65 protein-coding genes and 3 tRNA genes (1 of these 68 only partly in view) are annotated in these 55,931 nt (G+C 43.1%); 4 read left to right on the top strand and 64 right to left on the bottom strand.

Features of this window, described 5'->3' with window-relative positions:
* The 14 genes from KO473_RS20960 to KO473_RS20895 all read right to left on the bottom strand — a co-directional run.
* A protein-coding gene (locus KO473_RS20960) for an MBOAT family protein (RefSeq protein WP_005822100.1) crosses the window boundary here: on the bottom strand, nucleotides 1–1,322 show its 5' portion. It extends 166 nt beyond the left edge of the window; only the first 1,322 of its 1,488 coding nucleotides appear in the window; the start codon lies at nucleotides 1,320–1,322; its stop codon lies off the left edge, out of view.
* A complete protein-coding gene (locus KO473_RS20955) occupies nucleotides 1,309–2,205 on the bottom strand; it encodes an SGNH/GDSL hydrolase family protein (RefSeq protein WP_181996021.1) in 897 nt (298 codons plus the stop codon). The genes KO473_RS20960 and KO473_RS20955 overlap by 14 nt, the downstream gene beginning before the upstream one ends.
* Nucleotides 2,192–3,565 (bottom strand): SGNH/GDSL hydrolase family protein, encoded by a 1,374-nt coding sequence (locus KO473_RS20950; protein WP_032531560.1) that lies wholly within the window; start codon nucleotides 3,563–3,565, stop codon nucleotides 2,192–2,194. Before KO473_RS20950 ends, KO473_RS20955 begins: the two co-directional genes overlap by 14 nt.
* Nucleotides 3,566–3,677: 112 nt before the next feature.
* A complete protein-coding gene (locus KO473_RS20945; RefSeq protein WP_005782259.1) occupies nucleotides 3,678–3,971 on the bottom strand; it encodes a PG0541 family transporter-associated protein in 294 nt (97 codons plus the stop codon).
* Nucleotides 3,972–3,989: 18 nt separating this feature from the next.
* On the bottom strand, nucleotides 3,990–7,148 hold the full coding sequence (locus tag KO473_RS20940; RefSeq protein ID WP_005782257.1) for an efflux RND transporter permease subunit: 3,159 nt from the start codon (nucleotides 7,146–7,148) through the stop codon (nucleotides 3,990–3,992).
* A gap of 97 nt (nucleotides 7,149–7,245) precedes the next feature.
* Nucleotides 7,246–8,262, bottom strand: a complete 1,017-nt coding sequence (locus KO473_RS20935; RefSeq protein ID WP_005811320.1) for an efflux RND transporter periplasmic adaptor subunit — start codon at nucleotides 8,260–8,262, stop codon at nucleotides 7,246–7,248.
* Between the two features lie 28 nt (nucleotides 8,263–8,290).
* On the bottom strand, nucleotides 8,291–9,643 hold the full coding sequence (locus tag KO473_RS20930) for a TolC family protein (RefSeq protein ID WP_032531561.1): 1,353 nt from the start codon (nucleotides 9,641–9,643) through the stop codon (nucleotides 8,291–8,293).
* Nucleotides 9,644–9,692: 49 nt separating this feature from the next.
* Nucleotides 9,693–10,337 (bottom strand): TetR/AcrR family transcriptional regulator, encoded by a 645-nt coding sequence (locus KO473_RS20925; protein ID WP_005782249.1) that lies wholly within the window; start codon nucleotides 10,335–10,337, stop codon nucleotides 9,693–9,695.
* A 392-nt stretch (nucleotides 10,338–10,729) separates the two neighbouring features.
* Complete coding sequence (gene hutH, locus KO473_RS20920; protein ID WP_122130209.1) at nucleotides 10,730–12,226, bottom strand: histidine ammonia-lyase; 1,497 nt, start codon at nucleotides 12,224–12,226, stop codon at nucleotides 10,730–10,732.
* On the bottom strand, nucleotides 12,223–12,852 hold the full coding sequence (locus tag KO473_RS20915) for a cyclodeaminase/cyclohydrolase family protein (RefSeq protein WP_005782244.1): 630 nt from the start codon (nucleotides 12,850–12,852) through the stop codon (nucleotides 12,223–12,225). Before KO473_RS20915 ends, hutH begins: the two co-directional genes overlap by 4 nt.
* 29 nt (nucleotides 12,853–12,881) lie before the next feature.
* Nucleotides 12,882–14,135 (bottom strand): imidazolonepropionase, encoded by a 1,254-nt coding sequence (gene hutI, locus KO473_RS20910; RefSeq protein ID WP_005822111.1) that lies wholly within the window; start codon nucleotides 14,133–14,135, stop codon nucleotides 12,882–12,884.
* Between the two features lie 6 nt (nucleotides 14,136–14,141).
* Nucleotides 14,142–15,044: a glutamate formimidoyltransferase gene (gene ftcD, locus KO473_RS20905; RefSeq protein WP_005782240.1), complete on the bottom strand. Its 903-nt coding sequence runs from the start codon at nucleotides 15,042–15,044 to the stop codon at nucleotides 14,142–14,144.
* A gap of 125 nt (nucleotides 15,045–15,169) precedes the next feature.
* Nucleotides 15,170–17,152, bottom strand: a complete 1,983-nt coding sequence (locus tag KO473_RS20900; protein ID WP_005822113.1) for a urocanate hydratase — start codon at nucleotides 17,150–17,152, stop codon at nucleotides 15,170–15,172.
* A 148-nt stretch (nucleotides 17,153–17,300) separates the two neighbouring features.
* Nucleotides 17,301–17,933, bottom strand: a complete 633-nt coding sequence (locus KO473_RS20895; RefSeq protein WP_005782237.1) for a DUF6563 family protein — start codon at nucleotides 17,931–17,933, stop codon at nucleotides 17,301–17,303.
* Nucleotides 17,934–18,159: 226 nt separating this feature from the next.
* Between KO473_RS20895 and KO473_RS20890 the strand changes: the two genes are divergently transcribed.
* Together KO473_RS20890 and KO473_RS20885 are read left to right on the top strand one after the other, a co-directional pair.
* Nucleotides 18,160–18,324 carry a hypothetical protein gene (locus KO473_RS20890; protein ID WP_157173565.1) on the top strand — a complete coding sequence of 55 codons (165 nt, stop codon included), beginning with the start codon at nucleotides 18,160–18,162 and terminating at the stop codon, nucleotides 18,322–18,324.
* Between the two features lie 168 nt (nucleotides 18,325–18,492).
* Nucleotides 18,493–20,307, top strand: coding sequence for a MutS family DNA mismatch repair protein (locus KO473_RS20885; RefSeq protein WP_122130210.1), 1,815 nt, complete (start codon nucleotides 18,493–18,495; stop codon nucleotides 20,305–20,307).
* A 33-nt stretch (nucleotides 20,308–20,340) separates the two neighbouring features.
* On the opposite strand, the gene KO473_RS20880 is transcribed toward KO473_RS20885, so the two are convergent.
* From KO473_RS20880 to KO473_RS20695, 38 genes are all read right to left on the bottom strand, one after another.
* The gene (locus KO473_RS20880) at nucleotides 20,341–20,880 is read right to left on the bottom strand and encodes a hypothetical protein (RefSeq protein ID WP_005782234.1); all 540 of its coding nucleotides are present in this window, start codon (nucleotides 20,878–20,880) and stop codon (nucleotides 20,341–20,343) included.
* Nucleotides 20,881–20,986: 106 nt separating this feature from the next.
* Nucleotides 20,987–21,394 (bottom strand): hypothetical protein, encoded by a 408-nt coding sequence (locus KO473_RS20875; protein ID WP_032537598.1) that lies wholly within the window; start codon nucleotides 21,392–21,394, stop codon nucleotides 20,987–20,989.
* Nucleotides 21,395–21,530: 136 nt separating this feature from the next.
* Complete coding sequence (gene rplQ, locus KO473_RS20870; RefSeq protein ID WP_005822120.1) at nucleotides 21,531–22,016, bottom strand: 50S ribosomal protein L17; 486 nt, start codon at nucleotides 22,014–22,016, stop codon at nucleotides 21,531–21,533.
* 3 nt (nucleotides 22,017–22,019) lie between these two features.
* On the bottom strand, nucleotides 22,020–23,012 hold the full coding sequence (locus KO473_RS20865; RefSeq protein WP_005782229.1) for a DNA-directed RNA polymerase subunit alpha: 993 nt from the start codon (nucleotides 23,010–23,012) through the stop codon (nucleotides 22,020–22,022).
* An 11-nt stretch (nucleotides 23,013–23,023) separates the two neighbouring features.
* On the bottom strand, nucleotides 23,024–23,629 hold the full coding sequence (gene rpsD / locus KO473_RS20860) for a 30S ribosomal protein S4 (protein ID WP_005782227.1): 606 nt from the start codon (nucleotides 23,627–23,629) through the stop codon (nucleotides 23,024–23,026).
* Between the two features lie 119 nt (nucleotides 23,630–23,748).
* The gene (gene rpsK / locus KO473_RS20855) at nucleotides 23,749–24,138 is read right to left on the bottom strand and encodes a 30S ribosomal protein S11 (RefSeq protein ID WP_004296327.1); all 390 of its coding nucleotides are present in this window, start codon (nucleotides 24,136–24,138) and stop codon (nucleotides 23,749–23,751) included.
* An 11-nt stretch (nucleotides 24,139–24,149) separates the two neighbouring features.
* A complete protein-coding gene (gene rpsM / locus KO473_RS20850) occupies nucleotides 24,150–24,530 on the bottom strand; it encodes a 30S ribosomal protein S13 (RefSeq protein ID WP_002558050.1) in 381 nt (126 codons plus the stop codon).
* Nucleotides 24,531–24,563: 33 nt separating this feature from the next.
* Nucleotides 24,564–24,680, bottom strand: coding sequence for a type B 50S ribosomal protein L36 (gene ykgO / locus KO473_RS20845; protein ID WP_002558051.1), 117 nt, complete (start codon nucleotides 24,678–24,680; stop codon nucleotides 24,564–24,566).
* A gap of 8 nt (nucleotides 24,681–24,688) precedes the next feature.
* Complete coding sequence (gene infA / locus KO473_RS20840) at nucleotides 24,689–24,907, bottom strand: translation initiation factor IF-1 (RefSeq protein WP_002558052.1); 219 nt, start codon at nucleotides 24,905–24,907, stop codon at nucleotides 24,689–24,691.
* Between the two features lie 3 nt (nucleotides 24,908–24,910).
* Nucleotides 24,911–25,708, bottom strand: coding sequence for a type I methionyl aminopeptidase (gene map / locus KO473_RS20835; RefSeq protein ID WP_005782225.1), 798 nt, complete (start codon nucleotides 25,706–25,708; stop codon nucleotides 24,911–24,913).
* Nucleotides 25,709–25,722: 14 nt separating this feature from the next.
* The gene (gene secY / locus KO473_RS20830; RefSeq protein ID WP_005782223.1) at nucleotides 25,723–27,069 is read right to left on the bottom strand and encodes a preprotein translocase subunit SecY; all 1,347 of its coding nucleotides are present in this window, start codon (nucleotides 27,067–27,069) and stop codon (nucleotides 25,723–25,725) included.
* A 4-nt stretch (nucleotides 27,070–27,073) separates the two neighbouring features.
* A complete protein-coding gene (gene rplO / locus KO473_RS20825) occupies nucleotides 27,074–27,520 on the bottom strand; it encodes a 50S ribosomal protein L15 (protein WP_005822125.1) in 447 nt (148 codons plus the stop codon).
* Nucleotides 27,521–27,550: 30 nt separating this feature from the next.
* Entirely contained in the window at nucleotides 27,551–27,727 is a 177-nt protein-coding gene (gene rpmD, locus KO473_RS20820; RefSeq protein ID WP_004296332.1) for a 50S ribosomal protein L30, read from the bottom strand.
* 10 nt (nucleotides 27,728–27,737) lie between these two features.
* Complete coding sequence (gene rpsE / locus KO473_RS20815; RefSeq protein ID WP_005791564.1) at nucleotides 27,738–28,256, bottom strand: 30S ribosomal protein S5; 519 nt, start codon at nucleotides 28,254–28,256, stop codon at nucleotides 27,738–27,740.
* 5 nt (nucleotides 28,257–28,261) lie between these two features.
* Nucleotides 28,262–28,606: a 50S ribosomal protein L18 gene (gene rplR, locus KO473_RS20810; protein ID WP_005782216.1), complete on the bottom strand. Its 345-nt coding sequence runs from the start codon at nucleotides 28,604–28,606 to the stop codon at nucleotides 28,262–28,264.
* A 21-nt stretch (nucleotides 28,607–28,627) separates the two neighbouring features.
* Entirely contained in the window at nucleotides 28,628–29,197 is a 570-nt protein-coding gene (gene rplF, locus KO473_RS20805) for a 50S ribosomal protein L6 (RefSeq protein WP_005822127.1), read from the bottom strand.
* Between the two features lie 15 nt (nucleotides 29,198–29,212).
* On the bottom strand, nucleotides 29,213–29,608 hold the full coding sequence (rpsH, locus tag KO473_RS20800) for a 30S ribosomal protein S8 (RefSeq protein ID WP_005782213.1): 396 nt from the start codon (nucleotides 29,606–29,608) through the stop codon (nucleotides 29,213–29,215).
* 54 nt (nucleotides 29,609–29,662) lie between these two features.
* Nucleotides 29,663–29,962 (bottom strand): 30S ribosomal protein S14, encoded by a 300-nt coding sequence (rpsN, locus tag KO473_RS20795; protein ID WP_005782211.1) that lies wholly within the window; start codon nucleotides 29,960–29,962, stop codon nucleotides 29,663–29,665.
* Nucleotides 29,963–29,968: 6 nt separating this feature from the next.
* Nucleotides 29,969–30,526: a 50S ribosomal protein L5 gene (rplE, locus tag KO473_RS20790; protein ID WP_005822130.1), complete on the bottom strand. Its 558-nt coding sequence runs from the start codon at nucleotides 30,524–30,526 to the stop codon at nucleotides 29,969–29,971.
* Nucleotides 30,526–30,846, bottom strand: a complete 321-nt coding sequence (rplX, locus tag KO473_RS20785; RefSeq protein ID WP_005791554.1) for a 50S ribosomal protein L24 — start codon at nucleotides 30,844–30,846, stop codon at nucleotides 30,526–30,528. Before rplX ends, rplE begins: the two co-directional genes overlap by 1 nt.
* A gap of 20 nt (nucleotides 30,847–30,866) precedes the next feature.
* Nucleotides 30,867–31,232: a 50S ribosomal protein L14 gene (rplN, locus tag KO473_RS20780; protein WP_004296340.1), complete on the bottom strand. Its 366-nt coding sequence runs from the start codon at nucleotides 31,230–31,232 to the stop codon at nucleotides 30,867–30,869.
* 2 nt (nucleotides 31,233–31,234) lie between these two features.
* Nucleotides 31,235–31,504, bottom strand: coding sequence for a 30S ribosomal protein S17 (gene rpsQ, locus KO473_RS20775; protein ID WP_005782206.1), 270 nt, complete (start codon nucleotides 31,502–31,504; stop codon nucleotides 31,235–31,237).
* Nucleotides 31,501–31,698 (bottom strand): 50S ribosomal protein L29, encoded by a 198-nt coding sequence (rpmC, locus tag KO473_RS20770; RefSeq protein ID WP_005782204.1) that lies wholly within the window; start codon nucleotides 31,696–31,698, stop codon nucleotides 31,501–31,503. Before rpmC ends, rpsQ begins: the two co-directional genes overlap by 4 nt.
* Before the next feature lie 5 nt (nucleotides 31,699–31,703).
* Entirely contained in the window at nucleotides 31,704–32,138 is a 435-nt protein-coding gene (rplP, locus tag KO473_RS20765) for a 50S ribosomal protein L16 (RefSeq protein ID WP_005791549.1), read from the bottom strand.
* Nucleotides 32,139–32,161: 23 nt separating this feature from the next.
* A complete protein-coding gene (gene rpsC, locus KO473_RS20760) occupies nucleotides 32,162–32,896 on the bottom strand; it encodes a 30S ribosomal protein S3 (protein WP_005822134.1) in 735 nt (244 codons plus the stop codon).
* A gap of 5 nt (nucleotides 32,897–32,901) precedes the next feature.
* Nucleotides 32,902–33,312: a 50S ribosomal protein L22 gene (rplV, locus tag KO473_RS20755; RefSeq protein WP_004291236.1), complete on the bottom strand. Its 411-nt coding sequence runs from the start codon at nucleotides 33,310–33,312 to the stop codon at nucleotides 32,902–32,904.
* 35 nt (nucleotides 33,313–33,347) lie between these two features.
* A complete protein-coding gene (rpsS, locus tag KO473_RS20750; protein WP_005782197.1) occupies nucleotides 33,348–33,617 on the bottom strand; it encodes a 30S ribosomal protein S19 in 270 nt (89 codons plus the stop codon).
* A gap of 20 nt (nucleotides 33,618–33,637) precedes the next feature.
* Entirely contained in the window at nucleotides 33,638–34,462 is an 825-nt protein-coding gene (gene rplB, locus KO473_RS20745) for a 50S ribosomal protein L2 (RefSeq protein ID WP_005782195.1), read from the bottom strand.
* Nucleotides 34,463–34,467: 5 nt separating this feature from the next.
* Nucleotides 34,468–34,758 carry a 50S ribosomal protein L23 gene (rplW, locus tag KO473_RS20740; RefSeq protein ID WP_005782193.1) on the bottom strand — a complete coding sequence of 97 codons (291 nt, stop codon included), beginning with the start codon at nucleotides 34,756–34,758 and terminating at the stop codon, nucleotides 34,468–34,470.
* A gap of 16 nt (nucleotides 34,759–34,774) precedes the next feature.
* Complete coding sequence (gene rplD, locus KO473_RS20735; RefSeq protein WP_005782191.1) at nucleotides 34,775–35,401, bottom strand: 50S ribosomal protein L4; 627 nt, start codon at nucleotides 35,399–35,401, stop codon at nucleotides 34,775–34,777.
* Entirely contained in the window at nucleotides 35,401–36,018 is a 618-nt protein-coding gene (rplC, locus tag KO473_RS20730) for a 50S ribosomal protein L3 (protein WP_005782189.1), read from the bottom strand. Before rplC ends, rplD begins: the two co-directional genes overlap by 1 nt.
* A gap of 18 nt (nucleotides 36,019–36,036) precedes the next feature.
* Nucleotides 36,037–36,342, bottom strand: a complete 306-nt coding sequence (rpsJ, locus tag KO473_RS20725) for a 30S ribosomal protein S10 (RefSeq protein ID WP_005782187.1) — start codon at nucleotides 36,340–36,342, stop codon at nucleotides 36,037–36,039.
* An 80-nt stretch (nucleotides 36,343–36,422) separates the two neighbouring features.
* Nucleotides 36,423–38,540, bottom strand: coding sequence for an elongation factor G (gene fusA / locus KO473_RS20720; protein WP_005822139.1), 2,118 nt, complete (start codon nucleotides 38,538–38,540; stop codon nucleotides 36,423–36,425).
* A gap of 53 nt (nucleotides 38,541–38,593) precedes the next feature.
* Nucleotides 38,594–39,070 carry a 30S ribosomal protein S7 gene (gene rpsG, locus KO473_RS20715; RefSeq protein ID WP_005791536.1) on the bottom strand — a complete coding sequence of 159 codons (477 nt, stop codon included), beginning with the start codon at nucleotides 39,068–39,070 and terminating at the stop codon, nucleotides 38,594–38,596.
* 159 nt (nucleotides 39,071–39,229) lie between these two features.
* Nucleotides 39,230–39,631, bottom strand: a complete 402-nt coding sequence (gene rpsL, locus KO473_RS20710; protein ID WP_005675419.1) for a 30S ribosomal protein S12 — start codon at nucleotides 39,629–39,631, stop codon at nucleotides 39,230–39,232.
* A 250-nt stretch (nucleotides 39,632–39,881) separates the two neighbouring features.
* Complete coding sequence (locus KO473_RS20705) at nucleotides 39,882–40,187, bottom strand: DUF3467 domain-containing protein (RefSeq protein ID WP_005811382.1); 306 nt, start codon at nucleotides 40,185–40,187, stop codon at nucleotides 39,882–39,884.
* Nucleotides 40,188–40,525: 338 nt separating this feature from the next.
* Complete coding sequence (locus KO473_RS20700; RefSeq protein ID WP_005782178.1) at nucleotides 40,526–40,786, bottom strand: YtxH domain-containing protein; 261 nt, start codon at nucleotides 40,784–40,786, stop codon at nucleotides 40,526–40,528.
* A 62-nt stretch (nucleotides 40,787–40,848) separates the two neighbouring features.
* Nucleotides 40,849–41,094 (bottom strand): GlsB/YeaQ/YmgE family stress response membrane protein, encoded by a 246-nt coding sequence (locus KO473_RS20695; RefSeq protein ID WP_005791529.1) that lies wholly within the window; start codon nucleotides 41,092–41,094, stop codon nucleotides 40,849–40,851.
* A 191-nt stretch (nucleotides 41,095–41,285) separates the two neighbouring features.
* On the opposite strand from KO473_RS20695, the gene KO473_RS20690 reads away from it, so the two are divergent.
* Nucleotides 41,286–41,849, top strand: a complete 564-nt coding sequence (locus KO473_RS20690) for a Crp/Fnr family transcriptional regulator (protein ID WP_032537599.1) — start codon at nucleotides 41,286–41,288, stop codon at nucleotides 41,847–41,849.
* Nucleotides 41,850–41,925: 76 nt separating this feature from the next.
* Nucleotides 41,926–43,062, top strand: a complete 1,137-nt coding sequence (locus KO473_RS20685; RefSeq protein WP_005782172.1) for an acyltransferase — start codon at nucleotides 41,926–41,928, stop codon at nucleotides 43,060–43,062.
* A 69-nt stretch (nucleotides 43,063–43,131) separates the two neighbouring features.
* On the opposite strand, the gene rpoC is transcribed toward KO473_RS20685, so the two are convergent.
* The 12 genes from rpoC to KO473_RS20625 all read right to left on the bottom strand — a co-directional run bounded on the left by rpoC (nucleotide 43,132) and on the right by KO473_RS20625 (nucleotide 55,930).
* A complete protein-coding gene (gene rpoC / locus KO473_RS20680) occupies nucleotides 43,132–47,415 on the bottom strand; it encodes a DNA-directed RNA polymerase subunit beta' (RefSeq protein ID WP_005811389.1) in 4,284 nt (1,427 codons plus the stop codon).
* Nucleotides 47,416–47,561: 146 nt separating this feature from the next.
* Nucleotides 47,562–51,374 carry a DNA-directed RNA polymerase subunit beta gene (gene rpoB, locus KO473_RS20675; protein WP_005822142.1) on the bottom strand — a complete coding sequence of 1,271 codons (3,813 nt, stop codon included), beginning with the start codon at nucleotides 51,372–51,374 and terminating at the stop codon, nucleotides 47,562–47,564.
* 104 nt (nucleotides 51,375–51,478) lie between these two features.
* On the bottom strand, nucleotides 51,479–51,853 hold the full coding sequence (gene rplL / locus KO473_RS20670) for a 50S ribosomal protein L7/L12 (RefSeq protein WP_005782165.1): 375 nt from the start codon (nucleotides 51,851–51,853) through the stop codon (nucleotides 51,479–51,481).
* A 48-nt stretch (nucleotides 51,854–51,901) separates the two neighbouring features.
* Nucleotides 51,902–52,414: a 50S ribosomal protein L10 gene (gene rplJ / locus KO473_RS20665; RefSeq protein WP_005782163.1), complete on the bottom strand. Its 513-nt coding sequence runs from the start codon at nucleotides 52,412–52,414 to the stop codon at nucleotides 51,902–51,904.
* A gap of 15 nt (nucleotides 52,415–52,429) precedes the next feature.
* Nucleotides 52,430–53,128: a 50S ribosomal protein L1 gene (gene rplA, locus KO473_RS20660; RefSeq protein WP_005782161.1), complete on the bottom strand. Its 699-nt coding sequence runs from the start codon at nucleotides 53,126–53,128 to the stop codon at nucleotides 52,430–52,432.
* A gap of 15 nt (nucleotides 53,129–53,143) precedes the next feature.
* Nucleotides 53,144–53,587: a 50S ribosomal protein L11 gene (gene rplK, locus KO473_RS20655; RefSeq protein WP_004291286.1), complete on the bottom strand. Its 444-nt coding sequence runs from the start codon at nucleotides 53,585–53,587 to the stop codon at nucleotides 53,144–53,146.
* Nucleotides 53,588–53,647: 60 nt separating this feature from the next.
* Entirely contained in the window at nucleotides 53,648–54,190 is a 543-nt protein-coding gene (gene nusG / locus KO473_RS20650) for a transcription termination/antitermination protein NusG (RefSeq protein ID WP_005782159.1), read from the bottom strand.
* A gap of 17 nt (nucleotides 54,191–54,207) precedes the next feature.
* Nucleotides 54,208–54,399 (bottom strand): preprotein translocase subunit SecE, encoded by a 192-nt coding sequence (gene secE / locus KO473_RS20645; protein WP_005782157.1) that lies wholly within the window; start codon nucleotides 54,397–54,399, stop codon nucleotides 54,208–54,210.
* Nucleotides 54,400–54,413: 14 nt separating this feature from the next.
* Nucleotides 54,414–54,486: transfer RNA gene (locus KO473_RS20640), tRNA-Trp, on the bottom strand.
* A 53-nt stretch (nucleotides 54,487–54,539) separates the two neighbouring features.
* Entirely contained in the window at nucleotides 54,540–55,724 is a 1,185-nt protein-coding gene (gene tuf, locus KO473_RS20635) for an elongation factor Tu (protein ID WP_005782155.1), read from the bottom strand.
* 50 nt (nucleotides 55,725–55,774) lie between these two features.
* Nucleotides 55,775–55,846: transfer RNA gene (locus KO473_RS20630), tRNA-Thr, on the bottom strand.
* Between the two features lie 11 nt (nucleotides 55,847–55,857).
* Nucleotides 55,858–55,930 (bottom strand) — tRNA-Gly (locus KO473_RS20625).
* Nucleotide 55,931: the final 1 nt, after the last annotated feature.

The following is a 55,931-nucleotide window of genomic DNA, read 5'->3' as shown; positions in this document are numbered from 1 at the left end:
ACTACCATCAGTGCAAATACCCGCCAATATCCCTCAATCAGTTGCGGAAAAAGCTGGGGACGAAAAGCCGTAAAAATCTGGTTCAACATATCCATTGAATTATGAAAATCGGCGTTACGGAAGAAAATCCAGCAGAAACAAACAAAGTGGAAGGTAATAATGACACCCAATACCCGCCGAATGCCGTGACTGGTCTCCCCTTTCTTTCTTCCAGCAATAGACATCCACGCTTTGTGTAGAGCAAGTGCCACACCATGAAAAGTGCCCCACAATACAAAATTCCAGGAAGCCCCGTGCCACAATCCACCGAGAAACATGGTAATAATCAGATTGAGATACTGACGGAACTTTCCATGTCGGTTACCCCCCAAGGAGATATAAAGATAATCGCGCAACCAACTCGACAACGAAATGTGCCAACGCCTCCAGAACTCGGTGATCGAGGCTGACTTATACGGAGAATTAAAATTCAGATTGAAATGAAAACCAAGCAAAAGGGCGATACCGATTGCCATATCACTGTATCCTGAAAAATCACAATAAATCTGCAAGGCATAGCCATAAAGTCCCATCAGATTCTCAACTCCCGAATAAAGCGTAGGATTGTCAAAAATGCGCTCCACAAAGTTGACACTGATATAATCGGAAATAACCGCTTTTTTGAACAATCCGGCGACAATCAGGAAAATGCCTCTACCGAACATCTCTTGTGACACATACAGCGGTTTACGAATTTGCGGAATAAAATCGCGTGCCCGCACGATAGGGCCTGCCACCAACTGAGGAAAGAAAGAAACATAAAAGGCATAGTCCAGTAAACTGGTAAGGGGCTTGATCTCTCTCCGGTAAACATCGATAGTATAACTTAACGACTGGAAGGTGAAGAAAGAGATGCCGACAGGCAAAAAGATATCGAGTGCGGTGAACTCTCCCCCCATCAGCGAAGCAATGACACCACCAAGAAAATTAGTGTATTTGAAGTAGCAGAGCAATCCTAAATTGACCGATACACTGAGTATTACCCATAGTTTACGCTTCCAGCGGACATCGGTCCGATCCATCAGCCAAGCTATCACAAAATCGGTAACGGTGACAATGGCGAGCAGGAAGAAATAAGTACCACTACTCTTATAATAAAAATAATAAGAGAAAAGAGCGACAAATAAAATACGCGCTGTGTTGCGGTGCTGCAACAGTGTATAGATTACCATGAACGCAGCGAAGAGCCAGAGGAAAATTCCACTGCTGAATATCATCGGAGCATCCGGATTGTATTTAAAGGCCTCCAACAGGCGGCTAAAATCGATATCAATGGGAAACATACTCATTATAGGCTTTAATAATGGCTTCATATAATAATTCTCCCTGAAGTGTATAACCTTCGGGAAGATAGTGCACATGATCCGGACGCATCAGTCCCGCATCCATCCAGTTTTTGCAGGCACGCAGGCTTCCGCCTACGATATTGTACATATCCCACACCACCAACTTGTGGCGGCGGGCAAAATCATGGATTGTATTCACTGCTGTTACCGTACGGGGATTGACAGCATAAGTACGACGCCGGCGACGTTGACGGAAACTCTCGTAAGATCCCGGAGGAGTAGTCAGCAAGATAGGCACATTTGGCAAACTGTCGCGCAACAATCCGAGCAGTTCCTCCATCTGCCGGTAATGCACATTCGAATTGTACTTCCGGTTATGACTTTCATTCGTTCCAAACGAAAGAATCAACAGCTCGGGTTTCAAGGCTGCAATAGCCGCAATACGCTCAGGATGAGTAAACGTCAGGCAAGTAGCTCCATTGACTCCCATATCCGTATAGGACACCGCTCCAAATGTTTCTGTCAGTCGGGCACCGGTAGTACGGGGAAAGATGTGTCCACGTATGTGGCTGTCACCAATATGAACAATACGTACGGTATCCTCCGAACTTCCGTTTTGCACCAGCCGTAAACGCTCAAGTATGGGAGTCAACACTCCCAGGCTGTCTATGATTTCATTTCTCCCCACTCCTCTGAAGGCTATGGGAAAAGTAACTTTCACAGAAACAGTATCTCCCAGCAACCCCGGTTCACGCATCGGCTTGCAGGCTTTCGTACCCTTGTCCATCCGCGGGCAGGCAGGCAAAAGATCTTGTGCCTGAATCGAAAAAATTCCGGAAAACAAAAGGAGTAACACCCCCAACCGTCTATTCAGCCTCATAGGCCTTTCTCCTTTCATACTGTTCTTTTCCATAAATCAATGTTTCGTATAGTAGTCCTGCCAGGTGACGTCCACCCCGGAAGTTGATGTGTGTATAATCATAATTAGCCAAAGAAGGCTTGGCATGTACCAACCCTGCCATACTTCCGTCACCTCCCATAGCCTCAAACATGTTCCAGAAAGCAATTCCGCTTTCCGCTGCTATGCTTTGCTGATAGCGAATCAGGTTTTTCACACCGGGCATCGTGCGTAATTCGCCGGTATCGGTCTTATAATCGCGGTCACCCACACTCAGCAACAAAAAACCGGATTGTGGAAAACACTCTTTCAAGTGGTTTATGGCCGTAAGAAGGCCTTTCTTATAAGGATCGTAGTTCCGTCCCCGCTCGGTCGCAACATTCAGACCATATTCCAGAATAATCAAGTCGTAGGGACGCTGGGCATTAAACTCTTGCAGCATCTTTGACGGAATGCTGCGAAGCGAGAGTCCCGAACTGCCGCGCAAGGAGAAATTGTCGACAATAATCCCTTGCGTACCATCCATTGCCAATCCATAAAATAAAGTAGAATCTGCCTGATTGATATCCCAGCGCACCGAGCCGATGCGACCGTTTACCTTCATCTGCTGCAAACTGCCGGTAGAAGGGAATTCCCGTGTATCAGTCTCACCACGGTTGACACGAACGGAAAGGCTGACTTCGCCTTTGTTATAGAAAAAGATGGAAGCTGTCTGGCAAGTATCGAGCAGGGAAGCATATTTATTCTGTCCCCGGAGTTCGACATAGGCCCCTTCACGAGGAACGAAGTAGTGTCCGGAAACTCCTTGCTTCTTTTTGTCGAAATAAACGCTATCGGTCACTGCATGACTGGACCATCCGCCAAAAGAATGACGTACCGTCGGACGGTATCCACTGGTCATCGAAGTAATGGTAACAAAACCGACACCACACCCACCGAAACGTTTCTGCAACATCTCACGAAGATCGGCAGTGAAGATATCTGCCTCAATAAAAGAATCGCCAAATACTGCTATCCGCACCAACCGGCCTTTCGATTGAATCTCGTCCAAGGCACGATAAAAAGGAGTCATTCCCCGCATCGTAGAGTCACTATAATCTTCGATACAGGTCATCCCACTGCGACACGTATCTACAAATGCAGGTTTCACTACCGGGACCGGAGGCAGGCTGTCTGCTTCCGCTTCATCTTTATCAGGTTCAGGCATACGGACATCGCTCAGCAAATCTACCCGTCTCATTGTATGTCCGTCGATCGTTATAGCCGGCAGCCAGTGCATTCCGATCAATGCAAACAAGACAATCAATGTCAGCCACAACGAATATTTCAAATAATTTTTCATGCACGCTCTTAATTTAATAAGAAGTTGCAAAGATAGATAAAACCCATAAAAAGAGAGGAGAATCTACATTAAATTAATGAGATTCTCCTCTGATCTTATCTGTCGGCAGGCGTTAAATGCTCCGCTCCACGTTGGTGACAAAAGCTCTCAGGCCAAGCTGCTCTGTCTGCATGTCCATCTTATGCAATGCATCCAGCAACGGGTCAACCTTCTTGTCGTCCACCACCGTGATGATGGCCGAACACATACTGGGCCAGGCATGGCTGCCGAAGTGGGGATCGCCTGTCTTCGAGCCACGTCCCTGCACCCGTTCCAAATAGGTGAAACCACGGCAACTCAAACGGTCCAGCAAAGCAATGATACGTTCGAAATAAGCCTGATCGAATGTGATTAATACTGATTTCATATCTTGATTTCTTCTTTATTATTTCTTAATCATTTCATCTTTATGCTCTTCAAAGTAAGCTTCCAGCTCACGTTTGCGTCTCAACACTTTACGCTGATGCTTGATACCTGTACCGGCAAACACACAGTATAAAGTAGGGATGAGAATCAAGGTCAGAATGGTAGAAACCGTCAAACCGCCAATTACGGCAATCGCCATCGGACTCCACATCTCCGAACCCTGTCCACCACCGATTGCCATCGGAATCATACCGAGGACAGTAGTAGCAGTGGTCATCAATACCGGGCGAAGACGGCTCTTGCCGGCTGTTACAACGGAGTTAAGCACTGCCAATCCACGCTCACGGCAAAGGGTGATGTAGTCGATAAGCACAATACCATTCTTTACAACGATACCGATCAACATGATGGCCCCCAACAAACTCATCACACTCAGTGTGCTCTTTGTGAAGAAAAGGGCCATCAATACCCCACTGAAAGCAAACGGCAATGAGAACATAATGATAAACGGATAAGTCAATGATTCGAACTGCGCTGCCATTACAATAAATACCAGTACGACAATAAGGATAGCAAGTGTACCCAAGTCGCGGAACGAATCTTGCTGGTCTTCGTATGAACCGGCTACCTGAATTGTTACATCCGACGGAATATCCATCTTATCGATAATGGCGTTACCCGCATTCACCACGTTACCCAATGCTTCGCCGGAGATAACCGCCGATACGGTCACAATACGTTCACGGTCTTTACGCTCGATGGTAGGTGGCGCAAAACGTTCGACAACCTTTCCAAGCTCTTTTACGCGTACGGCTTCTCCACGACTGTTATAAATAAGGATATTCTCGATGCTTTCAATACTTGTACGGTGTTCCGGCGCATAACGCACTTTAATGTCATATTCGTCTCCATCCTCACGGTATTTAGAGGCAATGGCACCATTGATACGGTTACGCAGATAATTACCGGCGGTTGCCAGATTCAATCCGTGCAAAGCCAGTTTCTCACGATCGAAGTCTACCTGATACTCGGGCTGATAGTCACTACGGCTGATGTTGACTTCCGACACACCTTTCACATTGAGCAACTCACGTTTGAGACGTGCAGCTACGCTATCGGTTTCCTCCATACTATAACCATATACCTCAAAATCGGCACTTGCCTGAGCAGACATACCTGTGTTACTACCACCCAGGATGACCTGCGCTTTGCTGAACTCCGGATATTTCTTCAGATCTTCACGCATTTCGTCACAGACTTGTTCAAGGCTGATATCACGATCACCCGGATCGACCAGACTGATGTTGAACGATATAATGTGCGAACCGTTATCCTGCATAGAGGCCCAGGTATTGTCTGAGTCGGCCTGTCCTACCGTATAGTTACATACAGTCATTACACCTTTATATTTGTTCAGCCATTGGTTAGTCAGTTTCTCCGAAATCTCCTGTGCCAGCTCTTTGCGTGTTCCGATAGGTAACTCCAGCTGAACTGCGATACGGGCATTATCCTGCGCCGGGAAGAATTCAGTACCGATGCTCTTGGCACAGAACAGGCTGACGACAAAGAACACGATACAACCGAAGATAACAATCGGACGATGCCGAACTGCCCAATTCAACATATGGGCATAGCCTGTATCCAAAGCATCCAGTCCTTTCTCAATAGGGCCGAAAAGGAGCTTGAAGGTCTTCGATTGCTTCTTCTGTAAACGCAACAACTGCGAACAGAGCATCGGGGTCAATGACAAAGCAGCCACAGTAGAGATAAACATGATGGCACACATCATCCATCCCAACTGCTTAAACATCACTCCGGACATACCACTTACCATCGTCAACGGGAAGAACACCGCAATCATGGTCAGTGTGGAAGCAATAACGGAGATAGCCACCTCATTGGTTCCGTGCACCGCAGCCTGTTTCGGATCGGAACCACGTTCGATGTGGGTCGTCACATTTTCAAGTACCACAATCGCATCGTCCACCACCATACCGATGGCAATAGAAAGAGACGAAAGTGAGATGATGTTAATCGTATTTCCGGTGACGGCCAGGTAAATAAACGAGGCAATCAGCGAAAGCGGAATAGTGATACATATAATCAATGTCGCACGCCAACGTCCCAGGAAAAGGAACACCACGATGACAACGAATAAAAGGGCATACAATACGGTCTCGGCCAAACTGTCGATGGTGTTGAGGATGTTGTCCGATGTATCGACAATCACTCCCAGCTTCACATCACTCGGCAAATTCTTCTGCAACTTAGGCAGGGCCTCGGCCACTTTCTTGGAGATATCTACGGAGTTGGCTCCCGATTGCTTCTGTACGACAATCATGGCACCTTTCACTCCATTATTATATGTTTCCTGAGCGCGCTCTTCTACCGTATCGACTACCCGGGCCACATCACGCAAATAAATATTTGCCCCATTGTAACTACCTACTACAACATCTTCCAGTTGGCGCGAATCGTCAAACTCTCCTTCAACACGCAACGAATAAGTCTCGTTACCGATATCGAAGTTACCACCGGGGATATTTTTGTTCTCGGCACCAATAATCGAACTGATTGTTTCAATGGTCAGATTATAGGCTTCCAGTTTGTTAGGGTCACAATAGACCTGAATCTCACGTTGGGGCGCACCACTGATGGATACCGTACCCACACCGGGGATACGTGCCAACGGGTTAACAACACGGTCGTCCAGAATCTTATATAATGCCGACTGGCTTTCATTAGCTTGTACCGACAGCAGTACAATCGGAATCATGTCGGTACTGAACTTGAAGATGATGGGGTTCTCCACATCATCCGGCAGCTGAGAGCTGACCATATCCAGTTTATCGCGTACATCATTTGTCAGTACATCGATATCGTTACCATATTCAAACTCTAATGTAATCAGAGACATATTTTCGGACGAACGGGAAGTGATATGCTTCAGGTTGCTGACAGCATTCAGCGTATTCTCCAACGGACGAGTCACGTTGTTTTCTATATCCGAAGCACTTGCTCCGGGATAGGCGGTCATTACCATGATCGTATTCGTATCGATATCCGGATACAAGTCGATAGGCAATTTGGACAAAGAGAAGAGACCAAAAATCACCACTGCAAGAAAGCAGAGGGAGGTCATAATCGGTTTTTTTACCGCTCCTTCGTATAAACTCATTTTTCCTAATTATTAAAAGTGGATAATGTACCGGTATGCCGTAAATGGTGCCCCATACGTTATAAGGAAACACACGGCATGCGGTTACATTGATTCATTATTTTTCTACTTCTACCTCAGTGCCGTTGATCAATCGGGTTTGACCGGCAATGACTACCTGAGAATTGTTGGGTACACCGGACTTCAACTCATACTCAGCACCCATGCGGCGTCCCAGTTCGACCTTATTGTATGTCACCTTTCCATCTTTGTATACATACACATAGCGGTCACCGGCACCTGCCTGTTTCACAATCGCCAGATCGGGAACAACCACATTCTCTTCCGTACCGAAGTTCAGACTGGCACGGGCAAACATTCCCGGACGTACTTTCTGATTCTGATTAGGCAACTGAATCTCTACCTGGAATGTACGGGTAGTCGGATCGATTGTCGGATAAATCAGGCTGATTTTGCCTTCGAAAGCCTCATCGCCATAAACATCCAGTTTCACATCGACAGGAGCACCTTTTTTCACTTTGGTAAAGTAAACCTCGGATACGTTGATCAGCAGCTTAACCGGAGTGATCTTCTCGACGGTCAGCACCGGATTGCCTCCGCTGTACATATCACCGCTATCATAATTGCGGGCAGTCACCACACCGCTGATAGGACTCAGCAAAGAAGTATTCTCCAGCAAATTCTGGTAAGCCGTTTTCTTTACGTCATAGGCCATCTTCGCAGCATCCCATTCCGATTTGGAAGCACCACCCACTTTATAAAGTTCGTCAATACGCTTGAACTCCACTTCCTGGTTGTCCAGTTGCAGTTTAGTCTGTTTCAGGTTGGCAGCATCCATCTGTACCAGTCTCTGTCCTTTGGATACATGATCGCCTACCTCTACAAAGATTTTATCAATACGCACCGGTGATGAAGGCGCAATGTTATTCTTCACTTCAGCTTCTACAGTTGCCGTGTATTCCTGTATCTGTTCTACCGGGCGCGCTGTTACATCAGCCAATTTTACTTTTGGCTTTTCTTCTGTTTTTTCAGCGGCACCTTTGTCTTTTCCTCCAGTGCACGAGCCCAATAGCACAACGGCGAGCAGGGCTACTAATTGGAAACATCTTTTCATATTCAAATTTTAATTGTTGTGTGTTTAGTTACTCTGTTACCTCTTCTCTTCCCAATACCTGATCAAGATCAGCCTTTGCAACCAGATAGTCGTAAATAGACTGATTGTAGGTCAACTGGGCCTGTGTGAGCGCCACTTCCGAATCGTTCAGTTCAAGGATAGTCCCTTTTCCCACTTCATAACGTTTCTGGGCAATGAGACGTCCCTTTTCTGCTTGTACGATTCCTTCTTTATTGCTGACCACCTGTTCAGTGCTTGCTGCCATATTGTCCAGATAGCTGGTGGCCTGCATAGTCAACTGACGCTGTACGTTGGTACGGTTCTCGGTCAATTGCTGCATCTGAATCTTGGTCTGCTTCACCTTCGTAAAGTTACTTGCCTTAAACAAAGGAATACTCAGGCTCAAACCGACAGTAGAATATGGAAACCACTTATAGTGTGACATCTTAAAGTCGTTATTCAGTGATGTATACGAATAGTTGAAAGATGCAGCCAGCGTCGGCATAAAGTTAGTCCGCTGAACAGCCAGCGTCTTCTTCAACAAATCGGCATTTAAATCCAATTGCTTCAAATCGCTGTTATTATTCAGGTTCAGCTGGTTGCTTTCCATCTGGCGACGGAACATCACCATTTCATAATCCTTCAGGTTACCGTCAGCGGCAATAGCTACATCGGTATCCATCCCCATCAGCACCTGCAACTGCAAACGGGCAAGATTCACCCCGTTACGGGCGGAAACAACCGAGGGTTTCAGGCTGCGCACCTGTACATCGGCGCGAATCTTATCGTACTCGCTAACCGTACCTTGCTCGTATTTGGCTTTCACCACTTCATAGTTAGCCTCTGCCTGTGCATAGCTCTGCAGAAGCACCTCGTAGCTGTCCTGTGCCAATAGCAGTTGATAATACGCCTTGGTCACTTGATTCACCAGATCGAGTTTTGACGAGCGTGCCTTCTCAACAGCCAGTTCTACATCCGATTTAGTCAGATTAATACTCTTGTAAAGTGCCGGAGCAAAAACGGGCAGACTCACATTCAGTCCTCCGTTATACGAGTTGTCCGAACCTACCTGGATGGTCTGCGATTCTCCGCCAAAGTCCATCACCATTGTCTGTTTTTTCAGTGTCCGCGAATAAGAACCTGTCAACGAAATCTCCGGAAATAATCCTCCGTATGCCTCCTTCTTAGCCTCTTTTTTCAGCTGAATCTCTTGGCCGGCCACTTTCATTGTGGGGTTTTCACTCAACGCAATTTCCAGTGCTTTGTCAAGCGTCAGTTGCAAGGTGTCTTTAACCTCCTGTGCCTGCACATAACCCACCGAGAGCAGTACAGCCACCGCTAAAAGCATCTTTTTGCTTAAGAAACATTTCATTTTGTTCATACAATAATTTTAGTTGTTTATCCTGGGAACTTCTTTGTGCTTCCCTATCTTAGTGTATTCTTTGTTTTCTATATTCCGTTATGAAATCTTCCAATACCCGTGCTCCTTTCTCTGTGGAAATTCCACGGATGTAGGTAAACATAATCGCCTCGTAAACCTCGAGGAAAGAATATTTATTGCAAATATCCGTATTCATCAACAGGTCGAGCTGCTCGTGAACCAACAGGTTGACAATGGCAAAGTTTACATCATCTCTGAATATCCCCTGTTTAATGCCCATCTTAAAAAACTCGATCGTACTGTCTGAGTCTCTTTCCCGGTAATTCTTCAGCAAGCTGTGAACTTTCGGATATTTCTTTATGTCCTCGAAAAAACGTTTGTTCGTTCGATGGAATGTCTCAATGCTCCGCTGATAGCATACAAGTATAACTTCAAGAACATTTTTCGAGTTAGCCAAAGTTTCCGCCAAGAAGGTATTCATCTCCTCCTGACGCTTTAAAATACACTCGGTCAGCAAGCTCTCTTTATCTTGAAAGACCTCATAAAGTGTACGTTTCGATATACTTAAGGACGCAGCAATGTCGTCCATCGTAATACTTTTGATACCATGTGCAGTAAAAGCTTCCGAAGCTGTCTCAATAATTCTGTCTCTTAGTTCCCCTCTTTGTGAGTTCTCTTTCACATTCTCAATCATTAACCCGTTCTTTTGTTGTTAGACTATCGATTATCAGCGTTTTCGCCTAATAGAAACGAAAAACTGAACAAAGATAAGCAGAAAACTCGACGGGATAAATCAGTTTCCTAATTATGCATACATATTTGATAAATATTATAACTTTCCAAACGAAAATCGAAACAAGTGTTAACAGAAATCAATGATGCAAAGATAAGGCTAAGAGATACTTTCAGAAAGGTATTCCCGCCCACCGAAAGAGAAAAATCGATAAACGACGGATATATTCCGATGAATAGGGAAGAAGAAAACCCCTCTCCCGCCCCTCTTCCGTGCAGGGAGAAGGGCAGACATTCAGAGGGGTGCTCTATCTATATCGCCTGCGGGATATAGACAGCTTGTAGAAAACGGACTTAATACTCAGACCTTGTCCGGTTGAGGAAAGCGACCGTTTTATGAATTTCTTTGTACATCACGATATCGTCTTTCACAAACGGGACTTCTTTACGATATGCAGCCAGATATCGCTCAAGTATAGGTGAAGTTTTTGCCGGACGTCGAAACTCTATTCCTTGTGCGGCATTCATCAACTCGATGGCGAGAATGTGTTCCAGATTATCCATCACCCGAAAAAGTTTAGTGGCGGCATTGGCTCCCATACTGACATGATCTTCCTGACCGTTGGAAGAAACGATAGAATCGCTCGAAGCCGCATAGCAGTACATCTTATTCTGGCTGACCATGGATGCGGCGGCATATTGGGGAATCATAAAGCCGGAATTAAGTCCGGGATTGGCAACCAAAAATTCCGGCAGCCCACGCAGCCCCATGATTAATTGTGCCACACGCCGCTCAGAGATATTGCCCAATTCGGCCATCGCAATGGCAAGGAAATCGAAAGAGATGGCCAATGGCTGTCCGTGGAAATTTCCACCGGATATAATCTGATCTTCGTCCGGAAAAATAGTGGGGTTGTCCGTCACCGAATTAATTTCGGTCAGCAACACAGAGGAGACATACCGGATGGCATCTTTCGTTGCCCCGTGTACCTGGGGGATACAACGAAAAGAGTACGGATCCTGCACATGCTTTTTGGGACGGGCTATCAGCTCGCTTCCCTGCAACAAACGGCGGAATATTTCTCCTGTCTCAATCTGTCCCGGATGGGGCCGGATCTGCTGAATACATTCCATAAAGGAATCAATACGCCCATCGAAAGCTTCAAGCGAAAGGGCGGCAATCATATCTGCTTTCTTTGAAAGCTGCTGTGCTTTGAGCAAGGCAAAAACTCCGTTGGCACTCATAAACTGAGTACCATTCAGCAAGGCAAGTCCCTCTTTGCTCATCAGCCTTACAGGCTCCCAGCCAAACTCGTCGAGCACACTGATGGCTTCACGCTTCTTACCTTTATAATATACATCGCCCACCCCGATCAAAGGCAAGAAAAGATTGGCCAGCGGTGCCAAATCGCCCGAAGCTCCTAAGGAGCCACGGTCATAGACAATGGGCATCACGTCATTATTGAAGAAATCGAGAATGCGCTGCACAGTGATGACTTGCACTCCGCTATGCCCCAAAGACAGGGCATGTGCCTTGAGCAACAGCATCAACTTGACTATAACCGGACGAATCTCCTCGCCTACACTGCAAGCATGGCTTTTCACAAGGTTCTCCTGCAAGGTGCTGAGTTCATCGGGTGATATGCTTTTACTGCACAACGAACCGAATCCGGTAGTGATACCATACAACGGTTCAGTGGAAGCAGCTATTTTCCGGTCGAGATAGTCACGGCATTTCCGAATGCGCTTTTGGGCTTCCGGAGCCAGTTCCAGTTTCAGATTTTCGTTAATAATGCGTTCGATGATTCCGAAAGTCAGTTCACCGGAGCCTACGTAATAGACATTATTCATTGATTCAGTTCTTGGTTGACAACTTCAAGTAATTCTTTCTCCCGCGTACAGGCCAATTGCTCCAGACGACAGGCTTCCCGCTTCAATTCGTCGACAAAGGCTGTGTCTTTGAGCGAAGCCAGATTGATGCGGACATTCAGCAAAGCCCCCAATACCGCCGAACGGGCAGCCATCATGGCTACACAGGCATCGGTAATGGCATTCCGGTTACCCAGACGGGCTACATCGGCTATAATCTCCATCAACTCGCAGGCATTGCGTGCCACCTGCATCGGGATGAGTGCCGCAAAACGTGTGGCTTCCTGAATAGCAGCGCTCCGGGCAGCTTTCTCTTCATCCGTGGTCTTAGGCAATTTAAAACAACCGAAAACACGATCATACGCCTCGGAATCACGATCGATGTATTCGACAAAAAGCTCTTGCTGTCCAATGCTCAGGCGGGATATATGCTTCATCAGCTCCTCATGTTCCTCATACCCTTTCTTTCCAACGGTCAGTCCGGCTACCATGGCAGTCAGCGCCGAAGCCACAGCACCATTGAGAGCCGCTATACTACCACCTCCGGGTACAGGATCGCTACCGGCTACTTTATCTAAAAACTCTTTTACGGTTAATTCTGCTAACATAGTTCTTCTGATATTATCGGGTTTATATTTCAGACAGACGGATAAAGCACTCCGCCTTTGATAGTCGTATTTACGCAATTCATCCCTACATAATAAGGTAGAATATTATAATCGTCAGAATCGAGCACTACGAAATCGCCCTTTTTACCCACTTCGATGCTGCCAATGGAATCGGCACGGTTAAGGGCAGCCGCACCATTCAGAGTAAGAGCCGTAATGGCCTCTTCTACAGTGAACCGCATATGGATGCAAGCCAAGGCAAACGTCAGAGGTATGGAGCCGGAGAAACAACTTCCCGGATTCAGATCTGTAGCCAATGCCACGGCACATCCGGCATCGATCATATCCCGTCCACGGGCATAGGGTTCCTTCAATGCGAAGGCAGTGAGCGGAAGGAGCGTGGCAACCACTCCCTTACGGGCCATAGCTTCGATACCTGCATCGGAAGCATGCAACAAATGGTCGGCAGAGACGGCACCTAACTCAGCAGCCAGTTCGGCCCCTCCTAAAGAAACGATCTCGTCGGCATGAAGTTTCGGTAAAAGCCCGTAATCTCTGGCGGCTGTCAGCAAATGACGTGACTGTTCAACGGAAAAGACACCCTCTTCACAAAACACATCGCAAAACTCGGCCAATGAATCCCGCTGAATGACGGGAAGCAGTTCACGGATCAGGAAGTCGATATAGTCATCGGGACGATCTTTGTATTCGGAAGGCAGCGCATGTGCTCCCAGGAAGGTAGGCACAATATCCACGCGCGTACATTCATCATTATTCAGGCTACGCATCACTTTGAGTTGCAGCAATTCCGTTTCACGGTTCAGTCCGTACCCGCTTTTACCTTCAACGGTGGTAATCCCCATGGAGGTCATCTTCCTCAAAAGTCCCTCTGCCCTGGAACGCAGGTAGATGAAAGAGAGTTTCCGGGTAGCTTCCACTGTACTGGCAATGCCACCGCCCCGCTGCATGATAGACATATAGCTCTCTCCTTTAAGACGCCAAGAAAACTCTTCGGCACGCTCACCCCCAAAGACAAAATGGGTATGTGAATCGACAAAACCGGGCAGCAGACATTTTCCGCGGGCATTGTAGTGCCAGAAGTGATGATAATACCCGTCACGTATTTCTCCCCGGTTGGGACCGACGTAAGTGATGGTGCCATCCACAACTTCGACTGTCGCATTCTCCAAGATTTGGAGTTCCGCCATCTCCTTTCCTTTCCGGGCTGAAAAGCCGAGAGGAGTTACTACTTTGGCATTAAATATGATTAAGTTTTCGCTCATGGTCCTTTATTCCATTATACGTGATTCGAGCACCTGCTGCATAGAAAAATTCTCCAAACCGAGATAATAAGAGGCGGTATCGATCAGTGCTTCCATCGGGACAAGCCCCACAATCTCGCTTCCAATAATAGTCACCCCATAACGGCGAGCCTCGATACGCACCAGCTCAAAGGCACGATAGAGGGCCGTACGGGTGTAATCGGTCATATTGATGGACACTTGGGTAATGTTCCGCTCTTTCAGTTCCACTCCCATCGCCTTGACATAACGCAGACCACCGTTGATGTGACGGATGTTCCTGGCAATCTTGGTCGCTATCTCAAGATTATCGGTACTCAGGTTGATATTATAGGCTACCAGAGGCATACGGGCACCAATAGCAACTGTACCGGCCGTAGGATGCCGGTCTGCCGGACCAAAATCCGGCTGCCACTCGGGAAGTTTGATTTTCTCGGCCATTCCTTCGAACTCACCTTTACGCACGGCAGCGAGATTTTCACGATGGGGAGCGGTCGCCGACTTTTCATATAGAAAAACGGGAAGATGATAGAGTCCGGCTACTTTCTCCCCCACCTCGCGGGAAAGAGAGACGGCTTCATCCATCGTCACGTTTTTAATAGGGATGAAAGGCACTACATCGACTGCTCCCATACGGGGGTGCTGTCCCTGGTGATGATTGAGATCTATCAGTTCCACCGCAACACCGATAGCTTCGATAACGGCATCCCGCAAGGCTTCCGGTTCACCGACAAGAGTCACCACCAGCCGGTTATGATCTTCATCATTGCTATAGTCGAGCAACTTTACTCCTGCACGGGCACGAAACGGAGCAACAATACGATCTATTTTTTTAAGATCACGCCCTTCACTGAAGTTGGGAACGCATTCCACGATTTTATTCCAATTCATAACTATACGGTTTTGGGTTCACCACAGATTACACGGATTAACACAGATATTTCAATTTAACTCTCAGTAAAATAAATTATTAATCTGTGAGAATCCGTGTAATCTGTGGTGAGTTATATTCATTTCTAAATAATTATTCTCTTTATCAGCTCTTCATCCACCAGATAGGGCATCGTAATGTGATAAGTATCTCCATGCGACAGGTTGAAGGCCTCACTGGTTTCCATCGCATGTTCATTGCGTGCCCACGAACGGCGGGCTACTCCTCCCATCACATCCCAAAGCATAGAAGAACGGAGAATCTCGTCTACCCTCGAACTTCCGTCACATACCATGCCGAAACCACCGTTGACAGCTTTGCCGATACCCACACCTCCACCATTATGCAGCGCCACCAGACTCATGCCCCGGGCACAATTTCCGGCAAAGCATTGCACAGCCATATCGGCCATCACGTTGCTGCCGTCTTTTATATTGGAAGTTTCACGGAAGGGTGAGTCTGTCCCGCTCACGTCATGATGGTCGCGTCCCAGCATGATGGGACCGACTTCACCGTTACGCACCATTTCGTTAAACCGGAGGGCGATCTTTAAACGTCCGGCAGCATCCTGATACAGAATACGGGCTTGTGTGCCCACCACCAGTTGATTCTTACCGGCATCCTTTATCCAGTTATAATTATCAAGATCTTGTCCGCGGCGCTTCACATCAATGCACTCCATTGCAGCACGGTCAGTCTTGGCAAGATCTTCGGGCTTACCACTCAGGCATACCCAACGAAACGGACCATATCCATAGTCAAAAAGTTCCGGCCCCATAATGTCTTCCACATAGCTCGGCCAGATGAAGCCGTCTTTTTCATCCACTCCATTCCGTGAAATCTCTTTGACCCCGGCATCATAGATGGCTTTCATAAAAGAGTTACCGTAATCGAAAAAGTAAGTACCACGGGAAACAAGCTTCTTTATCACCGCAAAATGACGGTGCAGGGATTCGTTGACCAATCGGCGGAACGTTTCAGGAGATTCGTGCAACAACCGGGTACGATCTTCAAATGTGACTCCGGCGGGGCAATACCCTCCTTCGTAGACGGCATGACAAGAAGTCTGATCGGACAAAAGATCGATCGGAATATCTTCCTGGGCGGCATATTCAAGCAGGTCAACTACATTACCATGATAGGCCACAGAACAAGGTTCGTGCCGTTCGGCAGCACTCAATGCCATCCGGAAAGCTGCATGAAGATCAGTAGTGATATACCCCACCCATCCTTGATTGTAGCGGGTCTCGATGCGGGAACGATCCACTTCGGCTATAATTGAAACAGCACCGGCTATTTCGGCTGCCTTGGGTTGTGCACCGCTCATACCTCCCAAACCGGAAGAGACAAACAAATGTCCGCTCAGATCCTTATCCTGAGGAATACCCAACTTGAGCCGACCGGCATTCAGCAATGTATTGAATGTACCATGCACGATGCCCTGCGGACCGATATACATCCATCCACCGGCCGTCATCTGCCCATAATTGGCAACTCCCATCTGGGCTGCTTCGTGCCAATCACGCTGATTGTCGAACATGCCTACCATCATCGAGTTGGTAATGATAACGCGGGGTGCATCCGGACGGGAATGGAAAAGCCCTAACGGATGTCCGGACTCAATGACAAGGGTCTGTTCACGGGTCATCACTTCAAGGTATTGCTTTATCAGCCGATATTGCATCCAGTTCTGACACACCTGCCCGGTCTCACCATAAGTAACAAGTTCGTAGGGATAAAGAGCAATATCAAAACAGAGATTATTGTCAATCATCACCTGAAAAGCTTTGCCCTCGATACAGTTCCCCCGGTATTCGTCAATGGGTTTAGCCTTGAGATCACCGGCCGGACGAAAACGGTATCCATAAATACGTCCGCGTGTTCGTAACTCCTCCAGAAACTCAGGAGCCAGTTTTTCGTGCAAGTCTACAGGGATATAACGTAATGCATTCTTCAAGGCCGTGGCGGTCTGCGCCGGAGAAAGGGTATATCCACGGTCGGGTGCCCGGCGAATACCTTCTACGAATGCCGGATATTCGGGCAACTGATTGCTGAGAGTCATTTTCATAATAAATGGAATTAAGGATTGCAAACTGTCAGCGTTACAATTTGATAACTCTTCGCAATATAGAAAAAAGGAAAGAATCTACAAAGATTTCGGTAGGTTTATTAACAAAAGGTTAGAAGAATAAAAGAAACCGGATAGCTAACGGCCGCTATTTCTCTTCTGCCTTCAACAGACGCAGATATTTATCGGTGACTTTGGCCGATTCGCTATTTTCATTCAGATAGGCAGTCTTCCAGTCCGGATGGCCTTCGAGCAACTCCTCCATCCTCTCTTTCCCGACAAATCCCACCTTATTGGTTTCAGGATCTATCTCATAATATACCCGTTTGGATATTAAAGCGGAAGCGGCAATGGCATCACCAAATTTACCGCCGAGCATTACATCCATTGTAGCATCGCTACCTGCGGCCACAGAACCAAGGGGAATGGCACTAAAATAGATATGATCTCCTATACGCAGGGCGGGAGCATACCAACCTCCGAAACGAAACTTTTTATAACGCAACCGTTTACAATTGATGTAAAGGGAGGTATCTGCCTGTACGGCATAACAACGGGACTTCAGATATTTGCACATGGAGTCGTCTGACCCGACACTGATCTTATAGTCAGCGCCACCGGTCATCAGAATATGATTCTTTGTACGTTTTTCCACTTTCAGCGAAGTAACCGTATCTCCTTCACAAGCGAGCAGCCCTTTCAGATTGGAATATACGACATTCTGCGCAGTAACTTCCATCACCAGCCAACTCATCAACAGCAGGAAACACAATTTCTTCATAAACGCACCCTATTAAAGATTTTCACGGCGGAAAGGTACACCTTTTAACGAACCGGAGCAAGTTTTCAGAAGAAAAGTTTAAGAAAAAGGAAAGAAACACTTGACTTTTGCTTAGTAATGTCGTATCTTTACTGACAGAATCATAAAGTACGTTCAATTTATATTAGGGATGAAAAAGGGAGGCCGTTGCTTCCCTTTTTTTATGATTCGCCTTGTAAAACCCGACTTGAAAAACTTATATGAAACATGGACAGAGGCTCTATCTATCTTGAAGCAAGGCTCTTCAGAAGTGAAACACCGGCTCTGTTCCATTCAAAGCAAGGCTCTCCGCCCTCTCTTCCCGGTAGCAACAGACCGCAATGCCGGTAGCATCCGGAGAGAACGTGGGTAGATAAGTGAACTTCTCCGGAAGGAACAGGAAAAACACTGAAGATTAGACCGGAAACCGACTCTTACGTTAATAATCAGTAAATCTGCTCTTGACAAAAACAAGCTCCGGGCAAGAGAATGGCGTACTCACACTAAATATATTATTTTTGCATTCAAACAACAGGAGAACATGGAACAATTGAATCTCATCATAGACACTTATCAACGAATCATCCTTGAATCGGAATCACAACTGGCAAAAGTTAAACGACGCATCTATCGTATCGGCACACTACGGTTGATACTTTTTGCAGCCGGAGTTGCGGGTATTATCTACTTCTGGAGTGAAAGCAGACTGGTGATCAGCGGCATCGCGGCAATCACCTTTATCCCTTTCCTGCTGCTGGTGAAACTGCATAACCGTTTGTTCCGCCAGAAAGATTATCTTGAAAAGAAAATAGAAATCAACCGCCAAGAACTGCAGGCCATTGCATACGATACGTCTGCTTTCGACAACGGAAAGGAGTTTATCGATCCGGCACATCTTTATACCTATGACCTGGATGTTTTTGGTGAGCATTCACTCTTTCAGTATATAAACCGTACCGCTACACAACCGGGCAAAAAGAGACTGGCCGAATGGATGAACACACACTTGAAAAATAAAGCAGAAATAGAGAAACGACAGGAGGCTGTAAAGGAACTGGCTCCGGAATTGGAAATGCGTCAGCACTTCCGTATACTCGGGTTGCTGCATAAAGGCAAAACGGCCGATGAAGAAGAGATCAGGAACTGGGCAACAAGCCCGGAACATTACCGAAAAAAATGGTATTTCCGGACCTTAGCCATCCTTGTTCCGTTGGCCAATGCCGTCTGCCTCGGACTGGCTATAGCCGGTGTCATCTCGTTCACCACGTGGGGAATTGTCTTCGCAGGTATAGGTCTCCTCAGCTCCTCTTTCTCAAAAGGTGTCAGCCAAATGCAGTCCGTATACGGCAAAAAGATGCAGATACTGACAACTTATGCACACCTGATTCATATAATCGAGGAAAAAGAGATGGAAAGCAGCGCACTGAAACGGGTGAAAGGACTGGTGGGAGGTGAAAAGCAAACAGCTTCGCAAGCAGTGAAACGCCTCACTGCCTTGATGAACGCCCTGGACCAACGGAATAATATGCTAATGCAATTTGTCCTGAACGGACTCTTCTTCTGGGAATTGCGTCAGGTAATGAAGATAGAAACCTGGAAAGAAAGTTTCGCAGCCAACCTCCCGCATTGGCTTGAAGCAATCGGAGAAATGGACGCCTATTGCTCATTGGCCACTTTCGCCTACAATCACCCCGGATATGTATTTCCAGAAATCGCATCCAAACCATTCTGTATGGAGGCCGAAGCACTGGGCCATCCGTTGATGGATCGAGATAAATGTGTACGCAATGATATTCAGATTGCAAAACGACCTTTCTTTGTTATTATCACAGGAGCAAATATGGCAGGAAAAAGCACCTATCTGAGAACCATAGGGGTAAGCTATCTGCTGGCGTGTATAGGGGCCCCTGTCTGGGCGGAAAAGATGAAGCTATATCCGGCACAGCTTATCACAAGTCTACGCACAACCGACTCTTTGACAGAAAATGAATCATACTTCTTTGCAGAGTTGAAACGACTGAAACTTATTATCGATAAACTAAACTCGGGAGAAGAACTTTTCATTATACTCGACGAGATTCTGAAGGGAACGAATTCCATGGACAAACAAAAAGGGTCTTTCGCATTGATCAAACAGTTTATGACTCTGCAAGCAAATGGAATCATAGCCACTCACGACCTCTTGCTCGGTTCACTTATCGATTTATTTCCTGAAGACATCCACAACTATTGTTTTGAAGCGGACATCACTAACAACGAACTTACTTTCTCATACAAACTCAGAGACGGCGTAGCACAGAATATGAATGCTTGTTTCCTGATGAAGAAAATGGGGATAGCCGTCATCAACGACTGATCCCCATGATATATTGAAACTTGAATTAAAGGATCAATGCCCTTTGATCTTAGTCAAAAAAGCTGCGATGGAAGCTGCTTCACCATTAGTGAAATAACGCACGGAAGTTATCGGGTTATAAGTATAGGGCACAAACTGGAACAGTTGTACGGCAGCAAACTTCTTATCTTCAGAAAGCATTACGTCTAAACGCAAATTTCCACTGGTACCTCCTTTAGCTGTGGACTGCAAAGAGAAATCACCCGACTTCACCATATCTGTCAATTCATCCAGATGCTTCAGATCAAAAAAGATGCTCTGCTCTTTGGCGACACTACCTGTCGGTAAATAAACAATCTCTTTGGATTTCCAAAACAGCCGGAAGACTCCAACCAGGAATAAGGCAGTGCCGAGCACCATAAGCCCCATACTGACAGTCGACGAACGGTCTTCCATTTCGAAGGTAGACACAAACGCGATCACTCCCGCCAATAACATGACGCAAGAGAAGATAAGTCCTGAAATACTGGTACGTTTTGCAATATCTGGGTGTGAAGATGCAAAAATAGTTGCATCAATAGCTTGGGTTGTCATAATATCTAAGTTTAAATTATTAGTGGATAATAGCTGAAAATAGTACCATACCTATTTTTAGCAGGTACAGTAAATCAAAAAATAATAGAACTAATAAATTAAACTCCTATACGATAATGCGCCTTAGAGCGAAAACATAGTATTCGCTTACTGGATGACAACAATAAGAAGTAGTGGTATCATAGAGTTTTCCCCAATGCTGAGACAAGGCAGCATCCCGGTCTGCCAACCTTTGGGCAAGACCTTTTAAAGAGAAAACATATTCGGCTGCTTGAATGCGCTGTATACGTGACATCGCAATTTGATGAACCTGAATACCTGCTCCGGCCAATTCGGCATCAGGAAAGTAAGGAGCCTGGGGATTGCTAACAGTTTCGTGCGTATCTCCTTTAAGCACTGACATAGCCATATAGGTATCTTGTTCCGCCTGTTCTCCTGCGAAATAGTTGTTGGCTACACAATGAAGCGCTACAGCGAACAACATGAACAATATAATTTTAATGAACTTTGCCATATCTACCTGCAAATATAACAGATTATTCAGTCAAACTGTTCATCTTCAAATCATTTTAAAGTATCTTTAGTAAAATCAACAAAAAAGGCCACTCTTTCGAGTAGCCTTTTTTATATCTATAAGAATAATTGTTGAATTATTCTGCTGATTCAGCTTTCGGTTCTTCAGTAGCGGGAACTTCAGCAGCAGGAGCAGCTTCAGTAGCTTTCTTTGAACGACGAGTACGAGTAGCTTTCTTAGCAACTTTCTCTTTAGCCATGTTTTCGTTGTAGTCAACGAGTTCGATGAAGCACATTTCAGCATTGTCACCCAAACGGTTTCCTGTCTTGATGATGCGAGTGTAACCGCCCGGACGGTCAGCAATCTTCACAGAGATTTCTTTGAACAATTCTGTTACAGCAAATTTATCCTGCAAGTTGCTAAATACAACACGACGAGAATTTGTTGTGTCTTCTTTAGACTTTGTGATCAAAGGCTCAACGAATTTCTTCAAAGCTTTTGCCTTTGCTACAGTCGTAGTGATTCTTTTGTGCTTGATCAAAGAACAAGCCATGTTAGATAACATAGCACTTCTGTGAGAAGCAGTACGACCTAAATGATTGAATTTTTTATTATGTCTCATTTTTTATTCTTTATCTAATTTATATTTAGAAATATCGGTTCCAAACGACAGATTCAGACTTTCCAGCAAATCATCAAGCTCGGTAAGCGATTTCTTTCCGAAATTTCTGAATTTCAGCAAGTCAGTTTTGTTGAACTGTACCAAGTCGCCCAATGTTTCAACATCAGCTGCCTTCAAACAATTGAGGGCACGTACTGACAGATCCATATCGACAAGCTTAGTCTTCAACAGCTGACGCATATGCAATACTTCTTCATCGAACTCTTCGTTACCATCAACGTCATTACTTTCAAGAGTAATCTTTTCGTCAGAGAATAACATGAAGTGATAAATCAGAATTTTAGCAGCTTCTTTCAGAGCTTCTTTCGGGTGAATGGAACCGTCGGTAGTAATTTCAAGTACCAACTTCTCGTAGTCAGTCTTCTGCTCAACGCGGAAGTTTTCTACAGCGTACTTAACGTTACGTATCGGCGTATAGATTGAATCGATTGGAATTACATTAACATCGGTACAATATTCGCGGTTTTCATCAGCGGGGACGTAACCACGACCTTTGTTAATCGTAATGTCAATCTGCATAGTTGCTTTAGAATCTAAATGACAAATAACTAATTCCGGATTTAACACTTCAAATCCAGTCAAATACTTACCTATGTCACCTGCTTTAAATTCACTAGAATTCTCGATAGTGATGCTCACTTTTTCGCTCTCGAATTCTTCAACTACTTGCTTGAATCTCACTTGTTTCAGATTCAAGATAATGTTGGTAACATCCTCTTTTACTCCAGGAACACTAGAAAATTCGTGCTCAACACCTTCTATGCGGATAGTGGTGATAGCAAAACCTTCTAATGAAGAAAGGAGGATACGGCGCAAAGCATTACCAACGGTAATACCAAAACCGGGTTCCAAGGGACGAAATTCGAATTTACCGAATTTGGCATCCGCTTCCAACATTAATACTTTATCAGGTTTTTGAAATGCTAATATCGCCATGAAATTAATTATTATTTAGAATACAATTCAACAATCAAATGCTCTTTAATGTTTTCAGGAATGTCTGCTCTTTCAGGAATGTGCAACAATTTGCCTACCTTTGAAGCTTCATCCCATTCCAACCAAGCATATTTGCTGTGATTGAAACCAGCGAGAGAATTAGCAATTACTTCCAAAGATTTAGATCTTTCACGAACGCCAATCAACTGACCCGGTTTAACTGCGTATGAAGGAATGTTCACTACCTGTCCGTCAACCGTAATGTGTCTGTGGCTTACCAACTGACGAGCAGCTGCACGTGTAGGAGCAATACCCAAACGGAACACAAGGTTGTCAAGACGACCTTCAAGCATCTGGAGAAGTACCTCACCGGTAATACCTTTAGCTGTAGCTGCCTTTTCGAACAAATTGCGGAATTGTTTTTCTAATACTCCATAAGTATATTTAGCTTTCTGTTTCTCACGAAGCTGAATACCATATTCAGAAGTTTTTCTTTTTCTTGAATTTCCGTGCTGTCCGGGAGGATAGTTTTTCTTCGACAAAACTTTATCAGCTCCAAAGATACCTTCACCGAATTTACGGGCTATTCTTGATTTTGGTCCAGTATATCTAGCCATTTCTTTTTAAATATTTAATTGTTTATTCATGAACTCAATTTGTTGCAGCCGCGATTACAGAGAAGAAATTAATGCAATCCAAAAACAAAATCAAGTATCATTTTTATTAAAGGTAAATCTTAAACTCTACGTCTTTTCGGAGGACGACAGCCGTTATGCGGAAGCGGAGTTACGTCAATAATTTCTGTAACCTCAATACCTGCACCATGAATCGTTCTGATAGCAGACTCGCGTCCGTTACCCGGACCTTTAACATATGCTTTTACCTTTCTCAGGCCAAGATCAAATGCAATTTTAGCACAATCCTGGGCAGCCATCTGAGCTGCATAAGGAGTATTCTTTTTAGAACCTCTAAATCCCATCTTTCCTGCAGACGACCAAGAGATAATCTGCCCTTCACTATTTGCAAGAGAAACAATAATATTGTTGAAAGATGAATGAACATGCAATTGTCCATTAGCATCTACCTTAACATTTCTCTTCTTAGCTGCGACTGTTTTTTTTGCCATATCAACAATTATTATTTAGTAGCTTTTTTCTTATTTGCAACGGTTTTCTTTCTACCCTTACGAGTACGTGCATTGTTTTTAGTGCTCTGACCTCTTACAGGCAGACCAATACGGTGACGTACACCACGGTAGCAACCAATATCCATTAATCGCTTAATGTTCAATTGTACTTCAGAACGAAGATCGCCTTCAACTTTATACTCTGCACCGATGATCTCACGAATCTTTGCAGCCTGATCATCTGTCCAGTCTTTCACCTTCAGATCTTTGTCCACACCAGCTTTATCTAAAATTTTTGCTGAACTACTACGACCTATTCCATATACATAGGTCAACGCAATCTCACCTCTCTTATTTTGAGGTAAATCTACACCAACTATTCTTATAGCCATATACTAAATTATTTTTTTTGCAAAAATAATAAATTATCCTTGACGTTGTTTATACTTAGGATTTTTCTTGTTAATAACATACAAACGGCCATTACGTCTAACGATCTTACATTCTGGCGTACGTTTCTTTAATGATGCTCTTACTTTCATATCTTATTTTATTTATATCTAAATACAATTCTTCCTTTCGATAAGTCGTAAGGAGACATTTCGACTCTTACTTTATCACCCGGCAAGATCTTAATGTAATGCATTCTCATCTTACCGGAAATATGAGCAGTAATCTCATGTCCATTTTCTAATTCAACACGAAACATTGCATTAGACAATGCTTCAACTATAACTCCATCTTGTTCTATTGCAGATTGCTTTGCCATATATTATATCGCTTTATCTCCTAAAACTTCTTCTATGAATTTAAATGATGACAGAATATCAGCCTCGCCTGCACCTACCGCAATGGTATGCTCAAAGTGTGCAGCACATTTCCGATCTCTTGTTCTCACTGTCCATCCATCACGTTCCATAATCACTTGTCGGTCACCTTGCGTAATCATCGGCTCAATTGCAATACAAAGACCTTTTTTCAAAAGTGTTCCGTATCCTCTTTTACCATAATTCGGAACTTGAGGATCTTCGTGCATGTCTTTACCAATCCCGTGACCGACAAACTCACGCACTACACCATAAGAATGGGATTCACAATAGTGCTGGATAGCATATCCGATATCACCGATTCTCTTCCCTTGTACAGCATTCTGAATACCAATATACAACGCCTCTTTAGTCACCTTCAACAATTGACGAACTTCTTCGTCCACCTCACCAACACAAAAGGTATAAGCCGAATCACCACAGAAACCATTCATGTATGTCCCACAATCCACCGAAACAATATCACCGTCTTTCAACACGATATCTCCCGGAATTCCATGCACGACCTCTTCATTAACCGATGTGCATAATGAAGCTGGAAACGGATCTCCATATTGATTAGGAAAGCCTTTAAAAGTAGGGACAGCACCATGATCTCTGATAAACTCTTCCGCTACCTTATCCAGTTCTTTTGTGGTAACTCCCGGTTTCACTAATTTGGCAACTTCAGCCAACGTTCTCCCAACAAGCAAGTTACTCTGACGGAGCAGCTCTATTTCATCTTCTGTTTTAAGAAATATCATTTCTACTCAAAGAATTAATATGCAGCTACACTACTACCAGTGCGTCCTTTGATACGACCTGACTTCAACAAGCCATCATAATGTCTCATCAACAAATGACTTTCAACCTGTTGCAGCGTATCTAAAACAACACCTACAAGAATTAACAGAGACGTACCACCGAAGAATTGAGCAAACTCAGCCTTCACACCAAAGATACCGGCAAATGCAGGCATAATAGCAATGAAAGCCAAAAAGAAAGAACCTGGCAAAGTAATACGTGACATGATGTCATCGATATACTCAGCAGTTTTCTTACCTGGCTTAATTCCCGGAATGAAACCATTATTTCTCTTCATATCCTCGGCCATTTGAGTCGGGTTAATGGTAATCGCAGTATAGAAGTACGTAAATAAGATAATCATTACTGCAAAAACAAAATTATACCAGAAACTCGTATGGTCAGTAAATGCATGAACGAAACCACTTACATTGTTAGTGTTAGAAAAACCAATGAAAGTGATCGGAATAAACATAATTGCCTGAGCAAAAATGATAGGCATTACACCGGCAGCATTCACTTTCAAAGGAATGTACTGTCTTGCACCGCCATACTGTTTATTACCAACGATTCTCTTTGCATACTGTACAGGAATTTTTCTTGTACCTTGTACCAAAAGAATAGCTCCGGCAATTACGATCAGCAGGAATACTATTTCAAATAAAAACATGATCAAACCACCAGTCTTGTCGGTCATACGGGAAATCAACTCCTGAAATAATGACTGCGGAAGACGAGCGATAATACCAATCAAGATAATAAATGAAATACCATTACCAATACCTTTATCTGTGATTCTTTCACCAAGCCACAGGATAAACATACTTCCAGCTGCCAAAATAATGGTAGAAGTAACCATGAACAGAGTCCAATCTAATGAAGCATTTAAGGAAGGTCCAGCCTGCATTTTAAGATTGAGCAAATAAGAAGGGGCCTGAACCAACAAAATAGCAATCGTCAGATAACGAGTATATTGATTCATCTTTCTTCTGCCACTTTCTCCCTCTCGCTGAAGTTTCTGAAAATACGGCACAGCGATTCCCAGCAACTGGATAACGATTGATGCAGAGATATAAGGCATAATTCCTAATGCGAAAATAGATGCATTAGAAAATGCTCCTCCTGAGAACATGTTTAACAAGGCTAAAAGGCCCTCGCTTGTTTGTTGATGCAATTGCGTCAGCATACCCGGGTTGATTCCAGGCAGCACGACATACGAACCGAAACGGTAAATCGCCACAAACAATATGGTAATGAGGATCCGTTGTCTCAGATCCTCAATTTTCCATATATTCTTTAATGTTTCAATAGCTTTTCTCATTGAATCAGAGTTTTACTACATTTCCACCAGCAGCCTCGATAGCAGCAACAGCACTCTTAGAGAATGCATGAGCTTCTATACTCAGCTTAGCAGTCAAAGTTCCGTTACCTAATACTTTAACCAACTGGCTTGAAGAAATGAATCCAGCCTCAATAAAGTCATTAACACCTACTTTTTCCAACTTCTTAGCTTCAGCCAATTTCTGGATTGTTTCTAAGTTAATAGCTTTATATTCAACTCTATTGATGTTCTTAAAACCAAATTTAGGTACTCGACGTTGAAGAGGCATCTGACCACCTTCAAAACCGATTTTCTTAGAGTATCCAGATCTTGATTTAGCACCTTTATGACCTCTTGTAGAAGTACCTCCTAAACCAGAACCCGGACCGCGTCCAATTCTTTTTCTTGTTTTAGTAGAGCCTTCTGCAGGTTTTAAATTACTTAAGTTCATATTGTAATTCGTTTTATATTCAACAAATAATTACTTAACAATGGCAACCAAGTGTTTAACCTTATCTACCATTCCAAGAATTGAAGGAGTGCTTTCGTGTTCAACCACACGGTTCAATTTGCGAAGTCCCAGTGCATCAAGAGTTCTTTTCTGATCAGCCGGAGCACCAATTCTACTTTTAACTTGTTTGATCTTTATAGTTGACATATCTCCCTCCTTATCCTCTAAATACTTTTTCAACACTAATTCCTCTGTTCTGAGCAATCATTCTTGCATCACGCATCTCGCCTAAAGCCATGATAGTAGCTTTTACAAGATTATGCGGATTCGAAGAACCTTTTGATTTAGCCAAAACGTCAGTTACACCAACACTTTCCAATACGGCACGCATAGCACCACCGGCTACGACACCAGTACCGTGAGAAGCAGGTTTGATAAATACTTCAGCACCACCAAACTTAGCTGACTGTTCGTGAGGAACAGTACCTTTCAGAACAGGTACTCTTGTCAGATTTTTCTTTGCCGATTCAACACCTTTAGCGATAGCTGCTGTTACTTCACCAGCTTTACCAAGTCCCCAACCAATAATACCTTCTTCGTTACCTACAACTACAATTGCAGAGAAACTAAAAGTTCTACCACCTTTGGTTACTTTAGTAACACGATTAATAGCAACTAATCTGTCTTTCAGTTCTATATCGTTAGTAATCTTAACTCTATTATTAACTCCTGCCATAATGATTAAAATTTAAGTCCACCGTTACGAGCAGCATCAGCTACTTCTTTTACTCTCCCATGATACAAGTAACCATTACGGTCGAAAACAACAGTCGTAATACCTGCTTCCTGAGCTTTTTTCGCTATCATCTCACCCACTTTAGCAGCAACTTCTTTCTTAGGCAACTTCTCAGTCATACCCAATGAAGAGGCAGCAGCCAATGTCTTACCCGACAAATCGTCGATAATCTGGACATAGATTTGCTTGTTACTTCTAAATACACTCATACGCGGACGTGCAGCAGTACCTGACACTTTATTGCGTACTCTATATTTGATCTTAATTCGTCTTTCTATTTTTGTTGTCATAATAATACAAATTTACGTAAATTACTTAGCACCGGCTGATTTACCAGACTTTCTGCGAATTTCCTCGCCAACAAACTTAATACCTTTACCTTTATACGGTTCGGGCTTACGGAAAGAACGTATCTTAGAGCAAACTTGACCAAGCAATTGTTTGTCACAAGACTCTAAAAGAATAAGAGGATTCTTATTTCTTTCTGATTTTGTCTCTACTTTGACTTCAGGAGGCAACTGTATAAAGATATTGTGTGTGTATCCTAATGCTAATTCAATGATATTTCCTTGATTAGAAGCACGGTAACCAACACCAACAAGCTCCAATTCTTTCTTATATCCTTCAGAAACACCAATAACCATGTTATGTACTAATGAACGATACAAACCGTGAAATGCATGTTTCTGCTTGGGATTATCCAGCATTGCATTTTCGTTTTCAGTTAAAGTGATGTGTCCATCTTCAATAGCAACATTGATAGCCGGGTTCACATACTGGCTAAGTTCACCTTTGGGTCCTTTTACAGTAACCACATCATCTTTCAGAGTAACTGTTACTCCAGCGGGAATACTAATGGGTAATTTTCCTATTCTTGACATTGCTTTTTCCTCCTATTAATATACATAACACAATACTTCACCACCGATTTTCAGTTCTGCAGCTTCTTTGTTTGTCATTACACCTTTGGAAGTAGATATTATAGCAATACCCAAACCATTAATAACACGCGGCATATCTTTGTAACCAGTATACTGACGCATACCCGGAGAAGATATTCTTTCAAGTTTTTTGATTGCGTTAACTTTGTTAACAGAATCATACTTCAAGGCAACTTTAATAGTTCCTTGAGGACCATCTTCTACAAACTTGTAATTAAGAATGTAGCCTTTTTCAAAAAGAATCTTAGTGATTTCTTTTTTCAAATTTGAAGCAGGAACTTCTACAACTCTGTGCTTTGCATTAATTGCGTTCCTTAACCTCGTCAAATAATCTGCTATTGGATCAGTCATATAAAAAATAATTAAATTAATCAGGACTACCCTGACAATATTTAAACAATATATTTACCAGCTTGCTTTTTTTACACCTGGGATCAGCCCATTAGATGCCATCTCACGGAACTGGATTCTTGAAACACCGAACTGACGGATATATCCTTTAGGACGACCAGTCAATTTGCAGCGATTGTGCATACGAATCGGATTAGAATTCTTAGGAAGCTCCTGTAATTTCTGTGCAGCTTCAAAAGCTTCAGCAGGATCTCCGGTTCTCACAATCTGCTTCAAGGCAGCTCTCTTTTCGGCATATTTGGCTACTAATTTAGCACGCTTTACTTCGCGTGCTTTCATTGATTCCTTTGCCATAATTTATCAGTCTTTTTTAGCGTTTTTAAACGGTAAACCGAATTCTTTCAATAAGGCATAACCTTCTTCATCTGTTTGCGCAGAGGTTACAAAGGTAATATTCATTCCGAGAATTCTGGTAATACTATCGATATTAATTTCAGGGAAAATGATTTGTTCCTGAATACCAAGGGTATAGTTACCCTTACCATCGAACTTAGTTTCAATACCTTTGAAGTCACGGATACGCGGCAAAGCCACGCGAACCAATTTTTCCAGGAATTCGTACATTCTTTCACGACGCAGAGTTACCATAACTCCGATCGGCATTTTCTTACGCAACTTAAAGTTAGCGATATCTTTACGCGAAATAGTAGCTACGGCCTTCTGACCGGTGATAGCTGTCATTTCGTTGATTGCCACTTCGATAATCTTCTTGTCAGCAACAGCCATACCCAACCCCTGATTGATAACAATCTTCTTAAGTACGGGTACCTGCATTGTAGAAGAATACTGGAATTGTGACTTTAATGCAGGAGCAATGCGCTCTGCATATTCTCTCTTAAGGCTTGCAGTATTACTCATTACTTAATCTCCTCTCCTGATTTTTTAGAATAACGCACTAAAGTTCCTTCAGAACTTACTTTTCTACCAACACGCGTTGCTTTACCAGTTTTTGGATCAACCGGATTCAAGTTTGAAATGTGGATAGGAGCTTCCTGCTTAACTATACCACCCTGCGGGTTCTTTGCATTCGGTTTTGTGCTTTTAGATACCATGTTGATACCTTCAACTATTGCACGTCCTTCTTTAACAAGAACCTTCAATACACGACCAGTTTTACCTTTGTCTTCACCAGCATTTACGTAAACTGTATCGCCTTTTTTAATATGTAATTTACTCATTACTTAAATCTTTTACAAAATTAAAGTACCTCAGGCGCAAGTGACACAACTTTCATGTTTGTAGCACGAAGTTCTCTTGCTACAGGACCGAAAATACGACTACCTCTAATTTCACCTGCATTATTCAACAACACGCAAGCATTATCATCAAAACGTATATAAGAACCATCGGGACGACGGATTTCTTTCTTAGTACGTACGATCAAAGCTTTTGACACTGCACCCTTTTTAACATCACTTGAAGGGATGACGCTCTTTACAGAAACGACAATAACATCCCCCACTGAAGCGTAGCGACGACCTGTTCCGCCCAATACACGGATACACAGGGCTTCTTTAGCTCCACTGTTGTCACATACTGTAAGTCTGGATTCTACTTGTATCATAATTACTTAGCTCTTTCAATTATTTCTACTAATCTCCATCTTTTAGTCTTGCTCAAAGGACGAGTTTCCATGATGCGTACAGTATCACCTACATTGCATTCATTCTTTTCATCGTGAGCATGGTACTTCTTCGTTTTGCTAACGAACTTACCATATATAGGGTGTTTTTCCTTGAACTTAGCAGCAACTGTAACGGTTTTATCCATTTTATTGCTCAGCACAACCCCTGTTCTTTCTTTTCTTAAATTTCTTGCTTCCATCAAGCTGATCATTTATTGTTAAGTTCTCTTTGGCGTAACTCTGTTCTCATACGCGCAATCGTCCTGCGTAATTGTTTGATCTGCGCAGGATTTTCCAAAGGAGAAATAGAATGATTGATAACCATTTGGTTGTAATTAACCACTTCTGCTTCTACTCTTTCTACCAAATCATTGGTAGACATTTCTTTAATTTCTGCAATTTTCATAAACCTTACGCATTTTGATTTTGAATATCATAATCACGTCTCACGACAAACTTCGTAGTAATCGGAAGTTTCTGAGCTGCCAAACGCAATGCTTCTTTCGCGATCTCGTAAGATACTCCTTCAGCTTCAATAATAATTCTACCTGGTGTAACCGGAGCCACGAATCCTTCGGGGCTACCCTTACCTTTACCCATACGTACATCAGCAGGTTTTCTAGTAATCGGTTTATCCGGGAAAATACGAATCCAAATCTGTCCCTGACGTTGCATATATCTTGTCACTGCAATACGAGCAGCTTCAATCTGTCGGCCTGTGATCCATTTAGTTTCTAAAGCCTTAATACCAAAAGAACCAAAAGCGAGCTGGTTGCCTCTTTGTGCATTACCTTTAGCGCGACCTTTTTGTTGTCTTCTGAATTTTGTCTTTTTCGGTTGTAACATAGTTTCCTAAAATTCAAATTCGTTTAGCGATTATTTTTCTTTCTTTTGAAGTTCTTTCCGCCGCCGTTGTTTCCACCATTGTTTCCACGACCACTTTCTTTGCTTTGTGTAAAGTTCGGAGCCAATTCTCTCTTACCAAAAACTTCACCTCTACAAATCCAAACTTTAATACCGAGAAGACCTACTTTTGTCAATGCTTCAGCATGGCAATAGTCGATATCTGCTCTGAAAGTGTGTAACGGAGTTCTTCCTTCCTTATACATTTCAGAACGGGCCATTTCAGCTCCATTCAAACGTCCTGAAATCTGAATTTTGATACCTTCAGCACCCATACGCATAGTATTTGCGATAGCCATCTTAATGGCGCGGCGATAGGCAATTTTACCTTCTACCTGACGAGCGATGTTATTAGCAACAATCACAGCATCCAGTTCCGGTCTTTTCACTTCAAAGATATTGATTTGAATATCTTTGTTGGTAATCTTCTTCAACTCTTCTTTTAACTTATCAACTTCCTGGCCACCTTTACCGATAATAATACCCGGACGAGCAGTGCAAACAGTAATAGTAACGAGCTTCAGCGTACGTTCAATTACGATTCTTGATACACTTGCTTTCGCAAGTCTTGCATTAAGATATTTACGGATCTTGCTATCTTCCAGCAAAGAGTCACCGTAATCATTTCCACCATACCAGTTAGAATCCCATCCTCTGATAATTCCTAAACGGTTGCTTATTGGATTAACTTTTTGTCCCATCTACCTTAATTTTGATCTTCGTTATTACTTTTAGAACCAACGAACAATGTTACGTGATTTGAACGTTTGCGAATTCTGTATCCTCTTCCCTGCGGAGCCGGTCTCATTCTTTTGAGTGTAGCACCACCATCAACAAAAATCTTCGTTACGAATAATTCGCCACTTTCAGCTTTACGTTCGTTTTTCTGCTCCCAGTTAGCAATTGCAGAGCGCAATAATTTTTCCACTCTTGCAGCTGCTTCTTTTGAAGAAAACTTCAAAACGCCAAGTGCTCTGTTCACTTCCATCCCACGAATCATGTCAGCCACGAGACGCATTTTGCGAGGAGAAGTAGGAACATTTTGCAATTTAGCAAAATACATGGTTTTAAGGGCTTCTTTTCTCTTTTCAGCCGATATTTTTTTTCTTGCTCCCATTATATTTATTACTTTATTATTTCAGATAAATCCTGTTATTTTTTCTTGTTACCAGCGTGTCCTCTGAATGTACGAGTTGGAGCGAATTCACCCAACTTGTGACCTACCATATTTTCGGTAACATATACAGGAATAAATTTATTTCCGTTGTGAACTGCAACTGTATGGCCTACAAAATCAGGCGAAATCATTGAAGCTCTGGACCAAGTCTTAACGACAACTTTCTTGCCTGATTCATTCATAGCAAGCACTTTCTTTTCGAGTTTTACGTTAATATATGGACCTTTTTTTAATGAACGACTCATAGTTTACTCAATTAATCAGATTACTTTTTTCTTCTCTCAATAATGTACTTAGACGATTGTTTCTTCGGAGCTCTAGTCTTAAGTCCCTTAGCATACAATCCCTTACGAGATCTTGGGTGACCTCCGGAAGCACGTCCTTCACCACCACCCATCGGGTGATCAACCGGGTTCATAACAACACCACGGTTACGAGGACGACGGCCTTGCCAACGAGAGCGTCCAGCCTTACCTGAGCTTTCCAATCCATGATCTGAGTTACCAACGCTACCGATAGTAGCTTTACAAGTGCTAAGTATTTGTCTTACTTCACCTGAAGGCAATTTAATTACACAGTATTTGCCTTCTCTTGAAGTCAGCTGAGCGAAGTTTCCTGCTGATCTAACCAGAGCAGCACCCTGACCCGGACGCAATTCAATATTGTGAATTACTGTACCGACCGGGATATTCTGAAGCGGAAGTGCATTACCAATCTCAGGCGCCGCATTCTCTCCGGACATCAAAGTCGCACCAACTTGCAATCCATTGGGAGCAATAATATATCTTTTTTCACCATCAGCATAAAACAACAAAGCGATACGAGCCGAACGGTTCGGATCGTATTCGATCGTTTTTACAACTGCCGGAACACCGTCTTTATTTCTTTTGAAATCGACAATTCTGATCACTTTTCTATGGCCACCACCCATGTAGCGCATTGTCATCTTACCTTCGCTGTTACGACCGCCAGATGATTTTTTACCATATACAAGCGACTTTTCTGGTACTGATGCAGTAATTTCCTCGAAAGTACCAATAATCTTATGTCTTTGCCCCGGTGTAGTGGGCTTAAATTTACGTACTGCCATTTTTATTAAATATTGCTATAAAAATCAATAGTATCTCCTTCTTTCAATGTCACGATTGCTTTTTTGTAAGCATTCGTACGACCATTGATGATACCTGCTTTTGTATAACGGCTCTTATTTTTGCCAGCATACTTCACAGTATTTACATCAACTACCGTAACATTATAAAGGGCTTCAACTTCACTCTTAATTTCCAATTTATTAGCTTCAGGACGCACGATAAAGCCGAAACGATTCAGCTTATCAGTTATCGCAGTCATTTTCTCTGTCACCAACGGTTTAATAATAATTCCCATTATTTAAGCCTCCTTTTTAGATTAAGATATTGTCAATAGCCTTCAAAGAGCTTTCGGTAAGCACAACAACCCCAGCATTCAATACTCTGTAAGTATTTAATCCTGAGATAGTCTGAACGTTAGCACCTTCGATGTTACGAGCTGACAAATATACATTTTTATTTGCTTCTGGTAAAACTACAAGCAGTTTTTTGTCAGAAACTTTAAGATTTTTTGTCATTTCAACGAAAACCTTAGTCTTTGGAGCCTCAAAGTTGAAGTCTTCCACCACTACGATTGCGTTGTCTTGAGCTTTATACGACAAAGCTGACTTACGAGCTAATGTCTTAACTTTTTTATTCAGTTTGAAGTAGTAGTCTCTCGGTTTCGGACCAAATACACGTCCACCACCTACGAGCACCGGTGAATTCATGTCACCACGACGAGCACCGCCACCACCTTTCTGACGACCGATTTTACGAGTAGATCCGCTGATTTCGCTTCTCTCTTTTGACTTGTGAGTACCCTGACGCTGGTTAGCCATAAATTGCTTTACGTCCAGATAGATAGCGTGGTCATTGGGCTCAATTCCGAAGATAGATTCGTTTAACGTAACCTTTCTTCCAGTGTCTTCACCTTTAATGTTATATACGTTAACTTCCATTATTTTTCAATTAATACGATTGAACCTTTGCAACCCGGTACAGAACCCTTGATCAAAAGAAGATTGTGTTCCGCGATTACTTTTAATACCTGTAAGTTTTGAACAGTAACTCTGTCGCCACCCATTTGTCCGCCCATGCGCATTCCTTTGAATACTTTTGCAGGATACGAACATGCACCGATAGAACCCGGTTTACGGGCACGGTTGTGCTGACCGTGAGTAGATTGACCTACACCACCAAAGCCATGTCTTTTAACTACACCCTGGAAGCCTTTACCTTTAGAAGTACCAACAACGTCTACATAGTCTGCGCCGTCGAACAGTTCTACTGTAACAGTATCACCCAGATTTAACTCGTTTTCAAATTCCTTGAACTCGGCCAAGTGTCTCTTCGGTGTTACTCCAGCCTTTTTAAAGTGACCCATCAACGGTTTAGTTGTATGTTTTTCCTTTTTGTCCTGGAAACCCAACTGAACGGCTGCATAGCCATCTTTTTCTACGGTCTTTACCTGAGTAACAACACAAGGACCTGCTTCGATAACAGTGCATGGTACATTCTTACCATCGGCACTGAAAACGGATGTCATTCCGATTTTTTTTCCTAATAATCCTGGCATTTCACTAATTTTTAAATACTACACTTTAATTTCTACTTCTACACCACTCGGTAACTCCAACTTCATCAGAGCATCTACAGTCTTAGCTGTTGAGCTATAGATATCGATCAGTCTCTTAAATGAAGAAAGTTCGAACTGTTCTCTTGATTTCTTGTTAACGAAAGTAGAGCGGTTCACTGTAAAGATACGCTTGTGCGTCGGAAGGGGAATCGGTCCGCTAACAATAGCACCGGTAGCCTTCACTGTTCTAACGATCTTCTCAGCTGATTTGTCAACCAAGTTGTGGTCGTAAGATTTCAGTTTAATTCTAATTTTCTGACTCATTAGTTTTTTAATTAATAAATTTATAAATAAGATAAAGCGGCAGGCTAAGAGTCATTCGCTAGCCTGCTGCTCAAGATATTTTAGAGTAAATCAGCACGTCCTTTTACTTCTTCCAATACTGCCTTAGCAATAGAGTTAGAAACCTGAGCGTGGTGAGAGTAAACCATTGATGAAGTTGCACGACCAGAAGTGATGGTACGCAACGCAGTTACATAACCGAACATTTCAGCCAACGGAACCATTGCTTTCACGATACGGGCTCCTGAACGGCTTGACTCCATACCTTCAACTTGGCCACGGCGTTTGTTCAAGTCACCGATAACATCACCCATGTTTTCTTCCGGAGTAACGACTTCCAGTTTCATGATAGGTTCCATCAATACAGGACCTGCCTTAGCACAAGCATTCTTATATGCCTGGATAGCACAGATTTCGAAAGACAACTGGTCAGAGTCAACCGGGTGGAATGAACCATCAACCAAAGTCACTTTCAATGAATCCAGCGGATAGCCGGCCAATACACCATTCTTCATCGCAGTCTGGAAACCTTTCTGAACTGAAGGAATGAATTCCTTAGGAATGTTACCACCCTTCACTTCATCAACGAACTGTAGACCACCTTGAGTAAAGTCTTCATCAACCGGGCCGATGTTCACAATAATATCAGCGAACTTACCACGACCACCAGATTGTTTCTTATAAACCTCACGCAAGTTAACTGTCTTAGTGATAGCCTCTTTGTAGTTAACCTGAGGTTTACCCTGGTTACATTCTACTTTGAATTCACGTTTCAGACGGTCGATAATGATATCCAAGTGAAGCTCACCCATACCGGAAATAACTGTCTGACCTGTCTGTTCGTCAGTTTTCACTGTGAATGTCGGGTCTTCTTCAGCCAGTTTAGCCAAACCGTTAGACAGTTTGTCCATATCCTTCTGAGTTTTCGGTTCCACAGCAATACCGATCACCGGTTCCGGGAAGTCCATTGACTCAAGAACGATCGGAGCTGTTTCGTCACACAGTGTATCACCAGTGTGAATATCCTTGAAACCTACACCGGCACCAATGTCACCGGCACCAATCACTTCTACTGGGTTCTGTTTGTTTGAGTGCATCTGGAACAGACGAGAAACACGTTCTTTCTTACCTGAACGAGAGTTGTAGATATAAGAACCTGCCTCAATCTTACCAGAGTATACACGGAAGAAAGTCAAACGTCCTACATACGGGTCAGTAGCGATCTTGAATGCCAAAGCTGAAGTTTTATCGTCTTCACTTGGTTTACGATCTTCCTCGGCACCAGTATCAGGGTTTGTACCAATTACGTTTTCAGTATCCAACGGAGAAGGCAAGAAAGCACAAACATAGTCAAGCAAAGTCTGTACGCCCTTATTCTTGAATGAAGAACCGCACAACATCGGAACTACAGCCATCTGAACAGTTGCATTGCGAAGTGCTCTCAATACTTCTTCTTCTGTAATAGTAGAAGGATCATCAAAGTATTTTTCCATCAATGCATCATCAAATTCAGCTACTTTTTCAAGCATTTTATCTCTCCATTCGTTGGCTTCGTCAACGAGGTTAGCAGGAATTTCTTCTATGGTATAGTCAGCACCCATTGTTTCGTCGTGCCAGTAGATCGCTTTCATTTTGATCAGATCAACCAATCCTTTGAAGTTTTCTTCTGCACCGATAGGAATAACAACCGGACACGGATTTGCACCCAAAACAGCCTTCATCTGACGAACAACTTCAAAGAAGTCAGCACCCGAACGGTCCATTTTGTTAACGTAAGCGATACGCGGTACGTTATATTTGTCAGCCTGACGCCATACAGTTTCCGACTGAGGCTCTACACCACCTACAGCACAGTAAGCAGCGACAGCACCATCAAGGATACGCAGTGAACGTTCTACCTCAGCAGTAAAGTCCACGTGTCCCGGAGTGTCAATCAGGTTGATTTTATAAGTATCACCAGCATACTTCCAACGAGTAGTTGTAGCGGCAGAAGTGATAGTAATACCACGTTCCTGCTCTTGCTCCATCCAGTCCATTGTTGCAGCACCATCGTGTACCTCACCGATTTTGTGAGTCAATCCGGTGTAGAACAGGATACGTTCAGAAGTTGTTGTCTTTCCGGCATCGATGTGAGCCATGATACCGATATTACGAGTCAAATGTAAATCATTCTTTGCCATTTTCTTTTTCCTTTACTTTAAGTTTTTAATCAAATAGGTATTTCTTATAGTAATTAGAATCTGAAATGAGCAAATGCACGGTTAGCTTCAGCCATTCTGTGCATATCTTCTTTACGTTTGAAAGCACCGCCTTGTTCATTGAATGCATCCATGATTTCAGCAGCCAATTTATCAGCCATAGATTTACCGCCTCTCTTGCGAGCGAACAGAATCAGGTTCTTCATTGAGATTGATTCTTTACGATCCGGGCGAATTTCGGTAGGAACCTGGAAAGTTGCACCACCCACACGGCGTGATTTTACTTCAACTTGAGGAGTTACGTTATCTAACGCTTTCTTCCAGATTTCAAGAGCAGTTTTTTCTTCGTTAGGAAGTTTTGCTTTTACTGTTTCCAGTGCAGCGTAAAAGATTTCATAAGAAGTGTTCTTCTTTCCATCATACATCAGATGGTTTACAAATTTAGAAACCTTCTGGTCATTGAACACGGGATCCGGAAGGATAACGCGTTTTTTTGGTTTTGCTTTTCTCATTTGTTCGAAAAATAATGTTTTTGTTCTTGGTTGTCTATTTCTTGACGTCTTCAACTCCCCCTCCGGGGAATTTACTCAACCTTTATAGCTTATTCCAACAAACTAAAACGAAAGTTATTACTTTTAATTAAAATAAATCGAATTCGGAATCACTCCGGATTATTTCTTCTTAGCCGGTGCTGCTTGTCCCGGTTTCGGACGCTTAGCTCCGTATTTAGAACGTCTCTGAGTACGTCCGGCTACACCTGCTGTATCAAGAGTACCGCGAACGATATGGTAACGTACACCCGGAAGGTCTTTCACACGACCACCGCGAACCAGTACGATTGAGTGCTCCTGCAAGTTGTGTCCTTCACCCGGAATGTAAGAGTTCACCTCTTTCTGGTTAGTCAAACGCACACGAGCTACTTTACGCATTGCAGAGTTCGGCTTCTTCGGAGTAGTTGTATATACTCTCACGCAAACGCCACGTCTTTGAGGACAAGAATCCAAGGCTGGAGATTTACTTTTCTCCACCAGCACTTCGCGTCCTTTTCTTACTAATTGCTGAATTGTAGGCATTTTAAATTGTTTTTTAATTTATATTATTGTTATATTAATTTCGTAACTATACATTTTGGGCTGCAAAAATACGAATAATATTTGAATAATCAATGCACTACATCTTTTTTTTAATTTTTAAGAGCTTATTTCCCGGAAATCATTTCAATGGAAAGAAATTTGGGTGTAGCCATCCGCTCACCAAGGCTACACCTTTTCCACCGGATAGCTACACCCATTGCCTCGGATGGCTACACCCTTTCTGCTTTCTTCAGGCTTCTCCCTTTATATCCAATATAGGTGGAGTATCTTCTTCCTGCAACCGGATCGGACCGAACGCACGCTCGTATTTGGCTATATTTTCTTCAAGCGCCCGTTGTAAACGTTTGGCATGTTCGGGAGCAAGAATAATACGCGACTGCACTCCCGCTTTGGGCAATCCGGGTAATACCCGTACAAAATCGAGCACAAATTCTGAACTTGAATGAGTGATAATGGCTAAATTAGCATATGTGCCCTGTGCCACTTCTTCTTTCAATTCTATTTGCAACTGATTATCGGGATTCTGATTTTCCATACTTTAATTATTATTGATTATTCTAAATTCTTCTGGCACAAATATACAGATAATGTTTTATAGTAAAGACAAATGCCTTACACTCTTTTCAACAGAATGCAAGGCATGCAATAACAGACCATTATTAACAACTCCCCCTCTTTCTTTATCCAATACCTGAAGCCAGATCAGGAACACCCGGATTGTAAAGAAAGGAAGAACAGACTTATATAGTTCTCAAACGATATCTGAATAATTTCTGGAACAGTTATAAATCATAAACGGCGAACAATAACCTCCGTACACTTTGATAGTGCTATCTTATTCATTGTTCACCGTTCATAAACCACCACCCATTATTAAGAGTTAGATGTCAACTTATCTTTCACCTCAGTCGCTTTATCAGCCACCTTTTCGGCCACTTTAGCACCTGTCTTCACGGCCTTCTCTTTTGCTTCAACGACTGCCAATTCGGCATCTGCCTCTATTTCATGAAGAGCATTGAACACATCATTTTTCAATTTCTTAGCTTTCGCTGTGCGCGAAAAATGATAAACCAGCGCACCGATGGCAGAACCGATTCCAAGTCCCACCAGGAATTTTGCATTTCCACTTCCCATAAACTATTAATTTTTATATAACCACAATAAACAATATCATTCTATAATAAAGCTCGTTTTCCCTATCGGGAACGACTGAAAAAAGAGGCTATCCAAAGAAATAAAATGGCACCGACAACGGAAGTAATCAAACTACCGATGATTCCGGTTGCTGCCAGCCCGAGAAGGGCAAATACCCAGCCACCCAACACACCACCTATAATCCCTAACAGGAGATTGACTAAGAGGCCGAAACCTCCTCCGCGCATTATCTTACCGGCAAAATAACCGGCAAGGATACCTATCAAAATGTACCAGATAAAATTCATAATGCTTGATTTATATTGTTTTGTTATAGGAACGCTATAGGCACTGAAATGTTCGGGAGTCAAAGAAGGAATTAACGACTATTGAGAAACCTGCCTAAGCAAGCAGTACAGACAGATCGGATTTTCGGGTAACAAATTGTGGCGCTTACTAAAAAGGGGTTATCTTTGCCGAAAAGATAATCTTAGGTTCTATGAAAAATATAATTTACAACATAAAAAAGCAGTCTGAGATGTCTGATAAAACAATAGATTTACTGACGAAACAGCTGACTCCGTGCCGATTCCCTAAAAGGTATCTGCTGATACGGGAGGGAGTCTATCACAAATACGCTTATTTCATAGAAAAAGGAATCACACGGTCGTACTGGCTGGTAGACGGAAAAGAGGTTACGACTTCTTTTTCGTGTGAAGGAGATATCGTGTTCAGCATGGATGAGTTATACTACGGTAAACCCAGTGAAGAGTTTGTGGAAACACTGGAAGATGTACTGCTCTATGCCATCCCCATCAAGACACTGATCGAACTGTACGAAACAAATATAGAATTGGCTAATTGGGGAAGAGTCATTCATCAGAATAGATATCGGGAACTCCATCGCAAACATAAAGAACGGCTGACATTGTCGGCCCGAGAGAGGTATGCAAAACTTAAAGAAAGACTTCCCGATGTCTGCAGCCGGGTCAATCTGGGTTATATTGCCGCCTATCTGGGCATTACTTTGCCTACCCTGAGTAAAATAAGGGCGGAAGAGTGATTTTTAATGTAGAGCAAATGCTGACAGCAAAATAGGTTGTACATTTGTCGCTTAACACATTTAAATCAATTATATCATGGAATTAAAGAAAAGAGAGAATATAGGTTGGATTGACCTGCTGAGGGTGCTCGCCTGCTTCTTCGTTGTTTTTTCGCACTGCTGCGATGCGTTCATCGGGCAATTTGACGCCAATCGGGAGTCGTTTCTGACAGGAACATTTTTAGGTAGCTTGATGCGCCCATGTGTACCCATTTTTGTTATGATGACCGGTGTATTGCTATTTCCCGTACGAACCGACATGGGGACATTTTACAAGAAGAGGATCGGGAGACTGATTCCTCCGATAATCTTTTGGTCACTGGTCTTACCTGTACTGTATTTCGTATATCTGAACTACATCAACCCTAATACTCAAAATCCATTGATTTCCATGCCGGATCATAGTTTGGAGGCTTTGTGGATCAAACTGTATACATTTATCTTTAACTTCAATTTCGATACAGTTCCATTATGGTATCTCTATATGCTGATTGGCCTGTATTTGGTGATGCCTATTGTCAGTGGTTGGTTGGAAAAAGCGTCGAAAAAGGAACTGAAGCTATTCCTAAGCATTTGGGGCGTGAGTCTAATAGCACCTTACGTTAAAATGTTCGCTCCGATGCTGGGCTATCAAGGCAACTATGGCAATATGGGTTTATGGGGAATATGTGATTGGAATGACTACGGAACTTTCTATTATTTCTCAGGATTTATCGGCTATCTTTTACTGGCCTATTATCTTACGAGGTATCCACTAAAGTGGAGTTGGAAGAAACTCTTGGGCGTCACCATTCCGATGTTTCTGGTAGGCTATCTGATTACTTCATACGGATATGTCATCACACAGAACCACTTCCCGGGCAATTATGCCTATTTGGAAATTGTATGGTACTTTGCGGGCATCAACGTGTTTATGATGACCTTCCCAGTATTTGTAATCGTGCAGAAAATAAAGGTTCCTTCAAACCGATGGTTATCCCATATGGCATCACTCACATTCGGCATTTACCTGAGCCACTACGTATTTGTATTTGTCGCCTACGACTTGTTGGATAAGGAACAGTTACCATATATCGTACGTATCATCAGTATGGCCTGTCTCGTATTCCTGACATGCTACGCTATCGTCTGGTTAATGTCGAAAAGTAAACTAACCGATCGTTTCATACGATAACATCCTATAAAAAAGAGCAATCACCTTTACGGCAATTGCTCTTTTTCAGTTATAGTCAATTGAATTGTATTATTCTACTTCATTATAGTCAAGCACAGTCTTTTTGTTAGCCAAAATACGATCGTACTCTTCTTTAGAACCTACAATGATCTTATCAAATTCGCGCAGTCCTGTACCTGCCGGAATGAGGTGACCGCAAATTACGTTCTCCTTCATACCTTCCAATTTATCTATCTTACCGTTGATGGCAGCTTCGTTCAAGACTTTAGTTGTTTCCTGGAAGGAAGCAGCTGACATAAAGCTTGAAGTCTGCAATGCAGCACGAGTGATACCCTGAAGAATCTGAGTAGAAGTAGCGGCAACAGCATCACGCACTTCAACCGGTTTAAGGTCACGGCGTTTCAACATACTGTTTTCATCACGCAACTTACGGGCAGTAACAATCTGACCTGCTTTCAAGTTTTCAGAATCACCAGCATCTACAACTACCTTCTTACCCCAGATACGATCATTTTCTTCCATGAATTCCAGTTTATCGACAACCTGTTGTTCAAGGAAACGAGTATCGCCCGGCTCGTCAATAGTTACTTTACGCATCATCTGACGAACGATAATTTCAAAATGCTTATCATTAATCTTCACACCCTGCAAACGGTATACGTCCTGAACTTCATTCACGATATATTCCTGTACAGCCGTAGGACCTTTGATCGCCAAAATATCAGCCGGAGTGGTAGCACCATCAGACAGCGGAGTACCGGCACGAACATAATCGTTCTCCTGTACAAGAATCTGTTTAGACAGCGGAACAAGATATTTCTTCACTTCACCAGTCTTAGAAGTAACGATGATCTCACGATTACCACGTTTCACCTTACCCATAGTTACCTCACCATCTATTTCAGATACAACAGCAGGGTTCGACGGGTTACGTGCTTCAAACAACTCTGTAACACGAGGAAGACCACCGGTAATATCACCAGCCTTACCTACGGCACGCGGAATCTTAACGATTACCTCACCAGCTTTCACCTTCTGACCATTTTCGATCACAACGTGTCCACCCACAGGTAAATTGTATGTACGAATCAAGTCACCATCTTCCGTCAGAATATGGGCAGAAGGAACTTTAGTTTTATCCTTAGATTCGATAATGATAATTTCACGAAGTCCGGTTGCTTCATCCGACTCAATCTTATAAGTAACGTTTTCAATAACGCCCTCGAATTCGATCTTACCAGTAGCCTCCGTTATGATAACAGCGTTGAACGGGTCCCACTTCGCAATCAGCTTACCTTTTTCTACTATTTCACCATCGGCTACATAAAGTGTAGAACCGTAAGGAACGTTGTGTGTAGAAAGTACAATACCCGTATTGACGTCGATGAAACGAACTTCAGCCAAACGGCCTACTACCACTTTGGCAGCTTCACCTGTTTCGTCGACAATATCTACCGTACGAAGTTCTTCGAATTCCAAACGAGCATTGTTCTTGGCAACGATACTTGCATTAGCTGCGATATTGGCAGCCGTACCACCGGCATGGAATGTACGCAGTGTCAACTGTGTACCCGGTTCACCAATAGACTGGGCAGCAATTACACCGACAGCCTCACCTTTCTGAACCATATGGTTCGTAGCCAGATTACGGCCGTAACATTTCGCGCAAACTCCCTTCTTCGATTCGCAAGTCAATACCGAACGGATTTCAACACTTTCGATCGGAGACTCCTGTATCTTCTTAGCGATATCTTCTGTAATTTCTTCACCACCAGCAACCAACAGTTCTCCGGTCTGGGGATGTATGATATCATGTACGGATACACGACCAAGGATGCGTTCGTACAAGGTAGCGATAACTTCATCGTTGTTCTTAAGGTCTGTACAAACCAATCCGCGGAGCGTACCGCAATCCTCTTCATTAATAATAACATCATGCGAAACATCTACCAGACGACGAGTCAGATATCCGGCATCGGCAGTCTTCAATGCGGTATCGGCCAAACCTTTACGGGCACCGTGGGTAGAGATAAAATACTCCAATACGGAAAGTCCTTCTTTAAAGTTCGACAAAATCGGGTTTTCGATGATCTGGCCACCTTCGGCACCTGCTTTCTGCGGCTTAGCCATCAAACCACGCATACCGGAAAGCTGACGAATCTGCTCTTTAGAACCACGGGCACCGGAATCAAGCATCATGTACACAGAATTGAAACCCTGATCATCAGAAGAAATTGTCTTCATCAAAATGTTAGACAACTCAGAGTTAACATGTGTCCAGATATCAATCACCTGATTGTAACGTTCGTTATTGGTAATGAAACCCATGTTATAGTTATTGATCACTTGCTCAACTTCATCGTAACCTCTCTGAACAAGTGTCTCTTTCTCTTCTGGAATGATAATATCACCCAAGTTGAATGACAGACCGCCTTGGAAGGCCATCTTGTAACCCAGGTTCTTGATTCCGTCAAGGAAATCAGCAGTTTTAGCAACACCGCAAGCCTTGATTACGGCACTAATAATGTCACGCAGCGACTTCTTAGAGATAATAGTATTGATATATCCTACTTCAGGCGGAACGATCTCGTTCACGATTACACGACCTACTGAAGTTTCACGCATTACATCAACAATGTTTCCATTTTCGTCAAGGTCTTTCACAATAACCTTCACCGGAGCATGAATGTCTACCTTACCTTCATTATAAGCGATCAACGCTTCTTCCGGACCATAGAATGTGAGCCCTTCACCTTTCGCGCCTTTACGGAGCTTAGTAATATAATACAGACCAAGCACCATATCCTGTGAAGGAACAGTAATAGGAGCACCATTAGCAGGATTCAGAATATTGTGAGAAGCCAACATCAACATTTGGGCTTCAAGCACTGCTTCGTTACTCAAAGGCAAGTGAACCGCCATTTGGTCACCGTCAAAGTCGGCATTAAACGCTGTACATGCCAATGGGTGTAACTGGATAGCTTTACCCTCGATCATTTTGGGTTGGAAAGCCTGGATACCCAAACGGTGAAGTGTCGGAGCACGGTTCAGCAATACCGGATGACCTTTCATTACGTGTTCAAGGATATCCCAAATCACCGGCTCCTTACGGTCTACAATTTTCTTAGCAGACTTCACAGTCTTTACGATACCGCGCTCAATCAGTTTACGAATAATGAACGGTTTGTACAACTCGGCAGCCATCAGCTTAGGAATACCACACTCGTGCATTCTCAATTCCGGACCAACAACAATTACCGAACGGGCTGAATAGTCAACACGTTTACCCAGCAAGTTCTGACGGAAACGTCCTTGCTTACCTTTCAAACTGTCTGACAATGATTTCAACGGACGGTTGGCATCAGTCTTAACTGCACTTGACTTACGTGAGTTATCAAACAATGAATCGACAGATTCCTGAAGCATACGTTTCTCGTTGCGGAGAATCACTTCAGGAGCCTTAATTTCAATCAAACGTTTCAAACGGTTGTTACGGATAATCACACGACGATAAAGGTCATTCAAATCGGATGTAGCAAAACGACCACCATCCAACGGAACCAATGGACGAAGTTCAGGCGGGATCACCGGTACAATTCGTACGATCATCCATTCCGGCTTGTTGCGTCCGCGTGATGCACGGAACGACTCCACCACCTGAAGACGTTTCAGAGCCTCGTTCTTACGTTGCTGCGAAGCATCATTGCCGGCACGGTGGCGCAGTTCGTATGACAACGCATCAAGATCAAGACGTGCAAGCAAATCATAGATCGCTTCGGCACCCATCTTAGCGATGAACTTGTTAGGATCCGTATCTTCCAGATACTGGTTGTCTTTGGGAAGAGTATCAAGAATATCGAGATATTCTTCTTCCGATAGCAAATCGAATTCGGCAATGCCGTCTTCAGCTTTCACACCTGGCTGAATGACAACATAACGTTCGTAGTAAATGATAGAATCAAGTTTCTTAGTGGGAAGACCCAGTAAGTAACCGATCTTATTGGGCAGCGAACGGAAATACCAGATGTGAGCCACAGGCACAACAAGCTGAATATGTCCCATACGTTCGCGACGTACTTTCTTTTCAGTAACTTCTACACCACAACGGTCGCAGACAATACCTTTATAACGGATACGTTTGTATTTACCGCAATGGCATTCGTAGTCTTTGATCGGGCCGAAGATACGTTCGCAGAACAAACCGTCACGCTCGGGTTTGTACGTACGATAGTTGATGGTTTCAGGCTTTAATACTTCACCACTCGAATTCTCAAGGATTTCTTCCGGAGAAGCCAAACCGATAGAGATTTTCGAGAAATTGCTCTTGATCTTATTTTCTTTTCTAAAAGCCATACTTTTATAATTATATAATATGCTAATTAACTAAATAATGTGCCGATTGGCTAATGCCAATGTGCCAATAAGAAAACATACTAATTATGAAATGCCACAGCCAATGTACCTTGATCGGTACATTGGCATATTGGCACATTAGTTCATTATTCCAAATTGATGCTCAGCCCCAATCCTCTTAACTCGTGCAACAACACGTTCAAAGATTCAGGGATACCCGGCTGCGGCATAGGTTCGCCCTTCACAATTGCTTCATAAGCCTTAGAACGTCCTACAACATCATCCGACTTAATTGTCAAGATTTCCTGAAGAATATGTGATGCACCGAAGCCTTCGAGTGCCCAAACCTCCATCTCTCCGAAACGCTGACCACCAAATTGAGCTTTACCACCAAGAGGTTGCTGAGTAATCAATGAGTATGGACCGATAGAACGTGCGTGCATCTTGTCTTCAACCATGTGACCGAGTTTCAACATATAAGTAACACCTACAGTTGCTGGTTGGTCAAAGCGTTCTCCTGTACCACCGTCGCAAAGATAAGTCTTGCAATAGCGAGGCAAGCCAGCTTTATCTGTCCATTCGTTCAAGTCGTCAAGAGTTGCACCATCAAAAATCGGTGTAGCGAACTTCACACCCAAATTCTTTCCGGCACGTCCGAGGACAGCCTCAAAAATCTGACCAATGTTCATACGTGAAGGCACACCCAACGGGTTCAATACAATATCCACCGGAGTACCATCTTCCAGGAATGGCATATCTTCCTGGCGAACAACACGTGACACGATACCTTTATTACCGTGACGACCTGCCATCTTATCACCTACACCAATCTTACGTTTCTTAGCAATATATACTTTCGCCATCTGGATGATTCCTGCAGGCAGTTCATCACCAATTGTGATAGCAAACTTCTTACGTTTCAGTTCTGCATCGAGCTCTTTGTACTTCTTGATGAAGTTCAGGATCAAATCACGAATCATACCGTTCGCATGATCATCATTAGTCCAGTCGCTCAACTGTATTGCGGTGAAATCAAGTGAATCGAAATCTGATGCACTGAACTTAGAACCTTTGGCAATAACTTCGGCGCCCAGATAGTCTTTCACGCCTTGAGATACTTTACCTTCAGTCAAAGCCATCAGTTTCTTCACCAGAATGCGTTTCAAGTCTGCTACCTTAGATTCAAATTCATCATCAATCTTTGGAAGCAATGCCTTATCGGCCAACTTAGAACTACGGTTTTTAATGACACGAGAGAATAACTTCTTGTCAATGATCACACCCTTCAATGAAGGAGATGCTTTCAAAGAAGCGTCTTTCACATCACCCGCTTTATCTCCAAAAATGGCACGAAGCAATTTTTCTTCCGGAGAAGGATCAGATTCACCTTTCGGAGTGATCTTGCCAATTAGGATATCACCCGGCTGAATGCGTGCACCAACACGTACAATACCGTTCTCATCAAGATCCTTAGTGGCTTCTTCACTAACATTAGGGATATCGGAAGTCAACTCTTCCATACCACGCTTGGTTTCACGAACTTCGAGTGAATACTCTTCTACGTGAACTGAAGTCAGCAAGTCCTCGCGAACTACACGTTCGTTCAACACGATAGCATCCTCATAGTTATAACCTTTCCAAGGCATGTAGGCTACAAGCAGGTTCTTCCCCAAAGCAAGCTCACCATTCTCGGTAGAATAACCTTCTGTCAAAATCTGACCTTTTGTCACACGATCACCTTTATTGCAGATCGGACGAAGGTCAATAGTCATATTTTGGTTCGTTTTGCGGAACTTCGGAATCCTGTATTCTTTCAATGCAGGTTCGAAGCTTACAAACTCTTCATCTTCAGTACGATCGTACAGAATACGAATAGTAGTAGCATCAACAAAATCAATTACACCATCACCCTCAGCAGCAATCTGAGTACGTGAATCACGCACCAACTGGCGCTCGATACCTGTACCTACGATCGGGGCTTCGCTTCTCAACAACGGAACTGCCTGGCGCATCATGTTCGATCCCATCAAAGCACGGTTAGCGTCATCATGTTCAAGGAATGGGATCAAAGATGCAGCAATAGAAGCAATCTGCTGAGGAGCAACGTCCATCAACTCTACTTCTGAAGGTTCTACAACCGGATAATCGGCATCCTGACGAGACTTAACCTTATTGCGAATAAATGTCCCATCATCATTCAGCGGAGCATTACCCTGTGCAATGATCTTGGCTTCTTCTTCTTCAGCTGTCAGGTAGACAAGTCCGTTTTCAGAAAGGTCTACTTTACCATTATCTACTTTACGGTAAGGAGTTTCAATGAAACCAAGGTCATTGATCTTAGCAAACACGCAAAGTGATGAAATCAAACCGATGTTCGGACCTTCCGGTGTCTCAATCGGACAAAGACGTCCATAGTGCGTATAGTGAACGTCACGAACCTCAAATCCGGCACGTTCACGAGACAGACCACCAGGACCAAGGGCAGACATACGGCGCTTGTGAGTAATCTCAGCCAACGGGTTTGTCTGGTCCATAAACTGAGACAATGCATTAGTTCCGAAGAACGAATTGATCACTGAAGAAATAGTCTTTGCGTTGATCAAATCAATCGGAGTAAACACCTCGTTATCACGAACGTTCATACGTTCACGAATAGTACGCGACATACGTGCCAAACCGACAGAAAACTGGTTAGACAGCTGCTCGCCTACAGTACGTACACGACGGTTACTTAAGTGGTCAATATCATCCACATCTGCTTTAGAGTTAATCAACTCAATCAGATATTTAATGATCTCAATAATATCTTCTTTGGTGAGGACACGCACATCCATGTCTGTCGTCAAATTCAACTTTTTGTTGATTCTGTAACGACCTACATCACCAAGATCATACCGCTTTTCAGAAAAGAACAGGTTATTGATAACCTCACGGGCACTGGCATCATCAGCCGGATCTGCATTACGCAATTGGCGATAGATATACAGCACAGCTTCCTTTTCCGAGTTACTCGGATCTTTCTGAAGGGTATTATATATAATAGAGTAGTCGGACTGATTCGGCTCTTCCTTATGAATAAGGATGTTTTGAACGCCCGAGTCAATTATTTCATCTATATGTTCCGGTTCGATCACTGTTTCACGGTCGATAATGACTTCATTACGCTCGATAGAAACAACTTCACCGGTATCTTCATCAACGAAATCTTCAATCCAGGTTTTCAAGACACGTGCAGCCAATTTACGACCTACTACCTTCTTGAGATTTGTTTTGTTAACCTTTACATCTTCAGCCAAGTTAAAAATCTCAAGAATGTCTTTATCATTCTCAAAGCCAATAGCTCTTAACAGCGTAGTAACAGGTAACTTCTTCTTACGATCGATATAAGCATACATCACATTGTTGATGTCGGTAGCAAACTCAATCCATGATCCCTTGAACGGGATGATACGGGCCGAGTACAATTTTGTACCATTGGCATGTACACTCTGACCGAAGAATACGCCCGGAGAACGGTGAAGCTGCGACACAACTACACGCTCAGCACCATTGATGACGAAAGTTGCCTTATCAGTCATGTAAGGGATAGGACCAAGGAACACATCCTGAATCACTGTATCGAAATCCTCATGATCGGGGTCTGTACAGTAAAGCTTGAGTTTCGCTTTCAATGGGACACTATATGTAAGCCCACGCTCTATACAATCATCAATGGTATAGCGCGGCGGATCAATATAATAGTCCAGAAACTCAAGAACAAAATTGTTTCTTGTGTCGGCAATTGGGAAGTTTTCAGCAAATACTTTATACAATCCCTCTTTTTTACGCTTCTCAGGTGGGGTATCTAGTTGTAGAAAGTCTTGGAATGACTTCAATTGTACTTCCAGGAAATCCGGATATTCAAGCGGATTCTTAGTCGAAGCAAAATTAACTCTTTGATTTACAGTATTTGAAGACATCTGTCAATGAATTTGGAGAACTTAATTTTAAATATATACACAAAAAGGTTAAGAATCCTCTTGTGAAGGATTCTTAACCGAATTACCTGATTACCAGGCTAATGTTATTTAAGTTCAACTTCAGCTCCAGCTTCTTCCAATGTTTTCTTCAATGATTCTGCTTCGTCTTTAGCCAAACCTTCTTTTACTACACTAGGAGCACCGTCTACCATGTCCTTAGCTTCTTTCAAGCCAAGACCACAAGCTTCTTTAACGGCTTTAACAACCTGAAGTTTAGCTGCACCAGCGCTCTTCAATACTACGTCGAAAGAAGACTTTTCTTCTGCGGCAGCAGCACCAGCTGCAGGACCAGCAGCAACAGCTACAGCTGCAGCAGCAGGTTCAATACCATATTCTTCTTTAAGGATAGTTGCAAGTTCATTAACTTCTTTTACTGTCAAGTTAACTAATTGTTCTGCAAAAGCTTTCAAATCTGCCATTTTTTGTATGATTTTAATGTTTAATTTACTAAATAAAATGTGTTATAATTATCTTTCACCAAGAGTTTTGAGAACTCCGTGAAGGGTGTTGCCACCTGATTGAAGAGCAGAAATAACATTCTTGGCCGGTGATTGCAACAGGGCAACGATATCGGCAATAACTTCATTTTTACTCTTAATAGCTACGAGAGCATCCAACTGGTCAGCACCAACATAGAAGCTTTCTTCTGCATATGCAGCTTTCAGTCCCGGAATGCCATCTTTAGATTTATCTTTGATCAGTTTTGCAGGTGCGTTTGCAACGTTGCAGAACATCACAGCTGTCGTACCTTTCAAAGAACCATAAAGAGGAGAGAAATCACCTTCAATGCTTTCAAGCGCTTTGTGGAGGAGTGTGTTCTTAACTACCATCAATTTGATGTCAGCCTTGAAACAAGCTCTTCTCAATTCACTTGTTGCAGCAGCGTTCATAGCTGTTGTATCTACCAAATAGAAGTGACCATATTCCTGTACTGTAGCAGCAATCTGCTCAATAATCGTATTTTTATCTTCCTTTCTCATTGTTACTCTGTTTTATTAGATTTCCTCTACTGATTTCGGGTCAATTTTGATACCCGCACTCATTGTACTAGAAAGATAAATACTCTTAATATATGTACCCTTGGCTGCAGTCGGTTTCAACTTGTTCAATGTAGAGATAAATTCTTTTGCATTATCGCGAATCTGCTCTGCAGTGAATGAAACCTTACCAATTGAAGTATGAACAATACCGCTCTTATCAACTTTGAAGTCGATCTTACCTTGTTTTACTTCTCTTACAGCTTTAGCAACATCCATAGTTACGGTACCACTCTTCGGGTTAGGCATCAATCCACGAGGACCAAGCACACGACCGAGTGCACCAATTTTACCCATGATAGATGGCATAGTGATAATCACATCAATATCAGTCCATCCACCTTTGATCTTTTCAATATATTCGTCAAGACCAACATAGTCAGCACCAGCTTCTTTTGCAGCAGCTTCAGCATCCGGTGTACAAAGTACCAACACACGTACTTGCTTTCCAGTTCCATGAGGAAGTGAAACAACACCTCTCACCATTTGGTTTGCTTTACGTGGATCAACACCTAAACGTACATCAATATCTAATGAAGCATCAAACTTAGTAAAAGTGATTTCCTTTACCAAAGATGCAGCTTCTTTCAGTGAGTATGCTTTCCCTGCTTCAATTTTTCCTGCAGCTAACTTTTGATTTTTTGTCAGTTTACCCATTACAATTGAAGTTTATTAATTATTAACCGGGAACTCCCCTTTTACAGCGATACCCATACTTCTAGCTGTACCTGCAACCATTTTCATGGCAGCTTCCACAGTAAAACAGTTCAAGTCAACCATTTTGTCCTGAGCAATCGTACGAACCTGTTCCCAAGTGATCTCGGCAACTTTCTTACGGTTAGGCTCAGCAGAACCACTCTTTACCTTAGCCACTTCAAGCAACTGAATGGCAACGGGAGGAGTCTTGATTACAAAATCGAAAGACTTATCTGCGTAGTAAGTAATGATAACAGGCAAAATCTTACCTGCCTTGTCTTGGGTTCTGGCGTTGAATTGCTTGCAAAACTCCATGATGTTGATTCCCTTAGAACCTAATGCAGGTCCAACGGGAGGTGATGGGTTTGCCGCGCCTCCTTTAATCTGTAATTTGATTAGTCCAGCAACTTCTTTAGCCATTTTTTTATTGATTTATATATAACATTAAACGAAGGACAACTACAGCGTAACAATTCTGCGTTATTCCTTTTCCACTTGCATAAAGCCTAATTCAAGCGGTGTTTTACGCCCGAATATCTTTACCATGACCTTTAGTTTCTTCTTTTCACTATTCACTTCTTCAATGATACCACTGAATCCGCTAAAAGGACCAAAAGTAACCTTTACAGTTTCACCTACAATATACGGAACATTTAAGTCTTCACCCGTTTCTTGCAATTCGTCCACTGTACCAAGTATACGATTCACTTCCGACTGTCTGAGGGGAACCGGTTTATCGGAACCTCCCAAGAAACCTATCACATTAGGAGTATTTCTCAGATGGTGAGAAACCTCACCAACCAAAGCAGCCTCCACCAAAACGTAACCAGGAAGATAACTTCTTTCTTTCACAATTTTTTTACCATTGCGAACCTGGTATACCTTTTCGGTAGGAATCAATACCTGAGACACATATTCGCCAAGGTCGCTGTTTTTAATATCAGCTTCAAGATACTCTTTTACCTTAGCTTCTTTTCCGCTAATAGCACGCAAAACGTACCATTTCTTTTCAATCTCAGACATCGTAATTCCTCTTTTTTTTAATGTGGATAAATTATTTTTTCCATAAAATTCTGGAAACAGAAGTCCATCGCGAACACTACCAATGCAATAAGCAGGGAAGCATATAAAACAACTACCGCACTGTTAGTTAGTTCTGAATACGTAGGCCACGACACTTTATGAACAAGTTCGTCGTAAGATTCTTTAATATAAGCTACTACTTTTTTCATTTCATAAATATTAGCACGGGAGGAGAGGCTCGAACTCCCGACACCCGGTTTTGGAGACCGGTGCTCTACCAACTGAGCTACTCCCGTTTGTACATAATCAGTTCCCGATAATACTACCGGGAACTGATTAATATTTAATTTTAGTCGATAATTTCAGTAATCTGACCAGCACCTACTGTACGACCACCCTCGCGGATAGCGAAACGAAGACCGATGTTCAATGCAACCGGGTAGATCAACTCTACAGTAATAGTTACATTATCACCCGGCATCACCATTTCAGTTCCTTCCGGAAGAGTGATTTCACCTGTACAGTCCATAGTACGCAGATAGAACTGAGGACGGTATTTGTTGTGGAATGGAGTGTGACGACCACCTTCTTCTTTCTTCAGGATATAAACCTCAGCTTTAAACTTAGAGTGAGGTTTAATCTGACCTGGTTTACAAAGAACCATACCACGTTTGATTTCGTTCTTGTCAACACCACGAAGCAACAGACCTACGTTGTCACCAGCCTCACCCTGATCCAGAAGTTTGCGGAACATTTCAACACCTGTTACAACTGATTTCTTATCTTCACCCAAACCAAGGATTTCGATTTCATCACCTACGTGGATAACACCAGTTTCGATACGACCTGTAGCTACAGTACCACGACCTGTGATAGAGAACACGTCTTCTACCGGCATCAAGAAAGGTTTATCAACATCGCGCGGAGGCAACGGAATCCAAGTATCAACAGCTTCCATCAGCTCCATTACTTTGTCTTCCCATTTTTCTACACCGTTCAATGCACCAAGAGCAGAACCCTGAATGATCGGAGTATTGTCACCGTCGAAATCATAGAAAGAAAGAAGTTCTCTCATTTCCATCTCAACCAGTTCCAACATTTCAGCATCTTCAACCATATCGCACTTGTTCATGAATACAACCAGCTTCGGAACGTTTACCTGACGAGCCAAAAGAATGTGCTCACGAGTCTGAGGCATCGGACCATCAGTAGCAGCAACTACGATGATAGCACCGTCCATCTGAGCAGCACCAGTAACCATGTTCTTTACGTAGTCAGCGTGACCCGGACAGTCAACGTGTGCGTAGTGACGGTTAGCTGTTTCGTACTCAACGTGTGAAGTATTGATAGTAATACCTCTTTCCTTTTCTTCAGGAGCGTTGTCGATAGAATCGAAAGAGCGGAGTTCAGAAAGACCTTTTTTTGCCAACACTGTAGTGATAGCAGCAGTCAAAGTGGTTTTACCGTGGTCAACGTGACCGATTGTACCAATGTTTACGTGCGGTTTGGTACGTTCAAATTTCTCTTTAGCCATAGCTTTACTTGTTATTTATTTGATTAATAATCAGCATTTACATCTTACAGAGCTGTTACCGGGATTTGAACCCGGGACCTCTTCCTTACCAAGGAAGTGCTCTACCACTGAGCTATAACAGCGAAATAGAGAGAGCGGAAGACGGGGCTCAAACCCGCGACCCTCAGCTTGGAAGGCTAATGCTCTATCAACTGAGCTACTTCCGCA

This window comes from Bacteroides sp. HF-4919, assembly GCF_018860125.1.
This window is presented reverse-complemented; position numbering and strand designations above follow the sequence as displayed.

What these genes read in the sequence shown, in the direction of transcription:
- KO473_RS20955 (WP_181996021.1), bottom strand. Translation starts at nt 2,205, where the DNA reads ATGAGGCTGAATAGACGGTTGGGGGTGTTACTCCTTTTGTTTTCCGGA.
- KO473_RS20950 (WP_032531560.1), bottom strand. Translation starts at nt 3,565, where the DNA reads ATGAAAAATTATTTGAAATATTCGTTGTGGCTGACATTGATTGTCTTG.
- KO473_RS20945 (WP_005782259.1), bottom strand. Translation starts at nt 3,971, where the DNA reads ATGAAATCAGTATTAATCACATTCGATCAGGCTTATTTCGAACGTATC.
- KO473_RS20940 (WP_005782257.1), bottom strand. Translation starts at nt 7,148, where the DNA reads ATGAGTTTATACGAAGGAGCGGTAAAAAAACCGATTATGACCTCCCTC.
- KO473_RS20935 (WP_005811320.1), bottom strand. Translation starts at nt 8,262, where the DNA reads ATGAAAAGATGTTTCCAATTAGTAGCCCTGCTCGCCGTTGTGCTATTG.
- KO473_RS20930 (WP_032531561.1), bottom strand. Translation starts at nt 9,643, where the DNA reads ATGAACAAAATGAAATGTTTCTTAAGCAAAAAGATGCTTTTAGCGGTG.
- KO473_RS20925 (WP_005782249.1), bottom strand. Translation starts at nt 10,337, where the DNA reads ATGATTGAGAATGTGAAAGAGAACTCACAAAGAGGGGAACTAAGAGAC.
- hutH (WP_122130209.1), bottom strand. Translation starts at nt 12,226, where the DNA reads ATGAATAATGTCTATTACGTAGGCTCCGGTGAACTGACTTTCGGAATC.
- KO473_RS20915 (WP_005782244.1), bottom strand. Translation starts at nt 12,852, where the DNA reads ATGTTAGCAGAATTAACCGTAAAAGAGTTTTTAGATAAAGTAGCCGGT.
- hutI (WP_005822111.1), bottom strand. Translation starts at nt 14,135, where the DNA reads ATGAGCGAAAACTTAATCATATTTAATGCCAAAGTAGTAACTCCTCTC.
- ftcD (WP_005782240.1), bottom strand. Translation starts at nt 15,044, where the DNA reads ATGAATTGGAATAAAATCGTGGAATGCGTTCCCAACTTCAGTGAAGGG.
- KO473_RS20900 (WP_005822113.1), bottom strand. Translation starts at nt 17,152, where the DNA reads ATGAAAATGACTCTCAGCAATCAGTTGCCCGAATATCCGGCATTCGTA.
- KO473_RS20895 (WP_005782237.1), bottom strand. Translation starts at nt 17,933, where the DNA reads ATGAAGAAATTGTGTTTCCTGCTGTTGATGAGTTGGCTGGTGATGGAA.
- KO473_RS20885 (WP_122130210.1), top strand. Translation starts at nt 18,493, where the DNA reads ATGGAACAATTGAATCTCATCATAGACACTTATCAACGAATCATCCTT.
- KO473_RS20880 (WP_005782234.1), bottom strand. Translation starts at nt 20,880, where the DNA reads ATGACAACCCAAGCTATTGATGCAACTATTTTTGCATCTTCACACCCA.
- KO473_RS20875 (WP_032537598.1), bottom strand. Translation starts at nt 21,394, where the DNA reads ATGGCAAAGTTCATTAAAATTATATTGTTCATGTTGTTCGCTGTAGCG.
- rplQ (WP_005822120.1), bottom strand. Translation starts at nt 22,016, where the DNA reads ATGAGACATAATAAAAAATTCAATCATTTAGGTCGTACTGCTTCTCAC.
- KO473_RS20865 (WP_005782229.1), bottom strand. Translation starts at nt 23,012, where the DNA reads ATGGCGATATTAGCATTTCAAAAACCTGATAAAGTATTAATGTTGGAA.
- rpsD (WP_005782227.1), bottom strand. Translation starts at nt 23,629, where the DNA reads ATGGCTAGATATACTGGACCAAAATCAAGAATAGCCCGTAAATTCGGT.
- rpsK (WP_004296327.1), bottom strand. Translation starts at nt 24,138, where the DNA reads ATGGCAAAAAAAACAGTCGCAGCTAAGAAGAGAAATGTTAAGGTAGAT.
- rpsM (WP_002558050.1), bottom strand. Translation starts at nt 24,530, where the DNA reads ATGGCTATAAGAATAGTTGGTGTAGATTTACCTCAAAATAAGAGAGGT.
- ykgO (WP_002558051.1), bottom strand. Translation starts at nt 24,680, where the DNA reads ATGAAAGTAAGAGCATCATTAAAGAAACGTACGCCAGAATGTAAGATC.
- infA (WP_002558052.1), bottom strand. Translation starts at nt 24,907, where the DNA reads ATGGCAAAGCAATCTGCAATAGAACAAGATGGAGTTATAGTTGAAGCA.
- map (WP_005782225.1), bottom strand. Translation starts at nt 25,708, where the DNA reads ATGATATTTCTTAAAACAGAAGATGAAATAGAGCTGCTCCGTCAGAGT.
- secY (WP_005782223.1), bottom strand. Translation starts at nt 27,069, where the DNA reads ATGAGAAAAGCTATTGAAACATTAAAGAATATATGGAAAATTGAGGAT.
- rplO (WP_005822125.1), bottom strand. Translation starts at nt 27,520, where the DNA reads ATGAACTTAAGTAATTTAAAACCTGCAGAAGGCTCTACTAAAACAAGA.
- rpmD (WP_004296332.1), bottom strand. Translation starts at nt 27,727, where the DNA reads ATGTCAACTATAAAGATCAAACAAGTTAAAAGTAGAATTGGTGCTCCG.
- rpsE (WP_005791564.1), bottom strand. Translation starts at nt 28,256, where the DNA reads ATGGCAGGAGTTAATAATAGAGTTAAGATTACTAACGATATAGAACTG.
- rplR (WP_005782216.1), bottom strand. Translation starts at nt 28,606, where the DNA reads ATGACAACAAAAATAGAAAGACGAATTAAGATCAAATATAGAGTACGC.
- rplF (WP_005822127.1), bottom strand. Translation starts at nt 29,197, where the DNA reads ATGTCAAGAATAGGAAAATTACCCATTAGTATTCCCGCTGGAGTAACA.
- rpsH (WP_005782213.1), bottom strand. Translation starts at nt 29,608, where the DNA reads ATGACTGATCCAATAGCAGATTATTTGACGAGGTTAAGGAACGCAATT.
- rpsN (WP_005782211.1), bottom strand. Translation starts at nt 29,962, where the DNA reads ATGGCAAAGGAATCAATGAAAGCACGCGAAGTAAAGCGTGCTAAATTA.
- rplE (WP_005822130.1), bottom strand. Translation starts at nt 30,526, where the DNA reads ATGAGTAATACTGCAAGCCTTAAGAGAGAATATGCAGAGCGCATTGCT.
- rplX (WP_005791554.1), bottom strand. Translation starts at nt 30,846, where the DNA reads ATGAGTAAATTACATATTAAAAAAGGCGATACAGTTTACGTAAATGCT.
- rplN (WP_004296340.1), bottom strand. Translation starts at nt 31,232, where the DNA reads ATGATACAAGTAGAATCCAGACTTACAGTATGTGACAACAGTGGAGCT.
- rpsQ (WP_005782206.1), bottom strand. Translation starts at nt 31,504, where the DNA reads ATGATCAGCTTGATGGAAGCAAGAAATTTAAGAAAAGAAAGAACAGGG.
- rpmC (WP_005782204.1), bottom strand. Translation starts at nt 31,698, where the DNA reads ATGAAAATTGCAGAAATTAAAGAAATGTCTACCAATGATTTGGTAGAA.
- rplP (WP_005791549.1), bottom strand. Translation starts at nt 32,138, where the DNA reads ATGTTACAACCGAAAAAGACAAAATTCAGAAGACAACAAAAAGGTCGC.
- rpsC (WP_005822134.1), bottom strand. Translation starts at nt 32,896, where the DNA reads ATGGGACAAAAAGTTAATCCAATAAGCAACCGTTTAGGAATTATCAGA.
- rplV (WP_004291236.1), bottom strand. Translation starts at nt 33,312, where the DNA reads ATGGGAGCAAGAAAAAAAATATCGGCTGAAAAGAGAAAAGAAGCCCTT.
- rpsS (WP_005782197.1), bottom strand. Translation starts at nt 33,617, where the DNA reads ATGAGTCGTTCATTAAAAAAAGGTCCATATATTAACGTAAAACTCGAA.
- rplB (WP_005782195.1), bottom strand. Translation starts at nt 34,462, where the DNA reads ATGGCAGTACGTAAATTTAAGCCCACTACACCGGGGCAAAGACATAAG.
- rplW (WP_005782193.1), bottom strand. Translation starts at nt 34,758, where the DNA reads ATGGGAATTATTATTAAACCGTTGGTGACAGAGAAAATGACTGCGATA.
- rplD (WP_005782191.1), bottom strand. Translation starts at nt 35,401, where the DNA reads ATGGAAGTTAACGTATATAACATTAAAGGTGAAGACACTGGAAGAAAG.
- rplC (WP_005782189.1), bottom strand. Translation starts at nt 36,018, where the DNA reads ATGCCAGGATTATTAGGAAAAAAAATCGGAATGACATCCGTTTTCAGT.
- rpsJ (WP_005782187.1), bottom strand. Translation starts at nt 36,342, where the DNA reads ATGAGTCAGAAAATTAGAATTAAACTGAAATCTTACGACCACAACTTG.
- fusA (WP_005822139.1), bottom strand. Translation starts at nt 38,540, where the DNA reads ATGGCAAAGAATGATTTACATTTGACTCGTAATATCGGTATCATGGCT.
- rpsG (WP_005791536.1), bottom strand. Translation starts at nt 39,070, where the DNA reads ATGAGAAAAGCAAAACCAAAAAAACGCGTTATCCTTCCGGATCCCGTG.
- rpsL (WP_005675419.1), bottom strand. Translation starts at nt 39,631, where the DNA reads ATGCCTACAATTCAGCAATTAGTAAGAAAAGGACGCGAAGTGCTGGTG.
- KO473_RS20705 (WP_005811382.1), bottom strand. Translation starts at nt 40,187, where the DNA reads ATGGAAAATCAGAATCCCGATAATCAGTTGCAAATAGAATTGAAAGAA.
- KO473_RS20700 (WP_005782178.1), bottom strand. Translation starts at nt 40,786, where the DNA reads ATGGGAAGTGGAAATGCAAAATTCCTGGTGGGACTTGGAATCGGTTCT.
- KO473_RS20695 (WP_005791529.1), bottom strand. Translation starts at nt 41,094, where the DNA reads ATGAATTTTATCTGGTACATTTTGATAGGTATCCTTGCCGGTTATTTT.
- KO473_RS20690 (WP_032537599.1), top strand. Translation starts at nt 41,286, where the DNA reads ATGAAAAATATAATTTACAACATAAAAAAGCAGTCTGAGATGTCTGAT.
- KO473_RS20685 (WP_005782172.1), top strand. Translation starts at nt 41,926, where the DNA reads ATGGAATTAAAGAAAAGAGAGAATATAGGTTGGATTGACCTGCTGAGG.
- rpoC (WP_005811389.1), bottom strand. Translation starts at nt 47,415, where the DNA reads ATGGCTTTTAGAAAAGAAAATAAGATCAAGAGCAATTTCTCGAAAATC.
- rpoB (WP_005822142.1), bottom strand. Translation starts at nt 51,374, where the DNA reads ATGTCTTCAAATACTGTAAATCAAAGAGTTAATTTTGCTTCGACTAAG.
- rplL (WP_005782165.1), bottom strand. Translation starts at nt 51,853, where the DNA reads ATGGCAGATTTGAAAGCTTTTGCAGAACAATTAGTTAACTTGACAGTA.
- rplJ (WP_005782163.1), bottom strand. Translation starts at nt 52,414, where the DNA reads ATGAGAAAGGAAGATAAAAATACGATTATTGAGCAGATTGCTGCTACA.
- rplA (WP_005782161.1), bottom strand. Translation starts at nt 53,128, where the DNA reads ATGGGTAAACTGACAAAAAATCAAAAGTTAGCTGCAGGAAAAATTGAA.
- rplK (WP_004291286.1), bottom strand. Translation starts at nt 53,587, where the DNA reads ATGGCTAAAGAAGTTGCTGGACTAATCAAATTACAGATTAAAGGAGGC.
- nusG (WP_005782159.1), bottom strand. Translation starts at nt 54,190, where the DNA reads ATGTCTGAGATTGAAAAGAAATGGTACGTTTTGCGTGCTATTAGCGGA.
- secE (WP_005782157.1), bottom strand. Translation starts at nt 54,399, where the DNA reads ATGAAAAAAGTAGTAGCTTATATTAAAGAATCTTACGACGAACTTGTT.
- tuf (WP_005782155.1), bottom strand. Translation starts at nt 55,724, where the DNA reads ATGGCTAAAGAGAAATTTGAACGTACCAAACCGCACGTAAACATTGGT.